Below are 55301 nucleotides of genomic sequence, written 5' to 3'. Positions count from 1 at the left end.
TGACCCGAGAACCCCCCGATCCCGTGAGGTCGTGAACGACATGGCAGAGATCGCCTTCGACAGCCAGGAACAGCTTCAGCAGATCCAGGACGGCCTGATGCCCGGCGAGCAGATCATCGCCGTCTACGACGCGATCGGCGCGGGCACCGGATTCCTCGGCCTGACCGACAAGCGCGTCATCGTGCAGGACAAGTCCTTCGTCGGCAAGAAAGTCGCCATCACCAGCATCCCCTACAGCAAGATCTCCTCGGTCAGCGTGGTGAGCAACAAGTCGTTCGCGGGCTCGTTCTTCTCCTCCGGCACCATCGCCCTCAACGTCGGGACCCACACCTACGAGATGGAGTTCCGGGGCGACGGCAAGGCGCACCACGTGCACAGCGTGATCCTGCACTTCATCACCCGATGAATCACCTGCCGAAGCACCTGAGAATCACCTGATGAGCGACGTGTAGAGCTCCATCGTCCGCTCGGCGATCCGGGCCCAGGAGAAGTGCTCCACGGCCCTGGCCCGTCCGGCCCGGCCCATCCGGGCGGCCAGCCCGGGATCGGCCAGCAGCCGGTTGACCCGCTCGGCCAGGTCGGCGGCGAAGCGGCCGGGGTCGTCCGGCGTGCCGTCCGCGGCGCTCTGCGCGATCGGGACCAGCAGGCCGGTCGAGCCGTCGGCCACGACCTCGGGGATGCCTCCGGTGGCCGTGGCCACCACGGCGGTCTCGCAGGCCATGGCCTCCAGGTTCACGATGCCCATCGGCTCGTACACCGAGGGGCAGACGAACACGGTGGCGTTGGTGAGGATCTGGATCACCTCGGGGCGCGGGAGCATCTCCGAGATCCAGACGACGCCGTCCCGGTCCAGGCCCCGCACCAGCCCGGTCACCTCGGCGGCGATCTCGGGCGTGTCGGGCGCGCCCGCGCAGAGCACGAGCTGGGCGTCGGGATGGAAGTCCCGTGCGGCGTGCAGGAGGTGGACCAGGCCCTTCTGCCGGGTGATCCGGCCGACGAACACGACATACGGCCTGCGCTCGTCGATGCCGTGCTTCTTCAGCACGTCGGTGCCGTGGTCGGGGGCGTACTCGACGGTGTCGATGCCGTTGTGGATCACCGAGACCCGCTCCGGGGGGATCTCCGGGTAGCAGGCGAGCACGTCGCGCCGCATGCCCTCGGAGACCGCGATGATCGCGTCCGCGCTCGCCAGCGCGGTCCGCTCGGCCCACGACGACAGCGTGTAGCCGCCGCCGAGCTGCTCGGCCTTCCACGGCCGGAGCGGCTCCAGGCTGTGCGTGGTGACCACGTGCGGCGTGCCGTACAGCAGCTTGGCGACGTGACCGGCGAAGTTGGCGTACCACGTGTGGCTGTGCACCAGGTCGGCGCCCTCGCACCCGGCGGCCATCTCCAGGTCGACGCCGAGCACCTGCAGTGCGGCGTTGGCCGCCTCCAGCCCGCCGGGCACCCGGTAGGCCTCCACGTCCGGCTCGGATCGGGGCGTGCCGAAGCAGCGGACGCGGGCGTCGGCCAGCCGTCTCAACTCCCCGGCGAGGTATTCGACGTGCACCCCCGCCCCACCGTAGACCTCCGGCGGATATTCACGGCTCAGCAGATCGACGCGCATGAGCGCAGCTTAGTGTTTCGTGCCTGTCCGGCGGGTTAGGGTCTTTGCATGAGAGTCCTCGCGATCGTGCTCGCCGGTGGTGAAGGTAAGCGGCTCATGCCGTTGACGGCGGACCGCGCGAAACCGGCGGTGCCGTTCGGGGGGATCTACCGGCTGATCGACTTCGTGCTGTCGAATCTGGCCAACGGGCACTACCTGAAGATCGTCGTGCTGACGCAGTACAAGAACCACAGTCTCGACCGGCACATCTCCCGCACCTGGCGGCTCTCGGCGATGCTGGGCAACTACGTCACCCCGGTCCCCGCCCAGCAGCGGCTCGGGCCACGCTGGTTCGCCGGGTCGGCCGACGCCCTCTTCCAGAACCTGAACCTGATCTACGACGAGATGCCCGAGCACGTGATCGTGTTCGGCGCCGACCACATCTACCGGATGGACCCCCGGCAGATGGTCGAGCAGCACATCGACTCGGGCGCGGACGTGACCGTGGCGGCGATCCGCCAGCCCCTCTCGCTGGCCGACCAGTTCGGAGTGATCGAGACCGACCCGGCCGGGCGGCGGATCGTCGCCTTCCGGGAGAAGCCCAAGGACGCCGTGGGCCTGCCGGACGCCCCCGACCAGGTCTACGCCTCGATGGGCAACTACGTCTTCCGCACCCAGGCGATGATCGACGCGCTCCGGGAGGACGCGCTCGACCCCACCAGCAAGCACGACCTCGGCGGGAACATCATCCCGATGATGGTCAAGGCGGGCAGCGCCGAAGTCTACGACTTCGCCGACAACGTCGTGCCGGGCTCCACCGAGCGCGACCGGGGCTACTGGCGCGACGTCGGGACCCTCGACGCCTACTACGAGGCCCACATGGACCTCATCTCGGCGCACCCGGTCTTCAACCTCTACAACGACCGCTGGCCGATCTACACCGGCCACGACCCGCTCCCCCCGGCCAAGTTCGTGCACAACGACGGCGACCGGGTGGGCCGGGCGATCGACTCACTGGTCTCGCCGGGCGTGATCGTCTCGGGCGGACTCGCCGAGCGCTCCGTCCTCTCCCCGGGCGTGGTCCTGCACTCCCACTCCACGGTCGAGGACTCCGTGCTGATGGGGTGCGTGAAGGTCGGGCGGGGCGCGATCGTGCGCCGGGCCATCGTCGACAAGAACGTGATCATCCCCGACGGGGCCCGGATCGGCTTCGACCTCGAACACGACCGCAGCCGCTTCGCGGTGACCCGGGGCGGCATCGTGGTCATCGGCAAGAACGAGATCATCGACCGCTAGGGACCGCCGGAGACCGGGCAGCCGGGCAGCCGGGCGGTGACACGCGGTAAACCCGTTGTGACGTCGGTCATCGCTTCCCGATAATGGCCGGCATGGAGGACGTCGAGGTCGTCGTCGCCCATCACGGGTGCGCGACCTTGCGTGTCGGCGACGTGTTCCTGAAGATCGACGCCGATCAGACGCGCACCGACGTCGAGGTCGAGGCGATGGCGATGGCGCCGATCCCGACGCCGGAGATCCTGTGGCGCAGGCCGCCCGTGCTCGCGCTCGCCGCCCTTCCGGGGACGGCGCTCGGCCGCCTCGGCGAGCCGTCGACCACGTCGCCGGCGGCGTGGGCCGCGGCGGGAGCCGCCGCACGGATGCTGCACGACGCGCCGCTGCCGCCATGGCCCGGCCGGAGCCTCGACGAGATCGCATCGCGCCTCGACGGCGAATGCGAGTGGCTCGTCACGAACGGCGTCCTCCCCGCCGACCTGGTCACGCGCAACCGCCGGATCGCCGATGCCGCGCTCCGGCCGTGGACGCCTGTCTTCACGCACGGCGACCTGCAGGTCAGCCACGTGTTCGTGGACGGCGACGAGATCACCGGTGTGATCGACTGGTCCGAGGCGGCCCGGGGCGACGCCCTGTACGACCTCGCCGTCCTGACGCTCGGACACGAGGAGCACCTCGGCGACGTCGTCGCCGGCTACGGCGCCCCCGTCGACCTCGACGTGATCCGCGCGTGGTGGTCGCTGCGGAGCCTGCTGGCTATCCGCTGGCTGATCGAGCACGGCTTCGACCCGTCTTCACCGGGCTGCGAGATCGACGTGCTGCGATCCCGGATGTGAGGCCGCACGGGTCCAAGGCGTCGCCCGCGCTCCTCCGGCAGCCAGGCGACCACGTCGCCGGCGGGCGCCGTCCGACGGCGGGCGCTCAGTTGTCGGCGGGCGCCGGTGGGCGCTCGGTCACCGGCGGGCGCCCAGGACGACGTCGAGTATCCGCTCGCCGTCGGCGTCGCCGGTCCCACGCCAGGCGACGTGCTGGTCCGGGCGGACCAGGAGCAGCGGCGCGCCGTACTGGTCCGGCAGGGACTCCCCCGTCAGGTCGACCACCGTGAACGGCACGCCGCGCGCCCGGGCCGGGCGCTCCAGGACGGCGGGGTCCGCCGCGGCCGACAGGCGCAGCAGGGTGAGGCCCTCCCCGAGGGTGTCGAACAGGGAGCGGCCGTCGCGCAGCCAGGCGTGCGGCAGGCGGAAGCCCGGGCGGGCCGAGGCGTGGTAGGTCCCCGGGGTGTGGGCCGGGACGGGCGAGCCGTCGTCGACGACGGCCGGGGAGGCGGCGTAGTGATACCCCAGGACGAGCCCCTCACTGTGGAACTCTCCGTCCTTGGCCCGCAGCGCGGCGGCCGTCTCCGCGCGGCGGCGTTCCGCCTCGGGACCGGCGCCGGTGAGCGGGCGGTCGGCGAAGGAAGGGGCGAGCAGCTTCTCCTGGGCGGCGCTGTCGGCGATGGTCTGGGCTGCGACCGGACGGCGCTCGGCCTCGTAGCTGTCCAGCAGTGCCGGGCCTGCCCAGCCCTGGAGCACGGCGGCGAGCTTCCAGCCGATGTTCACCGCGTCGCCGACGCAGGTGTTGAAGCCGTGTCCGCCCCACGGGGGGTTGAGGTGGGCGGCGTCGCCGACCAGGAAGACGCGGCCGGAACGGTAGCGGTCCGCCAGCAGCATCCGGGCGACCCACGGGTCGGTGCTGACGACGCACACCGGCCCTTCGTACCCACCCCCGCCCTCGCCCCCGGCCCCGGCCCCGCCCTCGCCTCCGGCTCCGGCTCCGGCTCCGGTCTCGGCTCCTGCTCCTGCTCCTGCTCCTGCTCCTGCTCCTGCTCCGACGAGGGAGCGCACCAGCGCCTCCGGGTCCGGCGTCTGGGTACGGACGTCCACCCGCTGGACGATGGCCCACCACCGGTCCTCCAGATCCAGCCGGCCCATCAGCCCGGACACCTCGGGACTGACCACCCAGTACTGCACGGCCGGGTCCAGGCGGATCTTCCCGGCCAGGCCCGGCGCCCGGAAGACGACGCTGAGGTTGGGGCGTTCGCCGGAGGACCCGGTGTAGACCGCCCCGATCGCCCGGCGGCTGACGCCGCCCGCGCCGTCGCATCCCAGCAGGTACTCCGCCTCGATCACGGAGGTGGAGCCGTCGCCGTCGGCGACCGTGGCGCGGACGGAGCGGCCGTCCTGGCCGATCGCGGTGACCGTGTGCCCGGTCAGGAACGTGACGCAGGACAGCTCGGCCACGGCCTTGCGCAGCACCCGCTCGACGACCGGCTGCGGCGCCTGCTGGCCGGGCTCGGCCAGCCGCTCGTCGCGGTCCGCGTACAGCCCGAAGGCGTTGCGGAAGCGGGTGAGCTCCGTACCGAGCAGGGCGGTGCAGAAGATGACGTCCTGCGACCAGGAGACCGGCAGCGGCGCGGCGGCGCGCAGCCGGTCGGCCAGGCCCCAGCGGCGCAGGTGCTCCATGGTGCGGATGCTGGTGGTCTTGGCGCGCGGCCGGTCGTCGTCGAGGGTGAGGCGCGGTTCGACCACGCAGACACGGATTCCGCGCCGCCCGAGCTCGACGGCCGCCGCGAGCCCGGCGGGGCCGCCGCCCGCGATCAGCACCTGCGTCGCGGAAGCCGGGGAGGCGGAACCTACGGAAGACGCCGAAGCCGGAGAAGGCGGGGAGGTCGCGGGATGCGTCATGCGCCGCTCCTGGCGGAGGCGTCGGTGACGGGGGTGCGCAGCAGGCCCAGCCGTTCGATCTCGACCTCGACCACGTCGCCGGGGACCAGCAGTTTCGCCGGCGTGCGGACGTAGCCGACGCCCTCGGGGGTGCCGGTGGCGATGACGTCGCCGGGGTGGAGCGTCATCGTGGCGCTGATCCGGGCCAGCAGCTCCGGCACGGTGAAAATCATGTCTCGGGTGTCGCCGTCCTGCATGACCTCGCCGTTGACCCGCGTGACCAGGCGCAGCCCGTCGGTGAGGCGACCGACCTCGTCGGCGGTGACGATGGGGCCGATCGGCCCGCTGAAGTCGGCGTTCTTGCCCAGCGTCCACTGGGCGGTGAGCTTCTGGGCGGTGCGGGCGGTGATGTCGTTGAAGGCGGCGTAGCCGAGGATTCCGGCCTCGGCGGCGCTCTCGTCCACATCGGTGAGCCGGGCGCCGACGACCGCGGCGACCTCGCCCTCCCAGTCCAGGCCCGGCTCATTGGCCGGCACCGGGACCGGCGTGCCGGTCACCGAGAGCGAGGCGGTCCACCTGCCGAACACGGTCGGATGCTCCGGCGGCTGGAAGCCGCCCTCGGCGGCGTGCGCCCGGTAGTTGAGCCCGATGCACAGCACCCGGGCCGACGGCGGCACGGGCGGTGCGAGCTCCACCTCCGCGAGCGGCACCGCGTCCCGCCCCGCCGCCGTCGTCCCCCGGGCGGCCGCACGGGCCTCGTCCAGCCAGTACGGCAGGTCCGCGTAGAAGTCGGTGACCTCCGCCAGGGGTGCGACGACGCCGCCCACTGCGCCGCCCGCCATGCCGTCCGCCACGACGCCGACGGTGATCCGCCGCCTGCCGCGGTCCCCGCCTCCGGTCACCATGCCGATGAGCCTCACCGCGCGTCTCCTTCCGCGACCGGCCGGGTGTCCTCCGCGACCAGCCTGATGTCGAACTCGGCCTCCAGGAACGGGCCCCCGACGGCGAAGCGGGCGGCCTTGCCGGGGTCGGCGCACGGCTGGAAGGGCGCGACGAGCGCGTCCTTGACCGCGAAGGCGGCGTCGGATCCGAGGTAGGGGTCGCCGGCGACGAACAGGTGCGTGGTGAGCGGCCGGTGCCCGGCCGCTTCGACCCGCAGGTGGATGTGGGCGGGCCGCATGGGGTGGCGGCCCAGCGCCCGCAGCAGCTCGCCGACCGGCCCGTCGGTGGGCACCGGGTAGCTGCTCGGCCTGACCGTGCGGAACCAGTAGGAGCCGTCGTCGCCCGTGGTCAGCAGGGCCCGCAGGTTGCCCTCCGGCTGCTCGTCGTCCTGGCTGTCGTACAGGCCGGCGTCGTTGGCCTGCCAGATGTCGAGCACGGCGCCCGGGACGGGACGTCCGTCGCAGTCGGTGATCCGCCCGTGCACGACGGCGGCCTCGCCCCGCTCGCGTTCGGGCCCCTCGGCGATCCACGCGCCCATCGGGCGGGGCGGCGCGGGAGAGTGGAAGGGCCCCTCGACCGAGCTGGGGGTCATGGTCGGCGGGCCGACGTGGTTGACCTCGTCGACGGCCGAGGTCAGCCCGAGCATGTCGGCGAGCAGGATGAACTCGTTGCGCCTGTCGGTGCAGGCGTGCCCGGTGCGGACCAGGAAGTCCATGGCGCGCAGCCACTCGGCCTCCGTGGGCCGGGCCTCGCGCACGAAGGCGTGCAGGTGCGTGACGATGCCGGCGATCAGCTCGCGGAGCCGCTCGTCCCCGCCGCGGAGGGAGTCGAGCACCTGGGCCGGCAGCGCGTCGGGCCGGGCGGCCCCGGGCTGGTCGTGCGCGGATCCGGTGGTGACCGGTTTCATGGGGCGGTGGCTCCTCGTCGGGGATTCCGGGGAAGGTCTCGGAGGCATAGGGGTCTCAGGGCTGTCGGGGGCTTGCAGGTACGGGGATCTCGGAGGTGTCAGGGGCATGGGGGTACGGGATCTCGGAGGTGTCAGGGGCGTGGAGGTACGGGGTTCGGGGACTCGGAGGTGTCAGGGGACGGGGTCTCTGGGATCCGGGGAGTCTCGGGAGTGTCGCCCGGGGCGGCGGGAGCAGGCCGGGTGAGGCGGAGGACGAACTCCAGCGCCTCGCGGAAGAGGGTCTCCTGCTCCTGCAGCCCGGTCCACAGGTGGTCGGCGCCCTCGACGAGCCGCAGGCTCACCCGGCATCCGGCGGCCCGGAGCGCCCGCGCCAGCTGCTCGCTCTGCGCGCAGGGGACGGACCGATCGGCCGTGCCGTGCGCCAGGAGGAAGGGCGGCGCGTCCGCCGAGACGTAGGTGACCGGGCTGGCGGCCGCGGCCAGGTCCGGCGCCTGCGGCACCGGCGCCCCGATCAGCAGCGACTCCCGGGAGTCGGGGGCGTCGGCGGCGGTCACCGCGTCCGGGCGGGACTGGCGCTGCATGGTGCGCAGGTCGGCGGGGCCGTACCAGTCGACGACCCCCGCGACCGTCGCGGCCGGTCCCGGGGCTCCCACCTCGCCCTCGAGCTCAGGCCGGCCGGCGGTCAGGCCGAGCAGGGCGGCGAGGTGACCGCCCGCCGACTCGCCCCACAGGACGACCCGGTCGGCGTCGAGCCCGAGTCCGGCGCCGTACGAGCGCAGCCAGCGCAGCGCGGCCTTGCCGTCGTGCAGCTGGGCCGGGAAGACGGCCTCGCCGCTGAGCCGGTAGTCGATCGAGGCGACCGCGAGGCCTGCCCGGACGAGCAGGTCGAACGGGCTCTCCCGCCAGGAGTCGAAGGCGGGCCCGAAGCGGCCGCGGCTTCCGGTCCGCCACCCGCCGCCGTGCAGGAAGAGCACGACGGGGACGGGCCGGTGCGCCTCGGCGGCGGGCAGGTGGAGGTCCAGCAGGAGCGGGCGGAACCCGCTCGGCGCCGCGTATTCGACCCCGCGCAGCAGCCGGGCGCCGCCCGGGGAGCGCTCCGGGGCCGGGAACCCGGCGGGAGGCGGACCCGGGAACGAACCGGAGGACAGGTCCGGGGACCGGGCGGGAGGCGGGTCCGGGAGCCGTCCGGTCGGCTCGGCCACCTCAGCGGTCCAGCCGCAGGTCGAAGCGGAACTCGTTGCGGAAGGCCCGCCCGGCCGCGGTCAGCCGCTCCGGGGAGGGCGCGTACGGCGGGTCCGGCAGCGCGAAGGAGTCCGTGCGCGTCCCGGCGGCGGCGAAGAACCGCTCGAAACCACCGGTGCAGACCCCGAGGATCCTGGTGTCGTCGGCCTCCACCCGGAACGTGTGCGGCAGCCCGGCCGGGACGTACCCGAAGTCGCCCGGCTCCAGCAGCCGCTCCAGCCGCTCACCGCCGGCGTCCTGGATCCACACCCGCGCGCGGCCGCCGAGCACGAAGAAGATCTCGTGGACGTCGGCGTGCGCGTGCGTGGGGATCGCCTCGCCCCTGGGGGCCGCCAGTGTGAAGACTCCGAACTGCCCCTCGGTCTCGTCCTTGCTGAGCAGGACGGTGACCAGCGAGTCGAAGAGGTGCGCCCGCTCGCCCTCTCCCGACTCCAGGAAGAACGGTACGGGCCTGCCCGGGAGGGAGAAGCCCTCCGCGCCGGGCTGCGCGAACTGCGCGGTCATCGGCCTTCCTCGCAATCGGGTCGGTCGTCCACGTGACTCGTCCGGGTGACGCGTCCGTGTGACGGGCGTCACGCCCGCCGACCGGCAAAACTAGGACGGCCGCACCGGTGGCACCAGCCGGAATTCCATTGAATGGCACGCGTTCACGATGTCCCGGCCCGCCCTTCCGAGCGTGTCCGCAGGCGCGTCGCCTCCGACCGTCCTTTCCCGGACCTGGATTCCCGGGCGTCGGCTCCGATCGTCCTTTTCCGGGCGCGTCGTGAGGCACACTGCACGGGTGACGAACGCTTCCGGCACCTCCCGCGCGCCCCGGGGCCGCCGGCCGGCACAGGGCGAGCCCGTGATCGACCGGGCCTTCGCCCTGCTCACCGCCTTCACCGCCACCCGCCGCGCCATGACCCTGGCCGAGCTCAGCCGGGCCAGCGGCACCCCGGCGAGCACGACTCTGCGGCTGGCCCGGCGCCTGCTGCAGCTGGGCGCGCTGGAGCGCGACGCCGACGGCCGGTACGTGATCGGACTGCGGCTGTGGGAGCTGGCCTCTCTCGCTCCGCGCGGACACGGGCTGCGCGAGGTGGCGCTGCCGTACATGGAGGACCTCTACGAGGCGACCCATCAGCACGTCCTGCTCGCCGTGCGGGACGGCGCGGACGCGCTGCTCGTCGAGCGGCTGTCGGCCCGGGACGCCGTCAACGTGCTCTACCGCGTCGGCGGGCGGCTGCCCCTGCATTCCACCGGCGTCGGCCTGGTGCTGCTGGCCCACGCGGAGGCGCGGCTCCAGGACGAGGTCCTGGCCCGGCCGCTGGTGCACGAGCCCGAAGGCGTCCCCGTCTCCCCCGCGGCCCTGCGGCGGACTCTCGCAGAGGTGCGCAGGACGGGGCTGGCGGTCGTCGAGCGTTCGAAGCCGGGCCCGGTGGTCGCCGTGGCCGCGCCGGTGCGGGGCGGGGACGACCGCGTCGTGGCGGCGCTGTCGGTCGTCGTGCCGGCCGGCGGCGCCGAGGCCCGGGTGCTGTCCCCCGCGCTGCGCGCCACGGCCCGGGCGCTGTCCCGGAGCCTGGGCTCCCCGCGTTCCGCCGCGGCCCCCGGCGGCCCGTCACCCGCCCGCCCGTAGCCGGAGACCGGGCACCGGGCACCGGCGGAACGGGATCACCGGGTCCAGGGGAAGCGCGGCGGCCGGCGTTCGAGGAAGGCGGAGACGCCCTCGGCGAGCTCGGCGGCCGACTCCTTCTGCCACTGCCGGAAGCGGGCCTCGTCGGCGTGGCCGTCCACGATCTCCTTGCTGGCGGTCAGGGTGAGCTGGGAACGCGAGGCCATCGTGCGGGCCAGGCCGTACACCCGGTCGGCCAGCGCTCCGGGCGGCAGGACCTCGTCCACCAGGCCGATGCGCAGGGCGTGGCCGGCGTCGATCTGGTCGGCGGAGTAGAGCAGCAGCTTGGCGGCCGACGGGCCCACGTGCTCGACCAGGCGGCGGGTGGAGGACCGCGGGTAGACGAGGCCGAGCCGCGCCGGGGTGATGGCGAAGCGGGCGTCGGCGGCGGCCAGGCGGAGATCGCAGGCGAGGGCGAGCTGGCAGCCGCCGCCCACGCAGAAGCCCTCGATCATCGCGATCGCCGGCTTGGGGAACCGGATGAGCGCCCGCTCGGCGGCGACGGTCACCCCGGTGTCGTCGCCGTCCTCGGCCAGCCCGGCGATCTCCGAGATGTCGGCCCCCGCGCAGAAGGTGCCGCCCGCCCCGGTGAGGACGAGCGCCCGCACGGCCGGGTCCTCGGCCAGCGGCGCCAGGATCCCGGGCAGCGCCCGCCACATGCGCGCGCTCATCGCGTTGCGCTTGTCCGGGCGGTCGATCCGCAGGGTGGCGACGTGGTCGTCGACGGAGAGGGCGAAACCATCAGCGAAGCCATCGGAGATCTGCACGGGATAGATTCTCCCGGCCCGCTTCTGCGATCATGATCCGGGCCCCGGCGGTCCCGCGCCCGAACCGGCTGATCCGGCTGATCCGGCCGATCCGGGTCCCGGCGGCCCCGCGCCCGGACCGGCGGGTCCGTGATCCACGAGGCGAGAGGTCAGGAGATTCCCGTGCCCCCATCCCCCGCCACCCGCAGGACGCGGCCGTCCCGGCCGCTCGGGCGCCTGAGCCCGGCCGAGCGGCGCCTGTGGGACGCCTACCCGACGGGCGCCTGGGTGGATCTGCGGAGCGGCGACCCGGCGGCCGACGACCCGGCGGGCGGGGCGGCCTGGGGTCCGGAGCGCACGATCCGGGCGGAGGTCCTGACCGCGCTGCTGCTCGGCGCGCGGGAGACGGAACCGGGCGCGACGCCCGGGCTGCGGCTGGCCGGGGCGCGCGTCACCGGGGATCTGGACCTGTCCGACGCCACCGTCGAGACCAAGCTCCACCTCCTCAACTGCCACCTGTCGGGGGTGATCGACCTCAGCGACGCGAACACCCGGGGGGTGCGCTTCCGCGGCTGCGATCTGGGCCGGGTCCGGGCCGCCCGCAGCACCGTCGACGGGCTGCTGGAGTTCGACGGATCCTCCCTGCGCGGCCTCCGGCTGGACAACGCCCACGTCACCGGCCAGCTCCGGCTCTCCAGGTCGCAGGTGGGCCCTCCCCGGGAGGGCGACAGGACGGGGGCGCCCATGCAGGACGTCAGGAAGCCGTACAGCGAGGCCGAACGCCGGGAACGCGGCCTGGACGACGGGCACCGGTGGGCGGTCTGGGCCGGCGGGCTGGTCGTGGACGGCGGCGCGTTCCTCCGGGGGCTGCGGGCCGCCGGCGGGCTGCGCATGGTGGGCGCGAAGTTCCACGGCGGCCTCTACCTGCAGGAGGCGTCGATCACCGCCGCGGAGCTCGCGGCCGGCGACGCCGCCGCCGGACCCTCGGCGGGCGCGTCCGCCGCGGCCGGGGTCCCGGCCGCCGGGGTGTACGCCGTCTACGCCGACTTCCTGGAGGCCTCCGCGGCCGAGTTCAGCGCCGGGTTCACCGCGGCGGGCACCGTACGGCTGCGCGGGGCGCGGATCAACGGCGTGCTCTCGTTCGACAAGGCGGCGCTGAAGGCGTCCGACCGGTCCCTGCACCTGAGCCACATGCAGGTGGACGAGCTGATCCTGCGGCCGTCGGAGGTGGAGGGCGAGGTCAACCTCAGTTACTCGCGGATCGGCGTGCTGATGGACCGGCTCTCGTCGTATCCCGACCACGTGCACCTGAACGGGCTGACCTATGAGGCGCTGCGCGGATCGTGGAGCGTCGCCCAGCGGCTGTCGTGGCTCTGCCGGGACCCGGGCGGCTACCGGCCGCAGCCGTACGAGCAGCTGGCGACCTGGTACCGGCGGATCGGCCACGAGCCGGACGCCCGCCGGGTGCTGCTGGCCAAGCAGCGCGAGCGCCGCGGCACGCTCAGGTCCACCGGCCGGTTCTGGGGACGCCTGCTGGACCTCGCCGTCGGGTACGGCTACCGGCCCTGGCTGGCCGGTCTCTGGGCGGTGGTGCTGCTGGCCGCGGGGACGACGGTCTTCTCCGCCGTCCCCCCGATGAAGATCGATCCGGACGAGGTCCGGCACTTCAACGCCTTCGTCTACACGCTGGACCTGCTGGTCCCGGTGAGCGTCTTCGAGCAGCGCGGCGCCTGGGAGCCGGTCGGCTGGACCCGGTGGCTGGCCTGGACGCTGGTCGCCTCCGGCTGGATCCTGGCCACCGCGCTGATCGCCGGGGCCGCCCGGGTCCTCCGCCCCTCGAACGCTCCCTGAGCCCCGGCCCCCTTCCCGTCCTACGCCCCTCTCCCCGAACTGCATCCCCTTCCCGACCTGCGCCTTCGCCGCCCCGTACCGATCCGTGCGCGGATCGATGTAAAAAATCATTGACCTCATGTCTGCTTTGGCTTACGTTTGCCATGTTAAGTTTTCTATACATGGAGCGGATGTGTCGTACGAAGAGAAGGGCGTGTGGGTCTACCTCGTGGTGAGCCTCGGCACGTACGCGGCCTACCTCGCGGTCATCCTCGGGCGGGCGGGCGGCGGACCCCTCACCGAGGTCGCCTACGTGCCGCCGATGTTGTGGAGCATCGGCGTCGCCGTCGTCGCGGCGATCGTCGGCCGCATCGGCGTCGCCGTCGCCACGGCGATCGCCGGCCGCATCGCCGACGAGACCGTGCGGCTCAGCGAGAACTACCGGAGCGACCCCCGGGACAAGGACATCAACCGGTTCGGCGAGTACGTCGGCGGCGGCGTCTTCGCCGTCGCCATGCTGGTGCCGTTCGCGCTGGCCGTCGTGGAGGCCGACCACTTCTGGATCGCCAACGCGATGTACGCGTCGTTCGTCCTGACGGCGCTCGTCAGCTCCTGCGCGAAGCTCGTCGCCTACCGCCGGGGCCTGTAGCCATGGGAAAGCCCACGAAGATCACCAATTCGATCCGCGCGCTGCGGTTCGCGCACGGCGAGATGACGCAGGCGGAACTCGCCGAGCGGATCGGCGTGACCCGGCAGACCGTCATCGCCATCGAGCACGGGCGCTACTCGCCCTCCCTGGAGATGGCCTTCCAGATCGCGCGGGTGTTCGGCGTCCCGCTCGACGACGTCTTCCAGTACCCCGCCACCGAGAACTGACCGGCGCCACCGAGAACCGACCACCGCACCGCACGCGGGGCGACCGCCTCGCGGGCTCCGCCCGGCATGCCCGGGAACCCGGACGGGAAGGCACATCATGTCCCACACGACCAGCAGCCGCACGACGACGATGCGGGCGATCATCCAGGACCGGTACGGAGCACCGGAGGACGTCTTCCGGCTCCAGGAGGTCGCCAGGCCCGTCCCCGGAGACGGGGAGGTGCTCGTACGGGTCCACGCGGTCCCCGTCACGGGAAGCGACTGGCACCTCTTCCGGGGCCTGCCGTACGCCGCACGCCCCATCACGGGGATGCGCAGGCCGAAGAACCGTGTACCGGGTCTCGAACTGGCCGGGACGGTCGAGGCGGTCGGCAAGGAGGTGCGGGGGTTACGACCGGGCGACGAGGTGTTCGGCTGGTACGGCGGGACCCTCGCCGAGTACGTCGCGGTGCCCCAGGACCAGCTCGCGCCCAAGCCGGCCAATCTCACGCTCGTGGAGGCCGCCGCGGGACCCATCGCGGCGTTCACCGCGCTGCAGGCCCTGCGCGACCGGGCGCGGATCCGGCCCGGACAGAAGGTGCTGATCTCCGGGGCCTCGGGCGGCGTCGGCATCTACGCCGTGCAGCTCGCCAAGGCCTACGGCGCGGAGGTCACCGGCGTGTGCAGCACGGCCAAGACGGACCTGGTCCGCTCGATCGGCGCCGACCACGTCATCGACTACACCCGGGAGGACTTCACCGACGGCCGGGTCCGCTACGACGTGTTCGTCGACGTCTACGGGAACCCGTCGTTGCCCGCCTGCAGGCGGGCCCTCAAGCCCGGAGGAATCCTCGTGTTCGTCGGCGGTACGGGCGGCCGGTGGTTCATGGGCACCGACCGCTGGCTGCGCGGGCTGCTGGCGGCCCCGTTCCTGCGCCTGAAGGCGCGGGTGCTCGTGCACAAGGACAGCCGGGAGGACCTGATGATCCTCAAGGATCTCATCGAAGCCGGCAAGGTCACCCCGGTGGTCGACCGGACGTACCCGCTGACCGAGGTCGCCGAGGCCGTCCAGTACGTGCGGGAGGGCCGCAGCCGGGGCCAGATCGTCATCGCCGTCGGCGACCCGGCGCCGGGCGACCGTCCCCTCTCTTAGCCCGCTCTCTCGATCCGCCCCCTCCTCAGGGGGTGTCCACCCGGAACCTCGGCAGGGACTCGGGATACTTCTCCCGGACGAACGTCACCATGTGCTCGCGCATGTCGCATCTGAGGTCCCAGGCGCTGGCGGAGTCGGCGGCGCTCATCAGGGCGCGCAGCTCCACCAGGCCGTTCGGCAGGACGTCGGTGACCTGGAGCGTCCAGTCCTTCTGGTCCCAGAGCGGGTGCTCGCGCAACGCGCGGTAGAGCTCGGTGCGCAGCTCCTCCACCGGGACCGACCAGTCCACCCGGAGCAGCACCGTGCCGATCACCCGGCTGCCGTGCCGGGTCCAGTTCTCGAAGGCGTTGGAGGTGAAGTAGGAGACGGGCAGGACCAGCCGCCGCTCGTCCCACAGGCGCAGGACCACGTAGGTGAGGGTCAGCTCCTCGATCCGGCCCCACTCGTCCTGCACCACGACCACGTCGTCCAGCCGGATCGCGTCGCTGAAGGCGAGCTGGAGCCCGGCCACCATGTTGCCGAGGGTGGACTGGGCGGCGATGCCGGCCACCACGCCGGCGATGCCGGCGGAGGCGAGCAGGCCGGCGCCGAGCGCCCGCACCTGGGGGAAGCTGAAGAGCATCGCGCCGAGCGCCACCACGACGATCACCGCCGTGGCGACCCGGCGGACCAGCGCGATCTGGGTGCGGATGCGGCGGGCCCGCCGGTTGCGCTCGCCCTCGACGGCGTGCAGCCGCTCCAGGACGACGTCGGTGACGGCGTAGGCCGACTGGATCACCAGCCAGGCGACGGCGGCGATCATCGCCAGGGTGCTGGCCCGCTGGATCGCGGTGTCCGCCGACTGGGCCATTCCGGGTTCGTAGAGCGTGTACACGGTCGCCACGACCGCCGTGGCGAACGCCGGCCAGGTGCAGCGCCGCACCAGCGGACCGGCGAGGACCCACCTCTCGCCGATCAGCCGGGAGCGCAGTGCCCGCCGCACCACCTCCACGGCCGCCACGGCGGCCAGCACGGAAACCAACATGATGATCCAGTCGGACACCGGCAGCGCCCCTCCCGTCGGCTTTACCGACGGGTGGGTGCCCCTATGCGTGTCACATATTCAGAAAGACTCGTCGAATGTGACATTCCCCTCAACAGCTACTTGATAGGCGGAAACGCGACGCTCGAAGAAGTTCGCCAGTTCCTGCACGTCCTGGAGCTCCATGAAGGCGAACGGGTTGGCGGTGCCGTACCGGACGGGCATGCCCAGGCGGACCAGGCGCTGGTCGGCCACGTACTCCAGGTACTGCCGCATCTGCCCGGCGCTCATCCCGGCCAGGCCGTCGCCGCACAGGTCGGCGGCGAAGGCCAGCTCGGCCGCGACCGCCTCCTCCAGCATCCGCGTCACCTGCGCGCCGAGCTCGTCGTCGAACAGGTCGGGCTCCTCCGCGCGCACGGTGTCCACCACGCTGAAGGCGAACTCCATGTGCATGGACTCGTCGCGGAACACCCAGTTCGTTCCCGTGGCCAGGCCGCCGAGCAGGCCGCGGGAGCGGAACCAGTAGACGTAGGCGAAGGCGCCGTAGAAGAACAGGCCCTCGATGCAGGCGGCGAAGCAGATCAGGTTGAGCAGGAACGCCCGCCGGTCGTCCCTCGACTCCAGCCGCCGCAGCCCGCCGAGCGAGTCGATCCAGCGGAAGCAGAACTCGGCCTTGTCGCGGATGGAGGGGATGTGCTCGACCGCGGCGAACGCCTTGACGCGCTCGTCGTGGTCGGGCAGGTAGGTGTCCAGCAGGGTCAGGTAGAACTGGACGTGCACGGCCTCCTCGAACAGCTGCCTGCTGAGGTACAGCCGCGCCTCGGGCGCGTTGACGTGCTGGTAGAGGTTGAGGACCAGGTTGTTGGCCACGATCGAGTCGCCGGTCGCGAAGAAGGCGACGAGGCGGTTGATCAGGTGGCGCTCCTCCGGCGTCATCTTCGCCAGGTCGGCGAGGTCGGAGTGGAGGTCCACCTCCTCCACCGTCCAGGTGTTGCGGATGGCGGCCCGGTACCGCTCGTAGAAGTCCGGGTAGCGCATGGGCCGCAGGGTCAGGTCCATGCCGGGGTCGAGCAACATCAGGGAGTGCCTCTCGGGGGTCGGTCGTCCTACGGGATGATCGTGTCGCCGGACGCCTACTGGCAGGCGTCGCAGTACTCGGGGTTCTCCAGCGAGCACGCGACGGCGTCGGGGTCCGCGACAGGTGCGGGAGCGGGCACGGCGGCGGCCGGCTGGGCCACGGTGGTCTGGGCGATCCTCGTCGCGGGACGCGAGCGCAGGTAGTAGGTGGTCTTCAGGCCGGACTTCCAGGCGTAGGCGTACATCGAGGAGAGCTTGCCGATGGTCGGCGTGGCCATGAAGAGGTTCAGCGACTGCGACTGGTCGATGTACGGCGTGCGCCCGGCGGCCAGGTCGATCAGCGCCTTCTGCGGCAGCTCCCACGCGGTCCGGTAGAGGACCTTCAGGTCGGCCGGGATCTCGGGGATGTCCTGGACCGAGCCGTCCGCCCGCTTGATCGCGTCGCGGATCACCGGGGTCCACAGTCCGCGCTCCTGGAGGTCGCGGACGAGGTAGCGATTGACCTGGAGGAACTCGCCCGACAGGGTCTCGCGCTTGAAGACGTTGGAGACCTGGGGCTCGATGCACTCGTAGCAGCCCGCGATGGACGCGATCGTGGCGGTCGGCGCGATGGCGACCATCAGCGAGTTGCGCAGACCGGTCTGGGCGATCTTCTCGCGGAGCGCGGCCCACCGCGGGGAGGTCGCGGCGCCGTAGTGGTCGGGGTGGAGCACGCCCGCGGCGGCCCGCGTGTCGTCGTAGGAGGGGTGGCGGCCCCGCTCGGCGGCCAGGTCTGCCGAGGTGTCGTAGGCGGCCAGCGCGATCTCCTCGGCGACGCGGGTGGACAGCTCCAGCGCCTCGGGCGAGTCGAACGGCAGCCGCAGCGCGAAGAACACGTCCGCCAGGCCCATCACGCCCAGCCCGATCGGCCGCCACCGCCGGTTGGCGGCCTCGGCCTCGGGGGTCGGGTAGAAGCCGAGGTCGATGGTGCGGTCCAGGAAGCGGACGGCGGTGCGGACGGTACGGCGCAGCCGCTCCCAGTCCAGGCCGTCCCCGCCGCCGAGGTGGGCGGCGAGGTTGACGGAGCCGAGGTTGCACACGGCGGTCTCGGCGTCGCTGGTGACCTCCAGGATCTCCGTGCAGAGGTTGGACAGGTGGATGACGTTCTCGGGGCGGGCGGTCTGGTTGGAGGTCCGGTTGGCCGCGTCCTTGAAGGTCATCCAGCCGTTGCCGGTCTGGGCGAGGGTGCGCATCATCCGGCCGTAGAGAGCCCGGGCCGGGACCTGCCGGACGGCCGCGCCGTCGGCCTCGGCGGCCCGGTAGGCCTCGTCGAAGGCGGGGCCGTACAGGTCGGTGAGGTACGGGACCTGCTTGGGGTCGAACAGCGACCACATGGCGTCGGCCTCGACCCGGCGCATGAACTCGTCCGGGACCCAGTTGGCCAGGTTGAGGTTGTGGGTGCGGCGGGCGTCCTCTCCGGTGTTGTCGCGCAGTTCCAGGAACTCCTCGATGTCGGCGTGCCAGGTCTCCAGGTAGACGCAGGCCGCGCCCTTGCGGCGGCCGCCCTGGTTGACCGCGGCGACGCTGGAGTCCAGGGTGCGCAGCCACGGCACGATGCCGTTGGAGTGGCCGTTGGTGCCGCGGATCAGCGAGCCCCGGGAGCGCACGCGGGTCCAGGAGACGCCGATCCCCCCGGCGTACTTCGACAACCGCGCGACCTGGCCGTACCGCTCGTAGATCGCCTCCAGCTCGTCGCGCGGCGAGTCGAGCAGGAAGCACGACGACAGCTGCGGGCGGCGGGCGCCGGAGTTGAACAGGGTCGGCGAGCTGGGCAGGTAGGACAGGCTCGCCATGAGGCCGTACAGCTCGGCGGCCTCCGCGACGGTCTCCGACAGCCCGCAGGCCACCCGGAGGAAGAAGTGCTGCGGGCGCTCCAGGACCTTGCGGGTCTCGGGGTGGCGCAGCAGGTAGCGGTCGTAGACGGTGCGCAGGCCGAAGTACTCGAACGCGCTCTCCCCGGTGATCAGCGCGTCCAGCTCCGCGGCGTGCGCGGCGACGAAGGCGGCGAGCCGGTCGGCGACCAGCCCGGCCGCGTGGGTGGCGGCGACGGACTCCGAGAAGGTCCGCACGCCGTGCTCGGCCGCCTCGTCGGCGATCAGGCCGGCCAGCAGCCGGGCGGCGAGCCGGGAGTTCTCCGGATCGGTGATCACCCTGGCGGCGGCCTCCTCGATGGCCAGCCTGCGCTCGGCCGTTTCGGACAGAGCCGTTTCAGACAGAGTCTGTGTCACGTGCTACCCCTCGCCTTCCCCGTGCGGTACGGCTCTCGCAGGGGCGGGCAGGCGGCAGGGGCGGTCACCGGGCACGCGGGCGTGCGGGCACGCCGGGATCGCCTCGTCCGCGGGCCCTCCCTCGAGGCCCTGGACTCATCACGTCACCGGCAGGTCTTCGGACTCACGGGCGTCGCACACGTTCCTACTGGCCGTCGCTTCCCGGGTCTCCCCAGTGCTCGATTGACGGCGGTCGTTCCCGTTCACCGCTGCGGGGCAGCCCCGGATTCTCACCGGGTTCCCTCTTGCCTCGCCCCGGAGGGCGAACCAGCAACGAGGAAGGATCCTACATCTAGGGGCGCGTAGCGCAACCGACCCCACAGTTTGTGTCGGACGCGCTCAGCAATCCGAGGTCGTAGAGCACCTCGCGGGTGCGCCGGGTCTCGGTGCCGAGCCACTGGCGGAAATCGTCCCCGCTCAGGTAGACGCGGTCCCAGCCCTCCCGCGCGCACAGCGCCTGCCAGCGCGGGGAGGCGTCCAGGCGGTCGCACAGCCCCACGGCGGCGTCGTAGTCCTCGGCGCTCATCCGCCGGGGGCCGAACACGCCGCACCAGTCGCTGTACTCCAGCCGGATCTCCAGCTCCATCAGCGTGGGCGCGTCGATGCCGTCGATCCGGGCGGCGGAGGAGACCGCCAGGGGGCGCAGCCCGCCCGCGGCGATCCCGGCGGCGAAGGCGCGGGCCGGGCCCAGGAGCGCGGCCAGCCGTCCGACGTGGAGCGCCTCGACGGCGTCGCCCTCCTCCAGGTATCCGGCGTAGTCGAGCAGCCGGACGTCCACGCCGAGGCATTTGCCGATCATTCCGTAGAGGACGTGGCCGCAGCCGCCCGTCGCGCCGCCGCCGACCACGGGACCGGCCGGGTCGCGGCGGAGCACGGCGGCGAAGTCCTCGAACGAGCGCAGCGGCGAGCCGGCCGAGACCACCAGCGCCGACCAGTCGCCGACCAGGCGGGCCAGCGGGGTCACGGAGTCGGCCACGGGGAGGCTGCCGGCCATCTCCGCCCCGGCGACCAGGGGCGCCCCCGCGACCAGCAGCCTGCCCTCCCGGGCGAACGGGACGCGGGAGGCGTCGAGGGCGTCGAGGGCGGCCAGTCCCGCCTCCTGCGGCCGGTTGCCGACCTGCGCCGCGGCGGCCAGCCCGTCACCGGTCACGACCTCGGCCAGGGCCCGGGCCGTCCGATCCCATCGCTGCCCGCGCACCGCGGGCGCGACGATGGACACCCGGTCCGCGGGCGGCGCCACCGCACCGCCCGTCAGGACGCAACCGGTCGCGGAGGCCATGATCCCCGCGCTGAGCGCGAAAAACGTTCTGCGGCGCATCGGCGTTCCTCCTCAGGTCCCCGATACCTGAAGTTACACAGGCGCCACTTTCCGTTACGTGGCGGGGTGGGAGGAAACCGCCCGTCTCATTCCACCGTGACGCTCTTGGCCAGGTTGCGCGGCTTGTCGACGTCCCGCTCCAGGGCCACGGCGGCGTGGTAGGCGAACAGCTGGAGCGGGATGCCCAGCAGGATCGGGTCCAGCTCGACCTCGTTCTTGGGCACCACCAGGCAGTCGTCGGCCAGCTTGGGGTCGGCCGCCCGGTGACCGACCATGATCACCTGTCCGCCGCGCGCCCGGATCTCCCCCAGCGCGGTGAGGTTCTTGTCCAGCAGCTCGTCGTCGGGGACGATCGCCACGGTCGGCATCTCGGGGCCGATCAGCGCCAGCGGGCCGTGCTTGAGCTCGCTGGCCGGGTAGGCCTCGGCGTGCACGTAGGAGACCTCCTTGAGCTTCTGCGCGCCCTCGCGGGCCACCGGGTAGCCCCGGACCCGGCCGATGAACATCATGCTCGGCGCGGCGGCGTACTTCTGCGCGAGCTCCTTGATCTCCGGCTCCAGCGCGAGGATCTCCTTGATCTGGTCGGGCAGGCGGCGCAGCCCCTCGCAGATCCGGCGGCCGTCGGCCGGCGACAGGTCGCGCACCCGGCCCATGTGCAGGGCCAGCAGCGCGAAGGCCACGGCGGTCGAGGTGAACGCCTTGGTGCTGGCGACCGAGACCTCGGGGCCGGCGTGCAGGTAGACGCCGCCGTCGCACTCGCGGGCGATGGCGCTGCCGACGGTGTTGACGATGCCCAGCACCCGGCCGCCCTTGCGCTTGAGCTCCTGGACGGCGGCCAGCGTGTCGTAGGTCTCGCCCGACTGGCTGATCGCCACGTACAGGGTGTCGTGCTCCACGACCGGGTTGCGGTAGCGGAACTCGCTGGCCGGCTCGGCGTCGGCCGGGACGCGGGCCAGCTCCTCGATGAGCTGCGCGCCGATCTGGCCGGAGTAGTAGGCCGAGCCGCAGCCGATGATCTTCACGCGGCGGAAGGACCTGATCTCCCGGGCGTCCATGTTGAGGCCGCCCAGGTGGGCGACGTTGAAGCGCTCGTCGAGGCGGCCGCGCAGGGTGCGGGCGACGGTCTCGGACTGTTCGGAGATCTCCTTGAGCAGGTAGTGCTCGTAGCCGCCGGTGTCGTAGTTCGCGGTCTCCCAGTCGACGGTCAGCGGCTCCTTGGCGGTCTCCCGGGCGTCGCTGGCGAAGGTGTGGAAGCCGTCGGCCTTCAGCACCGCCAGCTCGCCGTCCTCCAGGTGCACCACCTGGCGGGTGTAGCGGACCAGCGCGGCCACGTCGGAGGCGGCGAACATCTCCTTCTCGCCGATGCCCAGCACGATCGGGCTGCCGTTGCGGGCCACGACCACCTCGCCGGGGCGCTCGGAGTCGAGCACCGCGATGCCGTAGGTGCCGACGACCCGCTTGAGCGCGGTCCGCACGGCCTCCTCCAGCGAGTCGGCCTCCTTGACGGTCCGGGCGATCAGGTGGGCCAGCACCTCGGTGTCGGTCTCGGACAGGAAGACCGCGCCGTCGGCCTCCAGCTTGGCGCGCAGCTCGTCGGCGTTCTCGATGACACCGTTGTGCACGACCGCGATGCGCTCGTCGTTGGACAGGTGCGGGTGGGCGTTCTCGTCACTGGGCACGCCGTGGGTGGCCCAGCGGGTGTGGCCGATGCCGACGGTCCCCTTGAACCGCGCCGGTACGGCCGCCGCCAGGTCGGCGACCCGGCCCTTGACCTTGCGCATCTTCAGGCCCTTGTTGGCCACCACCACGCCGGCCGAGTCATATCCCCGGTACTCCAGGCGCTGCAGGCCTTCCAGCAGGATCGGCGCCGCGTCCTTCGACCCGATGTAGGCCACGATTCCACACATTCGGCTCTTCCTTCCCGATCAGGGGCGTACCCACTACCAACTTGTCGGTATATGTCGGCTTGCGATTTTTGTCCGGTCACCCGTAGACGATCCTGCGCAGCTGGCGCAGGGAGAGCTCGGGCGCCGCGACACGGCGGGAGGGCAGCTCGGCGGCGATCCGGCGGAAGATCTCGTCGTTGACCAGCCCTCTGCCCTTGAGCTCGGCGTGACGCCTCCGGACGAACTCCTCGACGGGCTCGGAGAAGTACGCCAGCACGTCCGCCACCACCCGCGCCGCCTCCCCCGGCCCGAGCGAGCTCGTCCTGGTGAGGTGAACGATCAGGTCTTCGTGCGGATGCCATGTCGCGGACACAGAGCAGGACCATATGCAGGGGCGGAGCGATTCACCAAGTTTCCTGCCCGATTTCGGGCAGAAATCAATCGTTCCCTTCCTCTCCCTGTCACTTCCATGACTCTAGGTAGCATTTTGCTACAGAGGGTAGTCATCGGAGTGGGAGGAGTGATTTATGCGATATCTGTCAGGTACCGCGGCGCTTGTCGTTCTCGCCTTGATGATCCCCACCGCCCCCGGGGCCGCCGGCGTCCGGCGGGACGGCTCCGGCGGCAGGCAGGAGGCGTTCGCCCAGGCCGCCCGGGACTACGGAGTGCCGGAGAGCGTGCTGCTCGCGGTCTCCTACCTGGAGTCGCGCTGGGACCGCAACGGCGGGCTGCCCAGCGTCTCCGGCGGCTACGGGCCCATGCACCTGGTCGACGCGGGCCTGGTCGGGACGCGCCCGGCCGCCCCCGGAGAGCGCCGCGAGGGCGCGGCCGCCGGATCCGGTGACCGGCACGGCCATCACCACGGCGGCCATCACGGAGACGGGGAGGACCCGCGCGGCGACGAGACACGGCCGCTGGCCCGGCCGGCGGCCGTTCCCGCGCCCGCCGCCGCCCCGCCGGAGGACACCCTGCGGCTGGCGTCCCGGCTGACCGGGATCTCCCCCGAGCGGCTGCGCGACGATCCGTCCGCCAACATCCGGGGCGGCGCCGCGCTCCTGGCCGACTACCGGCGGCGGACGGGCGGGGAGCCCGGCGGAGCCCCGGCCGACTGGTACGGCGCGGTGGCCCGCTACTCCGGCTCGGACGACGCCGGGGCGGCGGCGGCCTTCGCCGACGAGGTGTACGCGACGATCCGCACCGGAGCCGCGCGGACCACCGACGACGGCGAACCGGTGGCCCTGCCCCCGGACCCGTCGGCGGTCCCGCCCGCCCCCCTGACCGCGGACCTGTCCGGACGGCTGGGCCTGCGCCGGACCGCCGCGACGCCCGGACCCGACTGCCCGCCCTCCGTCTCCTGCTCCTGGCTGCCCGCTCCCTACAAGCGCCTGGGCAAGAAGGGCCGGTACGGCAACCACGACCGGTACCCGGGGAGCAGGAAGATCGACTACATCGTCATCCACGACGGCGAGGGCGGTTACCGGTCCATGGTCAACGCGGTGCGCAACCCGCGCTACCTGAGCTGGCACTTCACCCTGCGCTCCGGCGACGGCCGGATCGCCCAGCACCTGCGCGCCCAGGACGTCGGCTGGCACGCGGGCAACTGGGACGTCAACTCCCGCTCCATCGGCCTGGAGCACGAGGGCTACCTGGCCAAGGGCGGCGCCTGGTACACCGAGGCGATGTACCGGGCCTCGGCCAAACTCGTCCGGCACCTCGCCGGGAAGTACCGCGTGCCGCTGGACCGGGCGCACATCGTCGGCCACGACAACGTGCCCGGGACCACCCGGGCGACGGTGCGCGGCATGCACACCGACCCCGGGCCCTACTGGGACTGGGAACGCTACTTCCAGCTGCTCGGCCGCCCGCTCTCCCGGGCCGTCCGCAAGGGCGGGCGCTCGGTGCTGATCCTGCCGCGGTACGCGGCCAACCGGCAGCGCTTCACCGGCTGCGGCGGGTCCGGCGCGTGCCCGCCGCAGGGCGCGTCCACGGTCTGGCTGCGCACCCGCCCCTCGGCCGACGCCCCCCTGGTCAAGGACGTCGGCAGGCACCCGAAGGGCCGTTCCACCCTGAGCGTGTACGACCACGCCGCACGCGCCTCGGCCGGCCAGCGCTACGCCCTCGCCGAGCGCCGGGGCGACTGGACCGCGATCTGGTATCTCGGCCAGCGGGCCTGGTTCCACGACCCCAGGGGCGCCCGCACCTCGGCGCGCGCCTCCGGCCCCCTGGTGACGCCCCGCCCCGGCCTGTCCTCGGTGAGGCTGTACGGCAGGGCCTACCCCGAGCCGTCGGCCTACCCCGCGGGGGTGAAGCGGCAGAAGCTCGCCCCGCTGCAGTACGCGTTCCGGGCCGGGCAGCGTTACAGCGTCGGCATGAGCCTGCGCGGGTCGTACCTGAGCGCCGTCACCTTCGACACGGCCAAGCACCGCGTGGTGGTGGGCGACACGGTCTACCACCAGATCCAGTTCGGGCACCGGTTCATGTTCGTCCGCGCCTCGGACGTCGTCGTGGTGCGGAGCTGACGCCCGGGGCGCGGCGGGCCTCCGTCAGAAGGTCACCAGCGGGTCGCCCACGAAGTCGGCGATGAAGTTGACGAAGAAGAATCCGAAGAACAGGAAGTTGAGGACCAGGATCACGTAGTGCCACCAGCGCGGGCGGGCCGGGCGGGGCAGGCGGCTGTTGAGGTACATCAGCAGGAAGGGGTAGATCAGCGCGCCCAGGTTGGACATGTTCGCCGACCACTGGACCAGGCCGACCGGCAGGACGCCGGACAGGATGACGGCACCGATGATCACCAGCAGCACGATCATGAAGGGGTAGTAGAACCGGCGCGGGTCGCCCTCGATGAGCGCGCGGAGCCGGGGGCTGGTGGCGTGGGCGGCGTCGGTGGTCACCCGGACCATCGCCTCGAAGATGCCGAGCTGGGTGGAGAACAGGATCAGCACGCCCAGCGCCAGGGCGATGTAGAACATCGCCGGGCCGTACTCGGCCCGCAGCACGCCCGCGACGAAGGTCGGGACGTTCGCCTGGGTGGGCCGCTGGCCGGAGAGCTCGACCGCGCGGGCCATCAGGATCGTGGGCAGCAGCATGCCGAGCATGGCGCCGACGAAGAACACGCCCCACATGTCGATCAGCAGCAGGCGGTACCAGCGCTTCCACATGGCCGTGTTCCGCGCGTCCTCGGGGAAGGTGACGCCGCTGGCCAGCAACTCCCGGCGCTCACCCCGCAGGCCGGAGATGAACCCGGCCCGGTGGCCCATGCCGTATCCCTTGTCCCGGTAGTGACCCATGACGTACCAGTTGAGGCCGGAGGCCAGCGCGGTGAACCCGGCCAGCGCGCCGATCTGGGTCGCGGTGATCCCGGCGGGCGGGGCGGCGGGGGTGACGAAGCCGCGGATCGCCTCCCACCACTGGCCGAACGGCACCACGAACAGGTCGATGAGGAGCAGTGCGGCGAGGATCGAGCCGACCATGACCCAGTTGGCCAGTTCCAGGGCGCGGCTGATCCGCCGGGCGGCCGCGGTGATGAGGAAGACGAGCACGAGCAGCGCGATGGCCCACCACTTGGGCTCCGCCGAGTCGGCGGGCGGCACCGCGCCGTGGATGAGCGCGTAGACGCCCTGCCCGGCGGCGCTCGCCCAGCCGCCCGCGATGAAGGCGAAGATCACGATGAAGACGGAGACCGGCACCCAGAGCAGGTGGCCGGGGGGCACCCGCCCCCAGCCGACGACGGGGACCTCCCCGGTGGCGACCACGTAGCGCGAGCACTCGACGTTGTAGAAGGTCTGCAGGACCGCGGAGACGACGATCACCCAGCCGACCCCGACGAACCCGTACTGCCCGACCGCCTGAGGGCCGAGCAGCCACTCGCCGCTGCCGATGGAGATGCCCAGGGCGATCAGGCTGGGTCCGACGGCGAATTTGAACAGTTCCTTCGCGCCGATCCTGCCGACGCCGAAGACCTCCTCGGGCGCGGGGAGATCGGCGACGGCCAGCGGCGGGCGGCTGACCCCGAGCGGACGTTCGAGCGTGGGTTCCGTCATGGGGCGCCTCCTGGTTCTCCAGCCGTCCCCCAAGGTCACTACGAGCGTGCGCCCCCGCATCCCACTCATCAAGACCCAACTCGCGCGCACACACCTCCGAAAAGGCGCTAGAGTTTTCCCGTGCCCCGGCGGATCCGCCGGGGGCGCGCGGAAGTGGCTCAGGGGTAGAGCATCACCTTGCCAAGGTGAGGGTCGCGGGTTCGAATCCCGTCTTCCGCTCTGGCAGGTCCTTTCAGGGCCTGGCTGGTGGAGTGGCCGAGAGGCGAGGCAACGGCCTGCAAAGCCGTGTACACGGGTTCAAATCCCGTCTCCACCTCAGCGCACGGTCATCGGAGCCTGCAGGATCCGGTAAAGTGGTGCACACACCGCGAAGGGGCGACCCGGAGCGGACACGCGGAAGTGGCTCAGGGGTAGAGCATCACCTTGCCAAGGTGAGGGTCGCGGGTTCGAATCCCGTCTTCCGCTCTGGATTCACCCGAGGACGATTAGCTCAGCGGGAGAGCGCTTCCCTGACACGGAAGAGGTCACAGGTTCAATCCCTGTATCGTCCACCACGCTTCACGGCACACCCCGTCCGGCCCGGTCGAAGTCAACCGCCGGCCACCGCCCGTTCCGGGCCTCACTCCGGCCGTTCGCGGCCGATCGGCACGATGACTCTGCGGTCGACCGGCGAGGACATCACGATCGAGGTCGTGGTCCGGCCCAGGGTCATGACCTGCTCCAGCAACTCCTCCAGGTGCCCGGTGTCGCGCACCGCGACCTTGAGGATCCAGCAGTCCTCGCCCACCACGTGGTGCGCCTCCAGGATCTCGGGGCGTGCGAGGACCTTCTGGGGCCGGGGGTGCCGGAGGGTGAGGCCGCCGCGCGGGGCGACCCGGACGAAGGCGAGGACGCCGTATCCCAGGTGGGCCGGTGAGACGAGCGCGGCGTAGCCGGTTATCGTCCCGTTCCCCTCCAGGCGGCGGATGCGCTCGGCCACGGCCGCCGGACTGAGCCGCACCCGCCGGCCCAGCTCGCTCAGCGTGATCCGGCCCTCCTCCTGGACGAGTTCCAGCAGTCGCAGGTCGATCGCGTCCAGTCCGGCCGGTGAATCACCGGCGAGACCGCGGTGAGAGCGTGAATCTTTCAGCCGTTCGCCTGGGTCTCCCATCGTTCCCCCTTCGATCACCGGCTGATCACCGTAACACCTACGCTCCGGGATGGCACGGGCCGTACCGGCGGGCGATCGTCCGGGGCGGGAGCCGGGTCCGAATCGTCCGAAGGCATCACGCACTTCCCATCACGAGGCACCATGGAGAGACGCATCGTCCGGATTCGGGTGATGGATATGCTTTCGGCTTCGGCGAAGGGGGCGAGCCCGTGCTGCGTGTGGTGGTCGATCCGGAGGTGCCCGCGGATGTGGCCAATCTCATGCGCCGGAACGGACCGTTGCTCTCCCGGTTCCACGGCGGCTGGAACCCGGAGGCGGGAACCGGGATCCCCGGTCCGGTCCTGGGCGTGTTCGGCGCGACGCTGCTGCTGGCGATCACAACGCTGATCGCCGTGGGCGCGGCGATCGCACCATTGATGATCTTCTTGACCGGGGTGGAGCTCTTCATCCTCTTCCTGCTGTACATCATCAGGAAGCCCGCTCCCGCCGACTCCCCGGAGCGCGTCCTGTACCGCCACGCGACCCAGTGGCGGGGCCGCTTCCTGGTGCTGGAGGACTTCGACCTGCCCTCACGGCAGCTGATGGGCCGGGTCCAGCAGGCCATCGACCGGATCCTGCGCTCGCGGGTCAACTCCATGGGCCTGCTGGACAGCGTGCGCAACGCGGTGATGCTCCCCGCCGAGGAGTGGGAGATCGCCAAGCTGCTGAACAAGCTGTCGGCGCTGCGGGCCAGGCATCACGCCCTCGCCCGGGGCGGCAGGATCCCCGAGGTGATCGCGGCGATGGAGCCGCTGGAGCGGGCGCTGGCCGCCACCGAGGCCGCCGTCGTCGCCCGCGTCGAGGCCCTGGAACGCTACGCCGGCCACGTCACCGAGGCCGACCGCGCCCTGGTCTCGCAGCACCAGATCGAGGCCATCCGCGCCCACCTGCCGGAGTACGAGCAGCTCGTCGCGGAGGCGGGCGCCGGAACGCTGCTGGCCCCGGAGATCGGGCACCTGGCGCAGGACGCCGACCAGCTGCAGAGGGCGCTGCGCGACAGCGTCCGCTCCGCTCACGAGGCATTCCGCTATCTCGATGGATAGCCGAAAATATAAGCTTTCTTGACTACGGTCCTACCGGGGAGACCGGAGGAAGGGGGCGAGCCGGTGCACCATGTGGTGGTCGATCCGGAGGTGCCGGCGGAGGTCGCCGAGCTGTTCCGCCGGAACGGTCCCCTTCTGTCCCGAATCCGCGCCGGATGGACCCCCGAACCGCACTCCGGCTCCTCCAAGCTCGCCGTCCGCGCCCTGCAGGCCTGCGGGACGCTCGCCGGGCTCCTCCTCCTGGGTGTCCTCCTCGTCGCGGACGGCGGGCAGATCTTCCTGTTCGTCGCCGCGCTCTTCCTCTTCGTCGCGGTCATCGGGCACCTGGCCGCCAAGGAGCCGATGGAGCCGGAGACCTATGAGTACGACGTCTACCGCCACGCCCGCTGGTACGAGGGACGCTACCTGCTGCCCGAGGACTTCGACTACTCCGCCGAGCTGCTGCGCGAGCGGACCCGGCAGACCGTCGACTACGTGCTCGGCTCCGAGGTCAACGGCAGGGGGATGCTCGACGACGTGCGCAACTCGGTGATGCTCCCCGCGCAGGAATGGGAGATCGCCCGACTGCTGGCCAAGCTGTCGGCGCTGCGGAGCGAGCACCACGACCTCACCCGGGGCGGCGGCTCCCCCGAGGTGCTCGCGGCGATGGAGCCGCTGGAGCGGGCGCTGGTCGCCAGCGAGGCCGCCGTCGTCGCCCGCGTCGAGGCCCTGGAACGCTACGCCGGCCATGTGGCCGAGGCCGAGCAGGCGCTGCGCGCCCACGAGCAGATCGAGCTGCTCCGCTCCCGGCTGCCCCGGTACGAGGAGCTGCTCGCCGAGACGGGCGCCAACGCGTTCGCCGTACCGGAGATCGACCACCTGGCCCGGGACGCGTCCCGGCTGGAGCAGGCGCTGCGCGACAGCGTGCACTCCGCTCACGAGGCGTTCCGCTACCTCGACGGCCCCGCCGAGACCTGAGCTCTCTTGCCAGGATCCCCCAAGGAAGCGAGGATGGCTCACATTCCTTGGAGGTGGGCATGCGGATCCGCCTGGACGTCACCCTCGGCATGGTCGTACTGGCCGACGTGCTGCGGGTCTTCCTGCCGTCACTGATCACGCTGTTCGGCCGGGCGGGCAGCACGCCCGCCGAGCTGATGGGCCTGTACGCCCTGTCCTGGTTCGCGGCGGCCTTCCTCGCGGTGCCGCTGGCCCGCCTGGTGCCCGCGCACCGGATCGCGCTGGGCGCCGGGGTCCTGCTGCTCTCGGCCCGGGCCGCGCTGCAGCTGACCGGCGGCGGGGCCCCGCAGCTCTACGTGGCCAGCGCGGGGCTGCTGGCCGGGCTGGTCTGGCTGGTCGCCACCGCGATGACCGCCGGGGACGCCCGGCCCGCACTGGCCGGGGTGGCCGCGGGGCTCGCGGCCTCCACCGTGATCCACGCGGCGCTGGACGGCGTCGACCTGATGTGGCGGGCGGGGCCGGTCCCCTGGCTGCTCCTGGCGGTCGAGCTGGCGCTGTTCGCGGCGTTCCTGGTCCGCTCCCGGACCCCGGCGGGAGAGGCGCGGCACGCCGGATCCCCCGGCGGCACGGACAGCGGATCCCCCGATGGCACGGATCCCGGATCCTCCGGCGGCGCGGGCGCCGGACGGCCGGAGGAGGCCGCGGGCGGGCCTCGCGCCTGGCTGCCGGTCGGCCCCGCGCTCCTGCTGTGGGGCCTGTACACCGGGAACGGCGCCTACGCCCAGTCCACGGTCGAGGCCCCCGGGTGGGTCGCGGCGGTCGTGGCGGGAGCCGCGGTGCTGTCGCTGCTGCCCGCCGTACCGCCGTGGCGGTGGCACCCGCTGGTCCCGGGCGTCGTCCTGGTCGCCTCCGCCGCCGCCTTCGCCCTGCTGCACCCGGCGATCGGCGGGATCCACGGCGTCTCGCCGCGGGCGCTGATCGCCGCCCAGGTCCTCGGCCAGCTGTCCCTGGTCGCCTGCCTCGCCTACGCGGCCGCGTCCCCCGTGTCCCCCGCGTCCGCGGGACCCGGCGCGCCCGCCCGGCGCGGCCTGGCCGCCGCCGGGGGCATGCTGCTGTTCGTCGTGCTCGTCTTCGCCTATTACGCCGCCTACGACCTCTACCTGCCCAACGACTGGGTGCCGATCGCCGCCGCGCTCCTGGTCGCCGCGCTGAGCCTGCCCGGGGCCTCCCGGCTGACGGGCGGGGCCGGGGGACGGGCGCCCGCCCTCGCGGTGACCGCCGGGGCGGTGGCCGCCGCCGTGCTCGCGGCGGCCGTCCCGCTCTGGCGGGGGCCGGTCCCCGCCTGGGAGCCCGCCGGGGAGGGCCTGCGCGTGGCGGCCTACAACATCAGGATGGGGTACGGCGAGCCCGGCCGGCTCTCGCTCGACCGGCAGGCCGACGCGCTCAGGGAGATGCGGCCGCACGTCGTCGTGCTCAGCGAGGCCGACCGGGGCTGGCTGCTCAACGGCGGCCACGACGACGTGCGGCTGATCGCCGAGCGGCTCGGCATGCGATTCGTCTGGGCCCCGGCGGCCGACGAGGTGTGGGGCGACGCGATCCTGACGAACCTGCCGGTCACCTCGGTCCGCAACCACGTGCTCGTCCAGGGCGGGCCCACGGGCGCGCAGGCGCTGGAGATCGGGCTGCGCTGGCGGGGGCGGGACGTCACGCTGATCGGCACCCACCTGCAGCCCCCGCCGGGCTGGCGCGAGCTCGACCAGGTGGAGCAGCTCGCCGGGATCGTGCGGGAGGCCGCGCGGGACCGCCCGGTGGTCGTCGCCGGCGACCTGAACATCGAGCCCGCCGACCCGGCCTGGAAGGTGCTGCTGGACTCCGGGCTGACCGACCCGATCGCCCCGGTCCGGCCGTTCCGCACGATTCCCGGCGACTCCCCCGAGCAGATCGACCACGTCCTGGTCACCCCGGGCTTCACCGGCAGGGACCATGCGAACCCGGACATCGACCACTCCGACCACCGCCCCATCGCCGTCACCCTTGTTCCCATTAAGTAGTGTTCGTCCTATGACGAACCAACCGGTGATGGTCTGTGATGGCGGCCGCGGGTTCCGCGGGGCGGCGGCCGGTTCCCTCCCGGCGGAGCGGCGATGAGGGCCCTGCTCACCGGGTTCGATCCGTTCGACGGCGCGACCGTCAACCCGTCGTGGGAGGCGGTCCGGCTGGTCGAGCAGGGGCACGCCGTCCAGCAGCTGATCGTGCACTCCGCGCTGCTGCCGTGCGTGTTCGGCGAGGCGACCTGGCGCCTGCGCGAGGCGATCATCGAGCACGAGCCCGAGGTGGTCGTCTGCGTCGGGCAGGCCGGCGGGCGGGAGGCGGTCACGGTCGAGCGGGTCGCGATCAACCTCGACGACGCCCGCATCCCGGACAACGCCGGGGAGCAGCCGATCGACCAGCCGGTGGTCCCCGGCGGCCCGGCGGCGTACTTCTCCACGCTGCCGGTGAAGGCGTGCGTGGCCGCGGCGCGGAAGGCCGGGGTCCCGGCGAGCGTGTCGCACAGCGCCGGGACGTTCGTCTGCAACCACGTCTTCTACGGCCTCATGCACCTGATCGCCACCGAGTTCCCGGAGGTCCGCGGCGGTTTCGTGCACGTGCCGTACGCCCCGGAGCAGGTCCTCGACCACGCCGCGCCGTCCATGCCGGTCCCGCTGGTCGCCGAGGCGCTGACCGCGATCGTGACGGCCGCCCTCCTGCTCCACGACGACCTGCGCCTGGTCGGCGGCGCCATCCACTGACGCCGCCGGCCGCGGCCGTCAGCGGCGCGCGGTCACAGCGGAACGGCGTAGACCACCCGCCGGCCGGGGAACTCGCTCACGCTCCACAGCCGGTCGCCGAGCCGGGTGAGGTCCTCCGGGCCGATCGGGTACTGCCTGCGGACGAGTCTGTCGCCGGCCACGATCAGGGTGCCGTTCCGTCCCGATCCCGCCGACTGGCTGAGGTACCAGGTGCGGCCCTGGGAGAGCGCCCCCTGGATCTTCTGCGCGGGCAGGCCGTAGGCGTCGAGGGCGGGGGCGACGCCGTTCGCGTCGGCGCGCAACGTGCCGTCGGCCGCCAGCGGCCAGCGCGCGACCCGCCCGGCCCGGGTCGGGTCGTCGACGAACTCCCCGGAGACCAGCAGGTCGGGCTCCCCCGTGCGGTCGATCGCGGCGAAGGAGAACCGCGCCGTGCCGGTGGTCGTCGTCCAGGAGCCGGTCTGCGGCATCACGTAGCGGTAGCCGAAGGCGTTGTAGACCCCGTCCTTCGTCCTGCCGATCGCCTCCTCGTCGCCGCCGTTGACCTCGTAGACGTGCCGGACGTCGAAGACCCGGAACCCCCGGGTGGTGTCGGCGACGTAGAGCAGGTCCCCGTACCAGGCCACACCCCCGGCGTGGATGTCGATCGGGACGATGTTCCCGTCCGGGCGGACCGAGACGAGCAGGACATGCCGGTACCGCAGGGTCGCGGTGTTCATGAACGACAGGCGTACCCCCCGCTCGGGGGCGTCGTCGGGCTTGAAGTACCAGCTGACGACGAGCACGTTCCCCGGGACGCCCGCGTCGGCGGAGCTGGTCAGGCCCTGCGGGTACCAGGCGGTGACGTCGTTGTCCCTGCCCTCGAAGGCGTACCAGTCGACCGGCCGGGGCCGCATCGGGCCGAACGCCCCGGTCCCCTCCGCCCCCTTGCGCACCGCCACCCGGTTGGCCTTGGACAGCACGGTGCTCAATGGCACCCGGTCGAGCTCCCGAGCCAGCACCTCCAGCCCGGCCGGCGGGCCGGCGGCACCGCGTCTCAGCTGGAACGGCTCGGGCGGTACGGGCGTCATCGTGCTCACAAAGAACTCCTTCCCCCCTTTTTCCACCAGTCTGGCGGATCATGGTGCGGAGTTCAGAAGTATGTCGCTATTGCCTAGGTCCGCCTTTACCGGGGCCAGGTGTGCACCGGTTCCCCGGTCAGCGCCAGCTCGCGGTAGCGGGCCACCATCCGGGCCGCGTCCCCGCCCGCGGCGGCGAGCGCCTCCCGCTGCCAGACCGACCCGGTACGGCGCCGCGTGACCCGTTCCTGGACGATCTCCAGCATGCGCCCGGACTCGCCGGACTCCACGCCGACCCGGTCGAGCCCGGCCGCGGCCACCGGCAGCAGGTCCTTGACCAGGTCGGCGGCCGGCGTCTCCCCCTCCCGCCCGGGCCAGGCCAGAGAGGCGTCCAGGCCGTTGATCGCCGCCCGGTAGAAGTTCCGGTAGGCGGAGGCGAAGGGGAACTCCTCCACCGGCTCGACGGCCAGGGCGGAGGTGAGGCCGAGCAGGAACGCGGAGTTGGCCACCATGTCGACGGGGGTGGGCCCGGCGGGCAGGGCGCGCATCTCCACCCGCAGGTGCCCGCCGTCGCCCGGGTCGTACACCGGGCGGTTCCACTGCCACACCGTGCCCTGGTGCAGGCGGAGCTCGTCCAGGCGGGGGACGTCCCCGTCCCCGGCCGCCTCCCGCTCCCCCCCGAAGGTCATCATCGGCAGGATCGGCTCGTAGTCGCGCACGCACGCCGCGAACATGTCCTCGGCGCTGCTCACCCAGCCGGAGCCGAAGGCCACCCGCCGGTCCCTGCGCCCGAGCCGCTCCAGGTCGCGGTCGTCGGCCGACTCCTCGAACAGGGCGATCCTGGTCTCCTCCCACAGCCGCCTGCCCATGAAGACCGGGGAGTTCCCGCTGGCCGCCAGGACCGGGCCCATGGCCAGCTGGGCGGCGTTGTAGACGCGGGCGAAGTCGGCGGGGGGCGTGCGGAGGTGGATCTGCCAGGAGGTGTTGGCGCTCTCCAGGATCACCCCCTGCACCTCCAGCTCCAGCTTCTCCACCCCGTGGATGCGGACCCGGAACGGCTCCACCCGCAGCCGCCGCATGCCCCGGCTCAGCGCCCGGTAGCGGCTCTCGTCGCTCATCGTCTCGTGGGTGAAGTCGAGCTCGCCGAGCGTGGGCAGGATGCCGATCGCCACCGCCCGCCCGCCCTGCGTGGCCGCCGCCGCGTCCACCTTGGCGACGACCTCGCGCACCTCCCGCTCCAGCGCCGTGAACGGCCTGCCCGGCAGCGGCAGCGGGGTCAGGTTGGCCTCCAGGTTGAACCGGCCCAGCTCCAGGGTGAGCCGGTCGTCGTCGGCGGCGTCGCGCACCTCGTGGTTGCGGGGGAACGGGTGGCCGTCCGGGGTGGTGAGGAACAGTTCCAGCTCGGCGCCGATGGTCGTGGGCCCCGTCCCGAACCCCGGCCGGGCGAGCAGCTCGTGAAGCTGAGCGAGCTGCTCCGCCAGCCGTTCCCCGAAGCGGGCGAACTCCGCCTCGGAGTAACGATCCTTGTCGACTCTCTGCCCCATCACACCGTCCGTTCGATTGGCTCTCGTCCCTCCCCTCTCTCCTGTGAACGGCCTTCTAATCTGCGGGAGACGTAAATCACCAGGGGACGACGCCGTCGTCGCCCAGGTGGACGCCCGTCGGGCCGGCGGGGCCGAGCAGCGCCAGCCGTACGGCGACCGCCGCTCCCTGCGCGGCCTCGCGGGGACCGCTGTGGCCGTTGATGTCGGTCGCGCAGTAGCCGGGGTCGGCGGCGTTGACCTTGATGGGGGTGCCGGCCAGCTCCTTGGCGTAGGACACGGTGATCATGTTCAGCGCCGTCTTGGAGGAGTTGTAGGCCGCGTAGTTGATGGCCCAGAACTCGTCGTCGGGGTCGGTCAGGCGGGTCAGGGAGGCCAGCCCGCTGGAGAGGTTGACGATCCGGGCCGCCGCCGACCGGCGCAGCAGGGGCAGCATCGCGTTGGTGACGGCGACCACGCCGAAGACGTTGGTCTCGTAGGTGGCGCGCAGCGTGTCCACGGAGGTCGCGCTGGGGACCGAGTCCTCGTGGCCGATGAGGATCCCGGCGTTGTTGACGAGGACGTCGAGCACGCCGTACTCCTCCTCGATCCACTTGGCGGCGGAGGCGACGGACTCGGCCGAGGTCACGTCGAGCTGGACGAAGCGGGCCCCCAGCTCGTCGGCGGCCCGCCGCCCGCGCCCGGCGTCCCTGGCCCCGAGCAGGACGGTGTGCCCCTCCTCGGTGAGCGCTTTGGCGGTCTGGTATCCGATGCCCTTGTTGGCACCCGTGATGAGAGCGATCATGCGTCTCACCGTGCCGGGGCCCCGCTCCGGGCGGGAGAGACCCGGCGAGACTGGGATCGGCGGTACCACCCACGGCGCGACGCGTCCGGCCGCGCATCGGCCATGCTGGAGGCATGAACCGCAGCGAGCTCGCCGAATTCCTGCGCAACCGCCGCGCCCGCCTGACCCCGCGCGAGGCCGGGCTGCCCGAGGCCGGGCGCAGACGCACCCCCGGCCTGCGCCGCCAGGAGGTGGCCCAGCTCGCGGGCATGTCGATCGACTACTACATCCGGCTGGAGCAGGCCCGCGGGCCCCGCCCGTCCCGCCAGGTGCTCAGCGCGCTGGCCCGCGCGCTGATGCTGACCGGCGACGAGCGCGCGCACCTGTTCCACCTGGCCGGGGAGGCCCCGGCGCCCGGCGGCGGGCCGTCCGGGGAGGTTCCGGACGGCGTGCTGAACATGCTGGAGTCGCTGGTGGACACGCCCGCCTACGTGATCGATCCCAAGTACGACGTCCTCGTGTGGAACCGGCTGGCGGGCGTGCTGCACGGTCTGGACGACGCCGCGCCCGAGGAGCGCAACATGATCCGCTGGGTCTTCCGCTCCCCCGACCTGCGCGTGGGGCTCTGCGAGCCGGGGCGGGGCCGCTTCGCCCGGGCCGCGGTCGCCGACCTGCGCGCCGCCGCCGCGCGCCATCCCGGCGACCCGTCGATCGGCGGGCTGGTGGCGGAGATGCTGGCCGCCAGCCCGGAGTTCGGGGAGATGTGGGCGGCGCACGACGTGGCGGTCCAGCGCGACCAGCGCAAGCAGATGCACCACCCGCTGATCGGCGTGATCGAGGTGGACTGCCAGGTGCTGCACATCCCCGACCGCGACCAGCGCGTGGTCCTCTACACCACCGTCCCCGGCTCCCCGTCCCACGACGCGCTGCGCATGCTCAGGATGCTCCAGGACACGCCGCGCTGACCGGCCCCGCACCGGGCGCACCGGGCGCACCGGGCGCGGGCGGGCGTCACGGGATCAGACCGGGCTTCTCCACGGGTACGCGCAGGGTGTTCAGGACGACGGCGAGCATGTCGTAGTGGGCGACGAGCATGACCATCTCGATCCGGCCGGGCTCGTCGTAGCGCTCGCACAGCGCCCGCCAGGTGGCGTCGGCGAGGTCGCCGCGCGCGCGGAGCTCGTCGGCGACGTCGAGGACGAGCCGGTCGGCGGGGTCCCACACGTGGCCGCCGCCGATCACCCCGCTCTCCGGGGCGCCCGGCCCGTCTCCGGTCTCCTCCGCGCCGGCCGGTCCGGTCTCGCGGACGGCCTCGATCTCCGCGTCGGTCAGGCCCGCCTCGCGCGCCAGCCGTACGTGCTGGGCCCACTCGTAGGCGCTGCCCCGGTGGTGCGCGGTGCGCAGGATCGCCAGTTCCCGGTCCCGGGCGGGGAGCGTGCCGTACAGCAGGGCCGCGCCGAAGCCGATCCACGCCTGGAACAGGGCGGGATGGCGGGCGAGGGTGGTGAAGACGTGGTAGGGACCGGTGCCCTCGACCACCCGGGCGAGGAACGGATCCCACTTCTCGGGCGGGAGAGGCTCGACTCTGGGATTCACGGATCAGAGATTACTTATTACGATCACGCATGTGAACGATCGCTTGGTAGGCAAACGCGTGCTCGTCGTAGGAGCGGGCACCCGCCCCTCGCCCGACCCCGATCCTCCGGTCGGGAACGGACGGGCGATCGCGGTCGAGGCCGCGCGCCAGGGCGCCGCGGTCGTCTGCGCCGACGTGGACGAGAAGTCGGCGGCGGAGACCGCCGCGTGGATCACCCGCGAGGGCGGGCGGGCCGAGGTGCTCACCGTGGACCTCGCCGACGGCGCGGCCTGCGAGGCGCTGGCCGGGCAGGCCGCGGCGGGCGGCGGGCTGGACGGCATCGTGCTCAACGCCGCGATCGGCGCCGGGCTGGCCCTGGCCGGGACCAGCGCCGACGACTGGGACCGGGTGTTCTCGGTCAACCTGCGCGGCCATTTCCTGGTCTGCAAGGGCGCGCTGCCGCTGCTGGGCTCCGGCGCGTCGATCGTCTTCATCGGGTCGGTCGCCGGGCTCCGGCCGGGCAGCCTGATCCCCTCCTACGACACCTCCAAGGCGGGCCTGATCGGCCTGGCCAGGCATGTCGCCCTGGAGGGCGCGGGCCTGGGGATCAGGTCCAACCTGATCGCGCCCGGCCTGATCGACACCCCGCTCGGCCGGGACGCGGCCAAGCTCTGGGAGCACCGCGACCGGGTGATGATCCCGATGGGCCGCCAGGGCACCGCCTGGGAGGTCGCGAGCGTCGTGACCTTCCTGCTCTCGGCCGAGGCGAGCTACGTCACCGGCCAGGTCCTCGCCGTGGACGGAGGGCTCACCCTCCTGTGAACCCCGCCATGATCGCCGCGATTGCGAGGGAGAACCCATGAGTCCCGACACCCCTGTCACCCGAAGCGTCGTCACCGTTCTCGCGGCACTGGCCGTCGGCCTCCTGCCCGCGGCCGCCGCTCACGCCCGGCCCGGCGATCACGCGCAGCCCGCCGCTCACGCCCAGGCCGGCGCCCCCGAGCGACCCGGCGCCCCCGGATTGAAGATCAGAGAGAACCGGTTCCGGGTCACGGCCATCGGCCCCGGCTTCGTGCTGAAGCTGTCACCGCGCGCGATCGACGTGCGCATCGACGAGGAGAGGTTCGGCGACCCGGCCGGTGGCAACCCGATCGAGCGGCAGACGATCGACCTCACCGGGCGCACGCTGCGCCCCTTCGAGTGCAAGAACGGCACGTACACGATCAGGACCGGCACCTTCGAACGCACGTGGCGGATCTCGCAATTCGCCAGGCGGCCGCTGCCGTACACCGAGGGCTTCGCCACCGGCTCGCCGGGCATCTTCACCCCGTTCGTCGGCGTGCTCGAAGGAACCGTCACCGACGCCGAGGGCAGGACGCTGCGCTTCCTGATCTCCGATCTGGTGCAGGAAGTCCTGACCGCGGACGGTTTCTCCGTCACGGCGCCGATCCACGGCTTCTTCGTCGACGAGAAGGGACGGGTGCGGGACCGCATCTCGCTCATCGGCCGCTTCGACTCCGGGCGCGACGGACAGAACGCCGTCTACGGGATCGAGGACCGCGGCACCTGCAGGCAGATCGCCGACCTCCCCTTCGGCCCGGGCAGCGAGCGCGCCGTGGTGACGGGACCGCTTTTCGTGCTCCCGTTCAGCGCGCCCGTGACGGTGCCCAGGCACCACTGAGTCCTCCCGCCGCGGCGAGCCGGTCATCGATCCCGGCATGCGGCGCGGCGCGAAGGGGGCTGAGGCCGTCCGTCACGCGTCGATCCTCAGCCCCCTTCGTCACGCCCGCGGCCCGGACGGGTCCGGGCTCACCCGCCTAGGACTCGTGCAGGCGGCGGACGTCCAGGCCGCCGCCCCAGCGCTCGATCGCCTCGTCGTCGGCGAAGGCCAGCGCGCGCAGCATGTTGCCGCCGTCGGCCGCCTTGACGTTGCGGCGCAGCCGCTGCCGGAGCGGCTCGGGCAGCTTGGTGGTGCCCGCCTCGATGGTGTCGCCGTAGAAGGGCTCGAAGGCCACGCCGGCGAATCCGGTACGGCGCAGCAGCGCGGGCATCGTCTGGGACGAGTAGAACATCAGGTGGTTCTTGGTGAACCCGTTCCACTTGCTGCCGTACGCCTTCAGCTGCAGGGACGCGGCGTTGACGGTGAGGATCAGCAGCACCCCCCCGGGCGCGAGCAGGCTGCGGAACTTCCGGAAGTCCTGGAGCGGCCGGGGCAGGTGGGCCAGGACCGACCAGAGGGTGATCACGTCGAAGCCGCCCTTGGCGATCTCCGGGACCTCGTCGGGAACGCCGAAGTAGGCCTTACCCCGGGTGAGCCGCCGGTTGGCCTCGGCCACCGAGTCCGGCGACAGGTCGATGCCGAGCGCGTCGAACCCGCGCTGCTCGGCCAGCTCCAGGAAGAGCCCGGCCCCGCACCCGAAGTCCAGCAGCCGCCGCCGCCTCTCCCCGTCGTGGCCGTCGTCGAACACGGGGCTGAAGGCGTCCATGGTCAGCCGGTAGCGGCGCTGGCGGCCGGCGGCGTAGTCCCCGGTGAGGAAGCCGCTGTAGTTGTTGGAGTAGAGGTCGCCCAGACGCTCGGGCCGGATGTTGGGGTTGCGGTAGAGGAAGCCGCACGCCGGGCAGCGCACCACCCGGTAGCTCCACTTCCCCTTGCCGTCGGTGGGCGTGAAGAGCGGCTGCTGGCGCGTGTCACCGCACATATGGCAGGTGACGAACTCCTCGATCTCCCCGAGATCCGTCTGTTTCCGGTAATCGTCCAATGCGATCACCGGAGCGCGGCGGAGCCGCATCTGCCATTGGACTTCCCGGGCCAGCCGCTCGCCCGGGCGGACGTAGACCCGCTGTCCCCAGGGGACCTTGTCGTAGCGGGAGCCGTACACGACGCGAGAGATCATCTGTTTCGCGGAGACCACTGAGTGTCCATTCACCGGCTTTATCCCAACGTGTCATGACTTCATCGATCACTCAAGCGGTACCCGGTCGCCGTTCTGCACAGCCCCAGGAGGTGGCATACCGTTCTCCACAAGAGGATCAGGACCACGTATGCCCCCGGCCATGCGGTGATAACGTCCCAGGGCATGCGCCCAGAAGATCTCGCCATGCTCCGCGCCCCCGGCACCCTCGCCCTCCACGACGATCTCCTGCTGACCGACGTGGCCCACCCCGATCTGGAGGCCGACGCCTACCGCGGGAGCCTGTGGCGGATCCCGCAGGACGGCCCGGCCGTCCGCTTCACCCACGGCGACCACGACACCGCGCCGCAGATCTCCCCCGACGGCGCCTGGGTGGCCTTCCTGCGGGCGAGCGGGGGCGGCAAGCCGCAACTGCACGTGATGCCGACCGGCGGCGGCGAGCCGCGGCCGATCACCGACCTGCCGCTGGGCGCGGGCGCCCCGGTCTGGGCGCCCGACTCGCGGCGCATCGCCTTCGTCGCGCGCGCTCCCGAGCCCGGCCGGTACGGCACCGAGGAGGGCGTGGGCGCCGCGGCCGAGGCCCCGCGCCGGATCACCGGTTTCCGCTACCGGGGCGACGGCATCGGCTTCGTGATGGACCGCCCCCAGGTGCTGTACGTCGTGAACGCCCTGGCCGACCTCCCCCAGCCGGTGGCGCTGACCGACGGCCGCTGCGGCGTCGAGGCCCCCTGCTGGCACGGCGAGCACCTGCTGGTCTCGGCCCCGCGCGGCCTCGACCCGGAGAGCCTGAACACCGACCTCTACGCGGTCCCGGCAGGCGGCGGCGAGCCGATCCCGGTCGTCCGCAGCGACGGCTCCGCGACCCTTCCGGCGGTGCTCCCCGACGGGCACGTGCTCTACCTCGGCACGGAGTTCACCGGGATCCACGCGGTGGCCCGCGCCACCGGCCTCTACCGCGCTCCCCTGGCGGTCGACGGCGATCCCGCGACCGGGACGCGGCTGACCGAGGAGGAGTCGGTCGACTGCGAAGCGCTGCCGCCCGTCCCGGTCGAGGACGGCGCGCTGGTCGCGGTGCGCGTGCGCGGCGCGGTCGAGCTGCGCCTGGTGCCCCGCGACTCCGCCGGGGCGCCGCTGGAGAAGCTGCCGGTGGTGCTGGGCGAGCGGGCGAGCGTGAAGGCGTTCGCGTCGTACGGCGGGCGCACCGTCGCGGTGGTCTCCTCCCCCGAGCACCCCGGGCAGGTCGTCGAGGCCGGCCGGGGCGCCGAGACCGGATCCGAGGCCGGGCGGCCCGGCCACACCGCCGTCCCCGGCGGGAGGGTGATCGCCGACTTCTGCGGCCCGCTGCCCGGCACCCGCCCGCTCCGTGAGATCACCGCCACCGCCCCCGACGGCCACCCGGTGCACGGCTGGCTGGCCGTGCCCGAGGGCCAGGGCCCGCACCCGGTCCTGCTCAACGTCCACGGCGGCCCGTTCCACCAGCACGGCTGGGGTTTCCTCGACGAGACCCAGGTCTACGCCGCCGCCGGATACGCGGTGGTCCTGCCCAACCCGCGCGGCTCCGCCGGGTACGGCCAGGCCCACGGTCAGGCCGTGGTCGGCGCGCTCGGCACCGTGGACGCCGACGACGTGCTCGCGCTGCTGGACGCGGCGCTGGCCGAGCCCGAGTGCGACCCCGAGCGGGTGGGCGTGATGGGCGGCTCCTACGGCGGTTTCATGACCAGCTGGCTGGCCGCCCACCGCGGGTCGCGCTTCAAGGCCGCCTGGAGCGAGCGCGCCGTCAACGCCTGGGACTCCTTCACCGGCTCCTCCGACATCGGCTGGTTCTTCGCCGAGGCCTACTGCGGCCCCGACGCCGAGACCCAGCGCGCGATGAGCCCGCTCTACCACGCCGACCGGATCACGCTGCCGTTCGCCGTGGTGCACTCGGAGGAAGACTGGCGCTGCCCGGTCGAGCAGGCCCAGCGGATGTTCGTGGCCCTGCGCAGGAACGGCGTCCCGGTCGAGTTCCTGCTGTTCCCCGGCGAGGGCCACGAGCTCACCCGGAGCGGGCGGCCCCGCCACCGGCTCCAGCGCTTCGAGGCCGTCCTGGAGTGGTGGTCACGCCACCTCGCCCCCTGAGCCGCGTCCGGCACGCCCCGGGGCGTCGCGCCCTCCCCGGGGTGTCCCGCCCTGCCTGACCTGAGGCGTCGCGCACTCCCTGAGGCGTCGCGCCGCCCGTCCCTCGGCGTTCGTCACGCCAGGCAGGTCAGCGGTCTGCCCCCGTTGAAGTCGATCATCTCCAGGATCGCGGTCGGCACGTCGATCGGCGCGCCCGGGGGCAGGCCGTCGAGGTCGGCGTAGGCCCGGTGCAGGTTGCCGACGATGCGCTCGGGGTCGCCCAGCTCGCCGTACTCCCCCAGGTCGGTCTCGCGCGCCGTCTCCAGCGGCGAGAGGCCGGCCTTGCGGCCGCGCTCGGCGGTGTCCAGCACGAACCGCAGATATCCCCGCACCCGGTCGATGGCGCCCGGCCCGCAGACCCCGCCGTGTCCCGGCACGATCGTCTGCGGGCCCAGGGCCTCCAGGTCGTCGAGCACCCTCAGCGCGCCCGGCACCGAGCCCATCAGCACGAACGGCGTGCCGCCGTTGAAGACCAGGTCCCCGGAGAACAGCACCCTCCGCTCCGGGATCCACACGATCGAGTCGTTGGTGGTGTGCGCCGCGACGCCCACGTGCCGGACCTCGCAGCGCAGGTCGTCGGAGTAGAGGGTGATCCCGTCGGCGTAGGTGAGGAAGGGCGGGTCGGTCCTGAGATTCCCCCATTCGACGGGGGTCCAGGCCACGTTCAGATACTCCGAGACGCCCTCCTCGATGATCCGCTCGCGGGTCTGCTCGTGCCCGACGACGGTCGCCTCGGGGAAGGCGGAGTTGCCGAAGGTGTGGTCACCGTGATGGTGGGTGTTGACCAGCGTGGTGACCGGCCGGTCGGTGACCGACCTGATCGCCTCGCGGTAGGCCAGGGTGCGCCGCTCGGTGGCGCAGGAGTCAACGCTGATCACACCGCGCCTCCCGGCGAGGAAACCGGTGTTGTTGATCCACCAGCTCCCGTCGGGCTGAATGTAGGCGTAGACGCCGTCAGAGATCTCTTCCACGCGGGCCGGAGGCAGGGCGTGGTCGTGCCGCGATGAGCTCATATCCAACATTGTCGATCTAACCTCACATTTCCGGCGGTCGTTTCGTCGGACTCATGAGACGCCGTCCAGCGCGCAGGAAAGCGTCCCGGCCGTCATCGCCGCCGTCCCCACCCGTCCCGCAGTCGTCAAGGAGTCACCCGTGTTCCTGCGTGTCGCGATCATCGTGCAGACCCTGGCCCTCTTCACCACGCCGATCACCGCCGGGCTGCTGCTGTCCTCGCCCGGCGGACGGACGTTGCACAGCGTCTCGGCGTACGGGGTGTTCACCGCGGCGCTGTTGCACCTGGTCACCGCGGTCCTGGTGTGGCGGCCGGGTGGCGGCTCGCCCAGGCCCATCCTGTACGCGGCCGGGTTCCTGGGGCTCACGCTGGCGCAGGTGGCGCTGGGCATCGCGCAGATGAAGACCCTGCACATCCCCTTGGGCGTGCTGATGTTCGGCCTGAGCCTCCTCCAGCTCAGCCGGATCCCGGCGGTCCGCCGCGCTCACGCGGCGGCCGCCGGCCCCGGCCACCCGTGAGCCGGGCGCGACGACGGCGCACCCATCGCGATCAGGTATCTTCGAACACTCACTGGGGATTCGCCCGCGCCGGTACGGCCACGGCATGAGAGACTCGAGACATCCCTTTGGTGCGCCCGCTCCCGGCAGCAGGCCCCGTGCGAGGGCCCTTGGGTCGTAGATGAAGGTGATCGCATTTCCGGGCCGACCGTGATGACTCCGCCATCAGACGGTTCCATCGAACCGTCCAGACCAGAGACCGACGTCGCCGCGGCGATCCAGGCCGTGCTCGACGGCTCCCCCACCGACACGGTCTGGATGGTGCCGGTCCGCGGGCGGGCCGGCGAGATCCTCGACTTCGAGGCGCGGGCGGCCAGTTCCTGTGCCCGGGACATCCGCGGCAGGGCCGGGAGGCAACTGATCGGCACCCGCCCGTTCAGCGCGTACCCGTCCATCGTCGCCGGCCCCCTGCACGGGCTCTACCTGCGGGTGATGGAGACGGGCGAGCCTGGAGAGATCGTCCGCTACCCGTACACCGAGGCCTCCGAGGGGGTCCCCCGGCACTCCGTCTACACGGTCAAGGTCGCCAGGGTCTTCGGCGGGCTGCTCGTCAGCTGGATCCGCAACGACGAGGACGACCGGCTGGCGATGCGGCTGGCCCAGACCGAACGCCTGGGCAACCTCGGCTGGGGTCGCTGGAACCTCGTCACCGGCGACATCGAGTGGTCCGAGCAGCTGTACCGCATCCACGGCCGGGACCCGGCCGACGGACCGATCGACCTGGAGCGGTACCGCGAGATCGCCCACCCCGACGACCTGACGGTGATCGACCGCGCGGTGGAGGCGATGAACACCGTCGAGACCCCGTACGAGTACGAGATCCGCGTCCGGGTCGGCGACGATTACCGCCTTCTGCGCAACGTGGCCGAGATCAGCAGAGACGGGACCGGCCGGCCCATCGAGGTCCACGGCCTGATCCAGGACATCACGGACTGGCGGCGCACCGCCGACCAGCTCGCCGCCGCCGAGCAGCGGCTGGTGGAGGAGTCCCGGCTCACCGCGGAACTGCAGCACATCGTCCTGCCGGTGCAGGAGGAGTTCCTCACCCTGCCCGGCCTGCGGGTGGCCGTCCGCTACGACGCCGCGGCGACCGCCCCGCTGGGCGGCGACTGGTACCAGGCGATCGGCCTGAACGACGACGAGGCGCTGCTGGCCGTCGGCGACGTCGCGGGGAGCGGCCTGGCCGCCGCCTCGGCCATGGCCAAGCTCCGTCACGCGATCACCGGGCTGGCCTTCGCGGACCAGACTCCCGAGCAGATCCTCGTGACGCTCAACCGGCTGCTCCGCCGCATGCGCCCCGACGTGCTCGCCACCGCCCTCGTCGCCCGCTTCCGGGCGCAGGACCGCAGGCTGACCTTCACCCACGCCGGCCACCCTCCCATGCTCCTGGTCCGGGACGGCGTCGTGCACCGGCTGCTCCAGCCCGGCGTGCTGCTCGGCGTCTTCGACGACGTCGACTACGTCGGCGCGAGCGTGCAGCTCGAACCGAACGACCTGCTGGTGATGTTCACCGACGGCCTCATCGAACGCCCGGGCCGCGACCTCTTCGAGGGTCTGGACATCCTCAGCGCCACCATCACCGCCGTCCTGCGAACGGCCCCGGCCGACCAGCTGGCCGCGGTGACGAACGCCCTGGCGCCGAGCAACACCAGCGACGACACCTGCATCCTGGTTGCCCACCTCAGCTCGATCGTTCCGGAAGTGTCATGATGTCCGATCCCCGCATCCTGACCGCTCCCCTTCAGTTCGCCACCGCCGACGCCGGGAACACCGGGGTGGTGACCGTGAAGGGAACACTCGACTACACGACGCACCGGCTCGCCGAGGACTTCCTCGACAAGGCGTTCGCCCGGTTCGGCCCGAATCTCGTCGTGAACCTCCTGGAGGCCGACTTCCTCGACTCCCGTGCGACGGGGTTGCTGGTCTCCTGCTGGAGACGCGCCGAGGAGGAGGGCGGCCGGCTGTCGCTGGTGGCGGTGGAGCACGGCGCCGCCCGCGTGTTGTGGATCACCGGTGTGGTCTCCCGCGTCCCGGTGTTCCCCACGGTCGAGGCCGCCCTGGCGACTCCCGGTCCCGCCGCGGCCCCCTAGTCCGCCGTCCGGCGGCGCCTCCCGTCGGGACGGGTCATCGGCCCCGGCCGACGGCCCGTCCCGACGGGAGGCGTTCCAGCCGGTCGCGGAGATCGTCGATGTCGGACACGAACCAGGTGTGGACCCCCCGGTCGCACTCGCGGACGAAGTCCCGCAGGGCGGTGCTGACGGCCGTGTGCGGGGAGACGTCCCCGACGATCGCCAGGCCCAGGCCGTACATCACGAACTTCTGGACGATCTCACCGGCGACGCGGGTGCGCAGCCGGAAGAAGTCGTCGCTCAGGCGGCCGGCCGGGATCGCCACCCAGTCGGCGCCGCCGTACGCGGCCTCCCCGATGAGGTCCGTGGCGTCGCGGTCCCCGTGCAGCTTCGGGCCGTCCTGCCCGCACACCAGGACCATGACGCCGCCGATGCTCTGGAGCATGTCAGTCATGATGCGGGACCTTCTCCGCCGCGCGCAGGAAAACGGCGATCTCCTCGGTCTGCTCCGGCAGCAGGTGCCCGGCGCCGGGCAGGAACCGGACGTCGGCGTGGGGTAAGGCCCGCTCCAGCCGCCGCCGGGTGCCGGAGGAGTCCAGGAGGGTGTCCCGCCCGCCGACGACCGCCAGCACGGGCATGGTCAGCCGCCGCAGGGCGTCGTCGGCGAAGACGGGGAGCTTCTCGCGGCGGGGCCGGAAGTGCGCGTGGATGAGCGTCATGTACTCGCCGCGCACCGCGGCCTCCGGTGACGCGACGGAGGCTTCGGGGCCCAGGATGAGGTTCATCGCCCGGCGCCTCCCCCGCCGGCCGAACAGCTGCAGCAGCAGCGCCACGAGCAGCATGCCGTATTTCTGCCCGCCGATGCCGCCGGGGCACAGCAGCGCCAGCCGGCCCGCTCTCCCGGGGCGGCGGGTGGCGTAGTCGACCGCCAGCCACCCGCCGAGCGAGACTCCCACGAACGAGGCGCGCTCGACGCCCAGCCCCGCCAGCACGTCGTCCAGCCAGAGCGCGTAGGCGTCGGAGTCCAGCGGAGGCCGCGAGGGCGCGCTCAACCCCGGCTCGCCGATCATGTCGACGGCGTACAGGCGGAAGTGCCGCGACCAGGCCGGTGTCGCCTCCGCCCACATCACGCTGTTGATCCCGGAACCGTGCAGGAGCACCACGGGCGGCGCGTCCGGCGGCCCGCAGGCCACGACGAAGGTCTCGCCCTGGCGGGTCGGGACGCGCAGGTGCTCGGCGGGCACCGGCCACAGCTCCAGCAGCTCGCGGTAGCGCCGCTCGACGGCGCGGGCGCCCTCCGCGGAGGTGTAGCGGACGTCCTCGGCCCCGAGCGGAGGGCGAACGCCGGTCATGCGGGCTCCTTCACAAGCGTGTTGATGATCTTCAGTAGTTCCGCGGCGTCGTCCAGGCCGCCCAGGATAATGATCTTCATGCTGCCCCTCTCCTCGTCGTAGACCGTCTCGACGCGCAGGTTCCCGTCCCCGTACGGCCGGACCGCGACGGCGGCCATGAGCGTGTTGCTCAACCGGCTCATCTCCTCGCGGCCGATCGCGTCGATCTGCACGATGCCGGACATCTCGACATGCCGGCTGCGCCGTACCGTCTCGGCGGCGGGCGGCTCCACCGGATGCCCGGTGAACGCCTCCAGGTCCTCGCGCGCGATGCGGTACTGCTTGCCGATGCGGACGGCCTTCAGCCGGCCGTCGCGCACGTAGCCGCGCACCGTCTTGACATGCAGGCCCAGCAGGTCGGCCACCTGCTCGACCGAGTACGGCCGCTGAGACATCGACCCCTCCCTATCGTTCCGATACACTCCCCAAAGTACACCATACTTCTTGATGTTGAGTGATATAGGGGGTGATAGGGAGTTTTCGAGGCGAGATGTCGCAGATCGAAACCTTGGCGCCCGTCCGGGACGCCCGGAGCGCGTCACAAGTCATGATCAAGTCATCGACAAGCGGGGATCCGTAGCGTTCCCCTCATGAGAAAGCGCTCTTCCGCCCTCGCCGCGCCGGCGGCCGCCGGAGGTGCTCACGCGCGCCGCCCGGAGCCGATCCCCCACCGCGGAGCCGCATGAGCCGCATGGTCTGAAGCCGGCCTCGCACCGCGGGGCGGTGCGATATCGACGGGCGCGACCGCTCCGGCGCGCGGTACCCTCGGGCGCCCCGCGCCCCCGCGGAGAGCTCCGCGAGCCCGGCCTCCCGCCCGCGGGACGGCCGGGGCCGGAGTCACTGGATCGGCAGACAGGAGGAGACGGCGTATGTCCAAGCCCCCGACGAGATACAGGTCCGAAGACGAGGACAGCGGCCGGTGGAACGGATTCCCCTTCCGGCAGGGCGACATCGTCATCAGCACCCGCTCGAAGAGCGGCACGACATGGATGCAGATGATCTGCGCCCTGCTGGTCTTCCAGACTCCCGACCTCCCGGAACCGCTGTCGCAGCTGTCGCCGTGGCTGGACCACCTGGTCGTCCCGGAGGACGAGGTGTACGCGCGGCTCGCGGCCCAGCCGCACCGGCGGTTCGTCAAGACGCACACGCCGCTCGACGGGGTCCCGATCGACGAGCGGGCCACCTACGTCGTGGTGGCCCGCCACCCGCTCGACATGGCCGTGTCGCTCTACCACCAGGGCGGCAACCTCGACCACGACCGGATCCGCGCGCTCACGAACCGGCCGGAGCCCTCCGGGCCGCCGGCGCCGAAACCCCAGCTGCGCGAATGGCTGCTCCGATGGGTGGACGAGGACGTGTCGCCCGCCGAGGAGATGGACTCCCTGCCCGGGGTGATGTGGCACCTGTCGGACGCCTGGGCGCGGCGCCTCCGGCAGCCGAACGTCCTGCTGGTGCACTACGACGACCTCCTGGGAGACCTGGAGGGCGAGATGCGCCGGCTCGCCCGGGCGCTGGAGGTCAGCGTGCCGGAGGAGCTCTGGCCGACACTGGTGGAGGCGGCGACGTTCGACAGCATGAAGTCCCGCTCCGACCGCCTCGCGCCGAACGCCGCCGGCGTGCTCAAGGACACCGCCGCGTTCTTCCGCCGGGGCGCGTCCGGCTCGGGCCGCGAGCTGCTCACCGGTGACGAGCTCGCCCGCTACCACGAGCGCACGCGCCGGCTGGCCCCGCCGGACCTGCTGGAGTGGCTGCACCGCTAATCTTCTTTTTTCACCATAAAACGGATATTTCATCTGAAATGAGGAAACAACGATGGGGAATGCGACCGTTCAGCGGCTGAGCCGTCCGGCACTGGTGGCGGCACTGGCCGGAGGCGTGCTCCTGGCCGGGGCCCTCCCCGTCGCGGCCGCCGGGCCCACCGCCTCCACTGCGTCCGCCGCGTCCGCCGCGTATGCGAAAGGCACGCTGGGGCCGTTCGGATACGGCGGCGTGAAGCTGGGGATGAGCGCCAAGCAGGCCAAGGCCACCGGGAAGATCAAGCGGACGGGCGACACGGGCACCTGCACGACCTGGATCCTGAAGGCGCACCCGAACGCCCAGGGCCTGCTCATCTCCAAGCGGTACGGCGTGGCCGCGATCTTCGCCCCCAAGGGCGTCGCGACCCCCCAGGGCATCAGGCTCGGCTCCACCTTCAAGCAGCTGAAGAAGGCGTACCCCAAGCTCAAGACGGCCGCGAGCGGATACCGCTACGCCACCATCCCGGGCAACCCGAAGGCCCACTACATCTTCATCCTGCGGAACAGCAAGATCTCCCAGCTGGGCCTGGTCCTCAACTCGCAGGACTGCGCCAACTAGCGCCCCCCGCACGCGCCACCCGCCCTCCGGTCAGCCGCCGCCCCGGCCGGAGGCGGGCGTCCGGGATCCCGAGAGCATCCCCTACCTCGGCAAGCTCTACCTGAAGGCCACCCCGAACGAGCAGGTCACCGCCGACCAGATGCGCGGCGTCCCCGGGACCGTGGCACGGATGATCAGCGGTGCGGTGGGCGAGTACGAGGAGAGGGCCAGCCTGGAGTGCGCACCGGGTCTCTGGAGTGGGCGATCCGCGTCCTCGACGGCGATCGGGAGGAGTGACCGGCTCCTCCGCCACCGGGCCCCGAACCGGCTCGACGGCCCGCCGATCCGCCGCCGCGGCCGTTCGCGTCGCCGCCCCGACATGCGCCTGCCTCCTCGCCGTACGGCGGCCGTAGGCTGGGACCGTCAGCAAGATCGGGAGGGTTTGCGATGGAGTATGTCCGTCTGGGCTCGACGGGGATGAAGGTCTCGCGAGTGTGTCTGGGCATGATGAGCTACGGCGATCCGGACCGCTGGGGCGAGTGGGTGCTGGACGAGGCCGCGGCCGAGCCGATCGTCCGGCGGGCCGCCGAGGCCGGGGTCACGTTCTTCGACACCGCCGACGTCTACTCCGGCGGGGCCAGCGAGGAGGTCACCGGCCGGTTGCTGAGCCGCATCTTCCGGTCCCGGGACGACTACGTGCTGGCCACCAAGGTGTTCTTCCCCGTCGGCAGGGGAGTCAACGACCGGGGCCTGTCGCGCAAGCACATCATGGCCGGCATCGACGCCTCGCTGCGCCGTCTGGGAGTCGAGCACGTGGATCTGTACCAGATCCACCGCTGGGACGACGAGACGCCGATCGAGGAGACCATGGCCGCGCTGCACGAGGTCGTGCAGGCGGGCAAGGCCCGCTACCTGGGCGCCTCCAGCATGGCGGCCTGGCAGTTCGCCAAGGCCCAGCACGTGGCCGAGCGCAACGGCTGGACGAAGTTCGTGTCCATGCAGAACCACTACAACCTGCTCTACCGCGAGGAGGAGCGGGAGATGAACCCGCTCTGCCGGGACCAGGGGGTGGGGATCATCCCGTGGAGCCCGCTGGCCCGGGGTCTGCTCGCCCGCGCCGGATCGGAGGAGACCACCGTCCGCGCCGGGAGCGACGCGCGCATCGAGGCGCTCTACACCGACGCCGACAACGACCGCCAGATCCTCGACCGGGTCGCGCAGGTGGCCCGCGAGCGCGAGGCTCCCGCGGCCCAGGTGGCGCTGGCGTGGCTGCTCCACCAGCCGGGGGTGACCGCCCCGATCGTGGGCGCGACCAAGGACCGGCACGTGGACGACGCCGTCGCCGCGGTGGACCTGGCGCTGACGGAGAAGGAGGTCGCGTTCCTCGCCGAGCCGTACCGCCCCCGCCCGATCAGCCACTGACGGACCGGGCTCCGGACCCCCGCGTACGGGGGCCGGCCGGGCGGAAAGCCGGCCGGCCCCGTGCCCGGGGCCGTTTATTCCGTTTTATTCCGTTGAGACGGCCGTACGGAGGGTCGTAGGCTCAGCGGAGATTGCTCCCGCCGGGCGGCCTGCCCGGCCGATCACGAGAAGGCGATGCCATGGTTACCCCCCGGCCATACCGGGGCGGATGACGGAGCGGCCGTCGCGGCGCGCGTGAACGCGCCGGTTCGTCGGTGCGACAGCCCTTCGTCGGCGTGCGCGGACGCGTCCGTCCGTCAGGGCGGCAGCCGTTCGCCGGCGTGTGCGAACGCGCCCGCTCGCCTGCGCGCGTGAACGCGCCGCTCTCCTGTGCCCCGGTTCGTTGAGATCTCTTTCTCGCCCGCGCGGCGCAGGTTCGCCGCGCACACGATCTGGAGCACACGAAGTGTCACATGACTCCCTGTCCGCGTGGTACGCGGACTTCTTCACCGAGCTGCCCAACGCCTTCTGGCGGGCGGCCGTACCCGAGGCGGCGACCGCGGCCGAGGTCGCCTTCATCACCCGCCTGGCCGGGCTCCGTCCGGGGTCCCGGGTGCTGGACGTGGCCTGCGGCAGCGGCAGGCACGCCCTCGGACTCGCCCGGCTCGGACACCGGGTCACCGGCCTGGACGTGTCGGCCGAGGCCATCGCGTACGCCCGCGACGTCGCCGTCCGCGAAGGGCTCGACGTCGATCTGCGCGTGGGCGACATGCGGGAGCCGCCCGCTGACGTCCGGGCCGAGGCGGCGATCTGCATGGGCAACGCCTTCGGCTACCTGGAGCACGCCGGCACGCAGGCGTTCCTGTCCGATCTCGCCGGGATCGTCGTTCCGGGAGGCGCCCTGGTCCTGGACTACGCGTTCGTGGCCGAGTCGCTGCTGCCGAACCTGGCCCTCGAGGAACCGCCGATGACGTTCGGCGGGGTGGAGGCGGTCTCGGTCAACGAGTACGACGTCGTCAACAGCCGCTGGCTGACCTCGTTCACCTTCCGCCGGGGCGCGCAGGAGCACCGCGGGACGTCCGTGCAGCACGTCTACACGGCGGCCGAGGTCGTCCGGCTGGTCACCGAGGCCGGGTTCACCGGCGCCGAGCTGTACGGCGACGCCGACGGCGCGCCCTTCCGGTTCGGCAGCCCCCGGCTGCTGCTGGTGGCGCGGCGGCCGTAGCCCCCCGGCCGGCTCTCCCGGGCACCGCGGCCGGTTGCCCGGCGTCGCGCCCGGTCGCCCGGTGTCGCGCCCGGTCGCCCGGCACCGCGGTCGGCCCTCCCGATACGGCCGGGGATCCCGGAGCCGATCTTCTCGGTCCGGGGTCCCCGGTCGCGGAGGCGCGGGATCCGCGGTCAGGCCGCGAGCAGCCGGGGGACGCGGCGGGCCAGGGCCACCGCGGGACCCACCAGGGGCGGACCGGCGACGAGCAGGGCGATCACCCGGGAGTCGAGCTCCATGCGGTCCACGACGGCCCGCCGCCCGGCCTCGCCGTCCGCCTCCAGCAGTCCGAGGGCGTTGCGCCAGACCTGCTCCCGCCACTGGGCGACCACCGCCAGCGCCTGGCCGCCGGTCAGGCCGCCGAGCGGACCGGTGAACAGCGGGGAGAGCGGGCATCCGTACCGCTCGGCGAGCAGTCTCATGACCCGGGGCATGGCGGTCTCCAGGATCGGGTTCACCGCGTCGTAGTCGCGCTTGAACACGCCCATGAGCGCCGGGTCGCGCTCCGGGGCGAGCTCGCCGATCACTTCGGCGACGCCGAGGGCCAGGTCGAAGTTGATGTGGGCGCTGATGCCGAGCCCGGCGTGCTGGATCGCGGCCACGCCGGGCCTGCCCACCTGGGCGTAGGCGATGGACCAGGCGGCGCAGTCCTGCGGCAGGCCGGACAGGGACCAGGAGAGCGTCTCCAGGTAGCGCGCGGCGAACCGGCCGGCCAGCCGGGACATGAACTCGGGCTCCGCGAAGAGGCCGGTGGACATTCCGGCGACCACCCCTTCGGTGATCACCGCGTAGACGTCGGGGAAGATCGCCCGCGCGTCTCCTTCCTCGCGGAGCGCGCCCGACACCTCCCGCAGGGCCGCCAGGACGCCCTCGGGGCCGTCCGGCGTGCGGGGACAGACAAGATTCACGGCATGAGCCGGGGTTTCCATGAGAAGAGGCATGCGGGAATCCTGCTGACGACAGGATGCTTCCGCAGCGTCGCCGTACACACTCTCCGCGAGTAAAAAGACGCGGAGGTACGGCCGGGCGGGCGGTTCCCGCTCAGGACACCGGCGCGGTCACCCGCTCGTCCCAGGAGATCCGGTAGTCGTGCATCCAGCCCAGGGCGTTCTTCTTCTCCACCCACTTCATGATCGTCGGCAGCACGAGGTCGCGGCGGAAGGCGCCCACGGGTCCGGGGGCCTTGCCGCTGCCGTTGCGCCTGCCCTGGGCCACGATCCGTTCCACCCGCTCGCGGCGCAGCCGCTCGTAGGCGGTGAACGCGTCGCGGACGCCGGGGACGTCGCGCAGGCACTTGGCCAGCACCACCGCGTCCTCGATCGCCATGGAGGCGCCCTGCCCGGAGGAGGGCGAGGTGGCGTGCGCGGCGTCGCCCACGATCACCATCCGTTCGTTGGACCACGTCGGCACGGTCGGGAAGTCGTAGGTGTTCCAGCCGGGCGGGATGTGCTCGGTGGCGGCGATGATGTCGAGCATCGGCCCGGTGTCGCCGGCGAACAGCTCCCTCAGCCTGGCACGCCACTGCTCGGAGGTGATCGCCGCGAGCTCTTCCCGGGTCGGCTCCTTGCGGCTGGGCGGGTTGGCGAACCACCACACCTCCCCGTCCGGGTGGATCAGATAGCCGAAGAAGCACTTCCGGCCGAAGATGAAGTGGAACGTGCCGGGCTCGCCCGGAACCGCGACACCGCGCGCGAAGCCCCCGGTGTTGAGCAGGCCGACGTGCCGGGCGCGGGGCGCGGCGGGGTCGATGATCGTGCGGGTGCGCGAGCGCAGCCCGTCGGCGCCGATCAGCAGGTCGCCCTCGGCGGCGCCCCCGCCGGCGAAGACCGCGCGCACGCCGTCCCGGGTGATCGAGGCGTCGTCGAGGCGCTTGCCGTAGTGGAACCGCACGCCGCGCCGTACGGCCTCGTCACGGAGCGCCAGGTAGAGGTCGGCGCGCTTGATCGTGCGGCCGGGCTGCCGGACGGAGGCCAGCCGCCTGCCGCGGCCGTTGCCGATCTCCATGCGCGGCGTGTCCGTACCCAGGTCGCGGATCAGGTCGTGCAGGCCGAGGACGCGCAGCGCCTCCAGCCCGTTGACCGCGAGCGTGAGGAAGACGCCGACGCCGTCGGAGCCGTGGTCGTAGGCCTCGAAGACCTCGCCGTCGATGCCCGCGCGCTGCAGGGCCATGGCGGTCACCGGACCGGCGATGCCCCCGCCGATGATCAGAGCTTTCTTGGTCATGCAATAACTATACATATTATGACTAGGGGCGGGCAAGACCTACCATGAGCTCCATGTCGACGAGGCGTTCTCCCCTGGCCATGGCCCTGCTCTCCCTGGTCGCCGAGGAGCCCATGCACGCCTACCGGATGCAGCAGCTGATCAAGGAGCGGCACAAGGACGACGTGGTCAACGTCGCGCAGCGCAACAGCGTCTACCAGACGATCGAGCGGCTGCTCCGCGACGGGCTCGTCGCGGTCCGCGAGACCTCGCGCGAGGAGAACCGCCCCGAGCGGACCGTCTACGAGCTCACCGACACGGGCCGCGAGACGCTCAAGCAGTGGATGCGGACGATGTTGTCCACCCCCGCCCGGGAGTTCCCCGAGTTCCCCGCGGCCCTCGCCTTCCTGCCGGTGCTGAAGCCCGGCGAGGTCCTCGCGGCGCTCAAGGAACGCCTGACCTCCCTCGAGGCCACGCTGACGACGCTGGACGGCGAGCTGGCCGAGGGCCGGGCGTTCCTGCCTGCGGTCTTCCTCGTGGAGGTCGAGTACCAGCGGGCCGT

Annotated in this window: 51 protein-coding genes, 4 tRNA genes and 1 riboswitch (1 of these 56 cut by a window edge); of the genes, 29 read left to right on the top strand and 26 right to left on the bottom strand. The window is 72.3% G+C overall.

Annotated features, from left to right (window positions below; all coding sequences use genetic code 11):
• Positions 1-40: 40 nt before the first annotated feature.
• Positions 41-406, top strand: coding sequence for a PH domain-containing protein (locus Plo01_RS32765; protein WP_203894650.1), 366 nt, complete (start codon positions 41-43; stop codon positions 404-406).
• A gap of 24 nt (positions 407-430) precedes the next feature.
• Here Plo01_RS32765 and glgA read toward each other — a convergent pair whose 3' ends face one another.
• Positions 431-1606 (bottom strand): glycogen synthase, encoded by a 1176-nt coding sequence (gene glgA / locus Plo01_RS32760; protein ID WP_203894617.1) that lies wholly within the window; start codon positions 1604-1606, stop codon positions 431-433.
• Between the two features lie 48 nt (positions 1607-1654).
• On the opposite strand from glgA, the gene glgC reads away from it, so the two are divergent.
• Positions 1655-2881: a glucose-1-phosphate adenylyltransferase gene (gene glgC, locus Plo01_RS32755; RefSeq protein WP_203894616.1), complete on the top strand. Its 1227-nt coding sequence runs from the start codon at positions 1655-1657 to the stop codon at positions 2879-2881.
• A 92-nt stretch (positions 2882-2973) separates the two neighbouring features.
• Positions 2974-3711, top strand: coding sequence for a phosphotransferase family protein (locus tag Plo01_RS32750; protein WP_203894615.1), 738 nt, complete (start codon positions 2974-2976; stop codon positions 3709-3711).
• A 117-nt stretch (positions 3712-3828) separates the two neighbouring features.
• Here Plo01_RS32750 and Plo01_RS41160 read toward each other — a convergent pair whose 3' ends face one another.
• The 5 genes from Plo01_RS41160 to Plo01_RS32725 form a co-directional block, all read right to left on the bottom strand.
• Positions 3829-5517 carry an FAD-dependent monooxygenase gene (locus Plo01_RS41160; RefSeq protein WP_275415446.1) on the bottom strand — a complete coding sequence of 563 codons (1689 nt, stop codon included), beginning with the start codon at positions 5515-5517 and terminating at the stop codon, positions 3829-3831.
• Positions 5518-5594: 77 nt separating this feature from the next.
• A complete protein-coding gene (locus Plo01_RS32740; RefSeq protein ID WP_239317517.1) occupies positions 5595-6497 on the bottom strand; it encodes a fumarylacetoacetate hydrolase family protein in 903 nt (300 codons plus the stop codon).
• A complete protein-coding gene (locus tag Plo01_RS32735) occupies positions 6494-7426 on the bottom strand; it encodes a dioxygenase family protein (protein ID WP_203894613.1) in 933 nt (310 codons plus the stop codon). Before Plo01_RS32735 ends, Plo01_RS32740 begins: the two co-directional genes overlap by 4 nt.
• Positions 7427-7557: 131 nt before the next feature.
• Entirely contained in the window at positions 7558-8628 is a 1071-nt protein-coding gene (locus Plo01_RS32730; RefSeq protein WP_203894612.1) for an alpha/beta hydrolase, read from the bottom strand.
• A 1-nt stretch (position 8629) separates the two neighbouring features.
• Positions 8630-9172, bottom strand: a complete 543-nt coding sequence (locus Plo01_RS32725; protein WP_203894611.1) for a quercetin 2,3-dioxygenase — start codon at positions 9170-9172, stop codon at positions 8630-8632.
• Between the two features lie 277 nt (positions 9173-9449).
• Here Plo01_RS32725 and Plo01_RS32720 point away from each other — a divergent pair, with 277 nt between their 5' ends.
• Positions 9450-10280, top strand: coding sequence for an IclR family transcriptional regulator (locus Plo01_RS32720; protein WP_239317515.1), 831 nt, complete (start codon positions 9450-9452; stop codon positions 10278-10280).
• Between the two features lie 35 nt (positions 10281-10315).
• On the opposite strand, the gene Plo01_RS32715 is transcribed toward Plo01_RS32720, so the two are convergent.
• Positions 10316-11083 (bottom strand): enoyl-CoA hydratase/isomerase family protein, encoded by a 768-nt coding sequence (locus Plo01_RS32715; RefSeq protein ID WP_239317512.1) that lies wholly within the window; start codon positions 11081-11083, stop codon positions 10316-10318.
• A 162-nt stretch (positions 11084-11245) separates the two neighbouring features.
• Here Plo01_RS32715 and Plo01_RS32710 point away from each other — a divergent pair, with 162 nt between their 5' ends.
• The 4 genes from Plo01_RS32710 to Plo01_RS32695 all read left to right on the top strand — a co-directional run bounded on the left by Plo01_RS32710 (position 11246) and on the right by Plo01_RS32695 (position 14900).
• The gene (locus tag Plo01_RS32710) at positions 11246-12913 is read left to right on the top strand and encodes a pentapeptide repeat-containing protein (RefSeq protein WP_239317509.1); all 1668 of its coding nucleotides are present in this window, start codon (positions 11246-11248) and stop codon (positions 12911-12913) included.
• Between the two features lie 172 nt (positions 12914-13085).
• Positions 13086-13541: a hypothetical protein gene (locus Plo01_RS32705; protein WP_203894609.1), complete on the top strand. Its 456-nt coding sequence runs from the start codon at positions 13086-13088 to the stop codon at positions 13539-13541.
• Positions 13542-13543: 2 nt separating this feature from the next.
• Positions 13544-13768, top strand: coding sequence for a helix-turn-helix transcriptional regulator (locus tag Plo01_RS32700; RefSeq protein ID WP_203894608.1), 225 nt, complete (start codon positions 13544-13546; stop codon positions 13766-13768).
• Between the two features lie 97 nt (positions 13769-13865).
• On the top strand, positions 13866-14900 hold the full coding sequence (locus Plo01_RS32695) for an NAD(P)-dependent alcohol dehydrogenase (RefSeq protein WP_239317507.1): 1035 nt from the start codon (positions 13866-13868) through the stop codon (positions 14898-14900).
• A 25-nt stretch (positions 14901-14925) separates the two neighbouring features.
• Here the strand turns inward: Plo01_RS32695 and Plo01_RS32690 are convergent, their stop codons facing one another.
• The 6 genes from Plo01_RS32690 to Plo01_RS32665 all read right to left on the bottom strand — a co-directional run bounded on the left by Plo01_RS32690 (position 14926) and on the right by Plo01_RS32665 (position 22881).
• The gene (locus Plo01_RS32690; protein WP_203894607.1) at positions 14926-15942 is read right to left on the bottom strand and encodes a mechanosensitive ion channel family protein; all 1017 of its coding nucleotides are present in this window, start codon (positions 15940-15942) and stop codon (positions 14926-14928) included.
• Between the two features lie 60 nt (positions 15943-16002).
• Positions 16003-16998 carry a ribonucleotide-diphosphate reductase subunit beta gene (locus Plo01_RS32685; protein WP_203894606.1) on the bottom strand — a complete coding sequence of 332 codons (996 nt, stop codon included), beginning with the start codon at positions 16996-16998 and terminating at the stop codon, positions 16003-16005.
• A 56-nt stretch (positions 16999-17054) separates the two neighbouring features.
• Positions 17055-19265, bottom strand: coding sequence for a ribonucleoside-diphosphate reductase subunit alpha (locus Plo01_RS32680; RefSeq protein ID WP_203894605.1), 2211 nt, complete (start codon positions 19263-19265; stop codon positions 17055-17057).
• A gap of 131 nt (positions 19266-19396) precedes the next feature.
• Positions 19397-19591: riboswitch (cobalamin riboswitch) on the bottom strand.
• A gap of 5 nt (positions 19592-19596) precedes the next feature.
• Positions 19597-20622 carry a Bug family tripartite tricarboxylate transporter substrate binding protein gene (locus Plo01_RS32675; RefSeq protein ID WP_203894604.1) on the bottom strand — a complete coding sequence of 342 codons (1026 nt, stop codon included), beginning with the start codon at positions 20620-20622 and terminating at the stop codon, positions 19597-19599.
• Positions 20623-20708: 86 nt separating this feature from the next.
• Positions 20709-22529 carry a glutamine--fructose-6-phosphate transaminase (isomerizing) gene (glmS, locus tag Plo01_RS32670; RefSeq protein ID WP_203894603.1) on the bottom strand — a complete coding sequence of 607 codons (1821 nt, stop codon included), beginning with the start codon at positions 22527-22529 and terminating at the stop codon, positions 20709-20711.
• Between the two features lie 76 nt (positions 22530-22605).
• A complete protein-coding gene (locus Plo01_RS32665; RefSeq protein WP_203894602.1) occupies positions 22606-22881 on the bottom strand; it encodes a hypothetical protein in 276 nt (91 codons plus the stop codon).
• A 154-nt stretch (positions 22882-23035) separates the two neighbouring features.
• Between Plo01_RS32665 and Plo01_RS32660 the strand changes: the two genes are divergently transcribed.
• Positions 23036-25027 carry an N-acetylmuramoyl-L-alanine amidase gene (locus Plo01_RS32660; RefSeq protein WP_203894601.1) on the top strand — a complete coding sequence of 664 codons (1992 nt, stop codon included), beginning with the start codon at positions 23036-23038 and terminating at the stop codon, positions 25025-25027.
• A gap of 24 nt (positions 25028-25051) precedes the next feature.
• Here Plo01_RS32660 and Plo01_RS32655 read toward each other — a convergent pair whose 3' ends face one another.
• Complete coding sequence (locus Plo01_RS32655; protein ID WP_203894600.1) at positions 25052-26548, bottom strand: Nramp family divalent metal transporter; 1497 nt, start codon at positions 26546-26548, stop codon at positions 25052-25054.
• Positions 26549-26695: 147 nt separating this feature from the next.
• Here Plo01_RS32655 and Plo01_RS32650 point away from each other — a divergent pair.
• From Plo01_RS32650 to Plo01_RS32635, 4 genes are all read left to right on the top strand, one after another.
• Positions 26696-26767: transfer RNA gene (locus tag Plo01_RS32650), tRNA-Gly, on the top strand.
• Between the two features lie 26 nt (positions 26768-26793).
• Positions 26794-26864 (top strand) — tRNA-Cys (locus tag Plo01_RS32645).
• Positions 26865-26941: 77 nt separating this feature from the next.
• Positions 26942-27013 (top strand) — tRNA-Gly (locus Plo01_RS32640).
• A 14-nt stretch (positions 27014-27027) separates the two neighbouring features.
• A tRNA-Val gene (locus tag Plo01_RS32635) sits at positions 27028-27102 on the top strand.
• A gap of 65 nt (positions 27103-27167) precedes the next feature.
• Here the strand turns inward: Plo01_RS32635 and Plo01_RS32630 are convergent.
• On the bottom strand, positions 27168-27698 hold the full coding sequence (locus Plo01_RS32630; protein WP_203894599.1) for an Lrp/AsnC family transcriptional regulator: 531 nt from the start codon (positions 27696-27698) through the stop codon (positions 27168-27170).
• A gap of 209 nt (positions 27699-27907) precedes the next feature.
• Here Plo01_RS32630 and Plo01_RS32625 point away from each other — a divergent pair, with 209 nt between their 5' ends.
• From Plo01_RS32625 to pcp, 4 genes are all read left to right on the top strand, one after another.
• Positions 27908-28780 (top strand): hypothetical protein, encoded by an 873-nt coding sequence (locus Plo01_RS32625; protein ID WP_239317504.1) that lies wholly within the window; start codon positions 27908-27910, stop codon positions 28778-28780.
• Positions 28781-28843: 63 nt separating this feature from the next.
• The gene (locus Plo01_RS32620; protein WP_239317502.1) at positions 28844-29737 is read left to right on the top strand and encodes a hypothetical protein; all 894 of its coding nucleotides are present in this window, start codon (positions 28844-28846) and stop codon (positions 29735-29737) included.
• A 59-nt stretch (positions 29738-29796) separates the two neighbouring features.
• Positions 29797-31767: an endonuclease/exonuclease/phosphatase family protein gene (locus tag Plo01_RS32615; protein WP_203894598.1), complete on the top strand. Its 1971-nt coding sequence runs from the start codon at positions 29797-29799 to the stop codon at positions 31765-31767.
• Between the two features lie 93 nt (positions 31768-31860).
• Positions 31861-32505 carry a pyroglutamyl-peptidase I gene (pcp, locus tag Plo01_RS32610; RefSeq protein WP_203894597.1) on the top strand — a complete coding sequence of 215 codons (645 nt, stop codon included), beginning with the start codon at positions 31861-31863 and terminating at the stop codon, positions 32503-32505.
• A 32-nt stretch (positions 32506-32537) separates the two neighbouring features.
• Here pcp and Plo01_RS32605 read toward each other — a convergent pair whose 3' ends face one another.
• The 3 genes from Plo01_RS32605 to Plo01_RS32595 all read right to left on the bottom strand — a co-directional run bounded on the left by Plo01_RS32605 (position 32538) and on the right by Plo01_RS32595 (position 35885).
• Positions 32538-33581, bottom strand: a complete 1044-nt coding sequence (locus tag Plo01_RS32605; protein WP_203894596.1) for a hypothetical protein — start codon at positions 33579-33581, stop codon at positions 32538-32540.
• An 86-nt stretch (positions 33582-33667) separates the two neighbouring features.
• Positions 33668-35104: a glutamate-cysteine ligase family protein gene (locus Plo01_RS32600; RefSeq protein WP_203894595.1), complete on the bottom strand. Its 1437-nt coding sequence runs from the start codon at positions 35102-35104 to the stop codon at positions 33668-33670.
• A 76-nt stretch (positions 35105-35180) separates the two neighbouring features.
• Positions 35181-35885 (bottom strand): SDR family oxidoreductase, encoded by a 705-nt coding sequence (locus Plo01_RS32595; protein ID WP_203894594.1) that lies wholly within the window; start codon positions 35883-35885, stop codon positions 35181-35183.
• A 113-nt stretch (positions 35886-35998) separates the two neighbouring features.
• Here Plo01_RS32595 and Plo01_RS32590 point away from each other — a divergent pair, with 113 nt between their 5' ends.
• Positions 35999-36829 carry a helix-turn-helix transcriptional regulator gene (locus tag Plo01_RS32590; protein ID WP_203894593.1) on the top strand — a complete coding sequence of 277 codons (831 nt, stop codon included), beginning with the start codon at positions 35999-36001 and terminating at the stop codon, positions 36827-36829.
• 46 nt (positions 36830-36875) lie between these two features.
• Here Plo01_RS32590 and Plo01_RS32585 read toward each other — a convergent pair whose 3' ends face one another.
• The gene (locus tag Plo01_RS32585; RefSeq protein ID WP_203894592.1) at positions 36876-37460 is read right to left on the bottom strand and encodes a carboxymuconolactone decarboxylase family protein; all 585 of its coding nucleotides are present in this window, start codon (positions 37458-37460) and stop codon (positions 36876-36878) included.
• Between the two features lie 31 nt (positions 37461-37491).
• On the opposite strand from Plo01_RS32585, the gene Plo01_RS32580 reads away from it, so the two are divergent.
• Entirely contained in the window at positions 37492-38262 is a 771-nt protein-coding gene (locus Plo01_RS32580) for an SDR family NAD(P)-dependent oxidoreductase (protein ID WP_203894591.1), read from the top strand.
• Positions 38263-38299: 37 nt separating this feature from the next.
• The gene (locus Plo01_RS32575; RefSeq protein ID WP_203894590.1) at positions 38300-39121 is read left to right on the top strand and encodes a hypothetical protein; all 822 of its coding nucleotides are present in this window, start codon (positions 38300-38302) and stop codon (positions 39119-39121) included.
• A gap of 136 nt (positions 39122-39257) precedes the next feature.
• On the opposite strand, the gene Plo01_RS32570 is transcribed toward Plo01_RS32575, so the two are convergent.
• Positions 39258-40334 carry a class I SAM-dependent methyltransferase gene (locus tag Plo01_RS32570; protein ID WP_203894589.1) on the bottom strand — a complete coding sequence of 359 codons (1077 nt, stop codon included), beginning with the start codon at positions 40332-40334 and terminating at the stop codon, positions 39258-39260.
• Between the two features lie 183 nt (positions 40335-40517).
• Here Plo01_RS32570 and Plo01_RS32565 point away from each other — a divergent pair, with 183 nt between their 5' ends.
• Positions 40518-42470, top strand: a complete 1953-nt coding sequence (locus Plo01_RS32565; RefSeq protein ID WP_203894588.1) for a S9 family peptidase — start codon at positions 40518-40520, stop codon at positions 42468-42470.
• A gap of 113 nt (positions 42471-42583) precedes the next feature.
• Here the strand turns inward: Plo01_RS32565 and Plo01_RS32560 are convergent, their stop codons facing one another.
• Positions 42584-43522 carry an MBL fold metallo-hydrolase gene (locus Plo01_RS32560; protein WP_203894587.1) on the bottom strand — a complete coding sequence of 313 codons (939 nt, stop codon included), beginning with the start codon at positions 43520-43522 and terminating at the stop codon, positions 42584-42586.
• Between the two features lie 139 nt (positions 43523-43661).
• Here Plo01_RS32560 and Plo01_RS32555 point away from each other — a divergent pair, with 139 nt between their 5' ends.
• The 3 genes from Plo01_RS32555 (at position 43662) to Plo01_RS32545 (ending at position 46168) form a co-directional block, all read left to right on the top strand.
• A complete protein-coding gene (locus Plo01_RS32555; RefSeq protein ID WP_203894586.1) occupies positions 43662-44039 on the top strand; it encodes a hypothetical protein in 378 nt (125 codons plus the stop codon).
• Positions 44040-44231: 192 nt separating this feature from the next.
• Complete coding sequence (locus Plo01_RS32550) at positions 44232-45788, top strand: PP2C family protein-serine/threonine phosphatase (protein WP_203894585.1); 1557 nt, start codon at positions 44232-44234, stop codon at positions 45786-45788.
• Positions 45785-46168: an STAS domain-containing protein gene (locus Plo01_RS32545; RefSeq protein ID WP_203894584.1), complete on the top strand. Its 384-nt coding sequence runs from the start codon at positions 45785-45787 to the stop codon at positions 46166-46168. Before Plo01_RS32550 ends, Plo01_RS32545 begins: the two co-directional genes overlap by 4 nt.
• 34 nt (positions 46169-46202) lie before the next feature.
• Here the strand turns inward: Plo01_RS32545 and Plo01_RS32540 are convergent, their stop codons facing one another.
• From Plo01_RS32540 to Plo01_RS32530, 3 genes are read right to left on the bottom strand one after another with little or no spacing between them, the layout of a single operon-like run.
• Positions 46203-46601, bottom strand: a complete 399-nt coding sequence (locus Plo01_RS32540) for a DUF4180 domain-containing protein (RefSeq protein WP_203894583.1) — start codon at positions 46599-46601, stop codon at positions 46203-46205.
• Positions 46594-47499: an alpha/beta fold hydrolase gene (locus tag Plo01_RS32535; RefSeq protein WP_203894582.1), complete on the bottom strand. Its 906-nt coding sequence runs from the start codon at positions 47497-47499 to the stop codon at positions 46594-46596. The genes Plo01_RS32540 and Plo01_RS32535 overlap by 8 nt, the downstream gene beginning before the upstream one ends.
• Entirely contained in the window at positions 47496-47933 is a 438-nt protein-coding gene (locus tag Plo01_RS32530; protein WP_203894581.1) for a helix-turn-helix domain-containing protein, read from the bottom strand. The genes Plo01_RS32535 and Plo01_RS32530 overlap by 4 nt, the downstream gene beginning before the upstream one ends.
• Before the next feature lie 474 nt (positions 47934-48407).
• Between Plo01_RS32530 and Plo01_RS32525 the strand changes: the two genes are divergently transcribed.
• From Plo01_RS32525 to Plo01_RS32510, 4 genes are all read left to right on the top strand, one after another.
• Positions 48408-49298, top strand: coding sequence for a sulfotransferase domain-containing protein (locus tag Plo01_RS32525; RefSeq protein WP_203894580.1), 891 nt, complete (start codon positions 48408-48410; stop codon positions 49296-49298).
• 52 nt (positions 49299-49350) lie between these two features.
• Positions 49351-49893, top strand: coding sequence for a hypothetical protein (locus Plo01_RS32520; protein WP_203894579.1), 543 nt, complete (start codon positions 49351-49353; stop codon positions 49891-49893).
• 426 nt (positions 49894-50319) lie between these two features.
• Positions 50320-51294, top strand: coding sequence for an aldo/keto reductase (locus tag Plo01_RS32515; protein WP_203894578.1), 975 nt, complete (start codon positions 50320-50322; stop codon positions 51292-51294).
• Between the two features lie 445 nt (positions 51295-51739).
• Positions 51740-52498 (top strand): SAM-dependent methyltransferase, encoded by a 759-nt coding sequence (locus Plo01_RS32510; RefSeq protein ID WP_203894577.1) that lies wholly within the window; start codon positions 51740-51742, stop codon positions 52496-52498.
• 173 nt (positions 52499-52671) lie between these two features.
• Here the strand turns inward: Plo01_RS32510 and Plo01_RS32505 are convergent, their stop codons facing one another.
• Both Plo01_RS32505 and Plo01_RS32500 read right to left on the bottom strand, forming a co-directional pair.
• Positions 52672-53445 carry a DUF5995 family protein gene (locus Plo01_RS32505; RefSeq protein ID WP_203894576.1) on the bottom strand — a complete coding sequence of 258 codons (774 nt, stop codon included), beginning with the start codon at positions 53443-53445 and terminating at the stop codon, positions 52672-52674.
• A 133-nt stretch (positions 53446-53578) separates the two neighbouring features.
• The gene (locus Plo01_RS32500) at positions 53579-54760 is read right to left on the bottom strand and encodes an FAD-dependent oxidoreductase (RefSeq protein ID WP_203894575.1); all 1182 of its coding nucleotides are present in this window, start codon (positions 54758-54760) and stop codon (positions 53579-53581) included.
• A gap of 53 nt (positions 54761-54813) precedes the next feature.
• Here Plo01_RS32500 and Plo01_RS32495 point away from each other — a divergent pair, with 53 nt between their 5' ends.
• Positions 54814-55301 carry the 5' portion of a PadR family transcriptional regulator gene (locus tag Plo01_RS32495; RefSeq protein WP_239317500.1) on the top strand. It continues 82 nt past the right edge of the window, so 488 of the gene's 570 nt are visible here — the first part of the coding sequence; it begins with the start codon at positions 54814-54816; its stop codon lies beyond the right edge, outside the window.

This window comes from Planobispora longispora (genome assembly GCF_016863135.1).
Lineage (GTDB): Bacteria > Actinomycetota > Actinomycetes > Streptosporangiales > Streptosporangiaceae > Planobispora > Planobispora longispora.
This window is presented reverse-complemented; position numbering and strand designations above follow the sequence as displayed.

What these genes read in the sequence shown, in the direction of transcription:
- Plo01_RS32570 (WP_203894589.1), bottom strand. Translation starts at nt 40,334, where the DNA reads ATGATCTCTCGCGTCGTGTACGGCTCCCGCTACGACAAGGTCCCCTGG.
- Plo01_RS32630 (WP_203894599.1), bottom strand. Translation starts at nt 27,698, where the DNA reads ATGGGAGACCCAGGCGAACGGCTGAAAGATTCACGCTCTCACCGCGGT.
- Plo01_RS32660 (WP_203894601.1), top strand. Translation starts at nt 23,036, where the DNA reads ATGCGATATCTGTCAGGTACCGCGGCGCTTGTCGTTCTCGCCTTGATG.
- Plo01_RS32655 (WP_203894600.1), bottom strand. Translation starts at nt 26,548, where the DNA reads ATGACGGAACCCACGCTCGAACGTCCGCTCGGGGTCAGCCGCCCGCCG.
- Plo01_RS32685 (WP_203894606.1), bottom strand. Translation starts at nt 16,998, where the DNA reads ATGTTGCTCGACCCCGGCATGGACCTGACCCTGCGGCCCATGCGCTAC.
- Plo01_RS32675 (WP_203894604.1), bottom strand. Translation starts at nt 20,622, where the DNA reads ATGCGCCGCAGAACGTTTTTCGCGCTCAGCGCGGGGATCATGGCCTCC.
- Plo01_RS32735 (WP_203894613.1), bottom strand. Translation starts at nt 7,426, where the DNA reads ATGAAACCGGTCACCACCGGATCCGCGCACGACCAGCCCGGGGCCGCC.
- Plo01_RS32550 (WP_203894585.1), top strand. Translation starts at nt 44,232, where the DNA reads ATGACTCCGCCATCAGACGGTTCCATCGAACCGTCCAGACCAGAGACC.
- Plo01_RS32525 (WP_203894580.1), top strand. Translation starts at nt 48,408, where the DNA reads ATGTCCAAGCCCCCGACGAGATACAGGTCCGAAGACGAGGACAGCGGC.
- Plo01_RS32615 (WP_203894598.1), top strand. Translation starts at nt 29,797, where the DNA reads ATGCGGATCCGCCTGGACGTCACCCTCGGCATGGTCGTACTGGCCGAC.
- Plo01_RS32540 (WP_203894583.1), bottom strand. Translation starts at nt 46,601, where the DNA reads ATGACTGACATGCTCCAGAGCATCGGCGGCGTCATGGTCCTGGTGTGC.
- Plo01_RS32595 (WP_203894594.1), bottom strand. Translation starts at nt 35,885, where the DNA reads ATGATCGCTCTCATCACGGGTGCCAACAAGGGCATCGGATACCAGACC.
- Plo01_RS32515 (WP_203894578.1), top strand. Translation starts at nt 50,320, where the DNA reads ATGGAGTATGTCCGTCTGGGCTCGACGGGGATGAAGGTCTCGCGAGTG.
- Plo01_RS32750 (WP_203894615.1), top strand. Translation starts at nt 2,974, where the DNA reads ATGGAGGACGTCGAGGTCGTCGTCGCCCATCACGGGTGCGCGACCTTG.
- glgC (WP_203894616.1), top strand. Translation starts at nt 1,655, where the DNA reads ATGAGAGTCCTCGCGATCGTGCTCGCCGGTGGTGAAGGTAAGCGGCTC.
- glgA (WP_203894617.1), bottom strand. Translation starts at nt 1,606, where the DNA reads ATGCGCGTCGATCTGCTGAGCCGTGAATATCCGCCGGAGGTCTACGGT.
- Plo01_RS32565 (WP_203894588.1), top strand. Translation starts at nt 40,518, where the DNA reads ATGCGCCCAGAAGATCTCGCCATGCTCCGCGCCCCCGGCACCCTCGCC.
- Plo01_RS32535 (WP_203894582.1), bottom strand. Translation starts at nt 47,499, where the DNA reads ATGACCGGCGTTCGCCCTCCGCTCGGGGCCGAGGACGTCCGCTACACC.
- Plo01_RS32560 (WP_203894587.1), bottom strand. Translation starts at nt 43,522, where the DNA reads ATGAGCTCATCGCGGCACGACCACGCCCTGCCTCCGGCCCGCGTGGAA.
- Plo01_RS32695 (WP_239317507.1), top strand. Translation starts at nt 13,866, where the DNA reads ATGTCCCACACGACCAGCAGCCGCACGACGACGATGCGGGCGATCATC.
- Plo01_RS32530 (WP_203894581.1), bottom strand. Translation starts at nt 47,933, where the DNA reads ATGTCTCAGCGGCCGTACTCGGTCGAGCAGGTGGCCGACCTGCTGGGC.
- glmS (WP_203894603.1), bottom strand. Translation starts at nt 22,529, where the DNA reads ATGTGTGGAATCGTGGCCTACATCGGGTCGAAGGACGCGGCGCCGATC.
- Plo01_RS32765 (WP_203894650.1), top strand. Translation starts at nt 41, where the DNA reads ATGGCAGAGATCGCCTTCGACAGCCAGGAACAGCTTCAGCAGATCCAG.
- Plo01_RS32590 (WP_203894593.1), top strand. Translation starts at nt 35,999, where the DNA reads ATGAACCGCAGCGAGCTCGCCGAATTCCTGCGCAACCGCCGCGCCCGC.
- Plo01_RS32725 (WP_203894611.1), bottom strand. Translation starts at nt 9,172, where the DNA reads ATGACCGCGCAGTTCGCGCAGCCCGGCGCGGAGGGCTTCTCCCTCCCG.
- Plo01_RS32520 (WP_203894579.1), top strand. Translation starts at nt 49,351, where the DNA reads ATGGGGAATGCGACCGTTCAGCGGCTGAGCCGTCCGGCACTGGTGGCG.
- Plo01_RS32500 (WP_203894575.1), bottom strand. Translation starts at nt 54,760, where the DNA reads ATGACCAAGAAAGCTCTGATCATCGGCGGGGGCATCGCCGGTCCGGTG.
- Plo01_RS32600 (WP_203894595.1), bottom strand. Translation starts at nt 35,104, where the DNA reads ATGGGGCAGAGAGTCGACAAGGATCGTTACTCCGAGGCGGAGTTCGCC.
- Plo01_RS32545 (WP_203894584.1), top strand. Translation starts at nt 45,785, where the DNA reads ATGATGTCCGATCCCCGCATCCTGACCGCTCCCCTTCAGTTCGCCACC.
- Plo01_RS32575 (WP_203894590.1), top strand. Translation starts at nt 38,300, where the DNA reads ATGAGTCCCGACACCCCTGTCACCCGAAGCGTCGTCACCGTTCTCGCG.
- pcp (WP_203894597.1), top strand. Translation starts at nt 31,861, where the DNA reads ATGAGGGCCCTGCTCACCGGGTTCGATCCGTTCGACGGCGCGACCGTC.
- Plo01_RS32700 (WP_203894608.1), top strand. Translation starts at nt 13,544, where the DNA reads ATGGGAAAGCCCACGAAGATCACCAATTCGATCCGCGCGCTGCGGTTC.